50 protein-coding genes, 2 tRNA genes and 2 rRNA genes (2 of these 54 cut by a window edge) are annotated in these 56,992 nt (G+C 63.1%); 34 read left to right on the forward strand and 20 right to left on the reverse strand.

The annotated features are described in order from the left end of the window. The 7 genes from CFE28_07625 to CFE28_07655 form a co-directional block, all read left to right on the forward strand. Nucleotides 1-1,739 (forward strand): 23S ribosomal RNA (locus CFE28_07625) (it extends 1,054 nt beyond the left edge of the window). 70 nt (nt 1,740-1,809) lie between these two features. Next, nucleotides 1,810-1,924, forward strand: a 5S ribosomal RNA gene (rrf, locus tag CFE28_07630). Nucleotides 1,925-1,990: 66 nt separating this feature from the next. After that, nucleotides 1,991-2,067: transfer RNA gene (locus CFE28_07635), tRNA-Met, on the forward strand. Between the two features lie 109 nt (nt 2,068-2,176). Then, on the forward strand, nt 2,177-4,156 hold the full coding sequence (locus CFE28_07640) for a TonB-dependent receptor (GenBank protein OYU71608.1): 1,980 nt from the start codon (nt 2,177-2,179) through the stop codon (nt 4,154-4,156). After that, entirely contained in the window at nt 4,153-4,974 is an 822-nt protein-coding gene (locus CFE28_07645; GenBank protein ID OYU69881.1) for a 23S rRNA (adenine(2030)-N(6))-methyltransferase RlmJ, read from the forward strand. The genes CFE28_07640 and CFE28_07645 overlap by 4 nt, the downstream gene beginning before the upstream one ends. A 68-nt stretch (nt 4,975-5,042) precedes the next feature. After that, complete coding sequence (locus CFE28_07650; protein ID OYU71609.1) at nt 5,043-5,603, forward strand: lipid carrier--UDP-N-acetylgalactosaminyltransferase; 561 nt, start codon at nt 5,043-5,045, stop codon at nt 5,601-5,603. Between the two features lie 86 nt (nt 5,604-5,689). Beyond that, entirely contained in the window at nt 5,690-6,178 is a 489-nt protein-coding gene (locus tag CFE28_07655; protein OYU69882.1) for a cytochrome C, read from the forward strand. A gap of 58 nt (nt 6,179-6,236) precedes the next feature. Here CFE28_07655 and CFE28_07660 read toward each other — a convergent pair whose 3' ends face one another. Continuing rightward, nucleotides 6,237-6,563: a hypothetical protein gene (locus CFE28_07660; GenBank protein OYU69883.1), complete on the reverse strand. Its 327-nt coding sequence runs from the start codon at nt 6,561-6,563 to the stop codon at nt 6,237-6,239. A 170-nt stretch (nt 6,564-6,733) separates the two neighbouring features. Here CFE28_07660 and CFE28_07665 point away from each other — a divergent pair, with 170 nt between their 5' ends. From CFE28_07665 to CFE28_07685, 5 genes are all read left to right on the forward strand, one after another. Then, nucleotides 6,734-7,474, forward strand: a complete 741-nt coding sequence (locus tag CFE28_07665; GenBank protein ID OYU69884.1) for a hypothetical protein — start codon at nt 6,734-6,736, stop codon at nt 7,472-7,474. A 20-nt stretch (nt 7,475-7,494) separates the two neighbouring features. Next, entirely contained in the window at nt 7,495-8,634 is a 1,140-nt protein-coding gene (gene lldD, locus CFE28_07670; GenBank protein OYU69885.1) for an alpha-hydroxy-acid oxidizing enzyme, read from the forward strand. Nucleotides 8,635-8,847: 213 nt separating this feature from the next. After that, nucleotides 8,848-13,488, forward strand: coding sequence for a glutamate synthase large subunit (locus CFE28_07675; GenBank protein OYU69886.1), 4,641 nt, complete (start codon nt 8,848-8,850; stop codon nt 13,486-13,488). Nucleotides 13,489-13,499: 11 nt separating this feature from the next. Next, the gene (gltD, locus tag CFE28_07680) at nt 13,500-14,951 is read left to right on the forward strand and encodes a glutamate synthase (GenBank protein ID OYU69887.1); all 1,452 of its coding nucleotides are present in this window, start codon (nt 13,500-13,502) and stop codon (nt 14,949-14,951) included. A gap of 142 nt (nt 14,952-15,093) precedes the next feature. Continuing rightward, nucleotides 15,094-16,734, forward strand: coding sequence for an amidohydrolase (locus CFE28_07685; protein ID OYU69888.1), 1,641 nt, complete (start codon nt 15,094-15,096; stop codon nt 16,732-16,734). Nucleotides 16,735-16,737: 3 nt separating this feature from the next. Here CFE28_07685 and CFE28_07690 read toward each other — a convergent pair whose 3' ends face one another. After that, nucleotides 16,738-18,906: an acylase gene (locus CFE28_07690; protein OYU69889.1), complete on the reverse strand. Its 2,169-nt coding sequence runs from the start codon at nt 18,904-18,906 to the stop codon at nt 16,738-16,740. Nucleotides 18,907-19,016: 110 nt separating this feature from the next. Here CFE28_07690 and CFE28_07695 point away from each other — a divergent pair, with 110 nt between their 5' ends. From CFE28_07695 to CFE28_07710, 4 genes are all read left to right on the forward strand, one after another. After that, nucleotides 19,017-20,291, forward strand: a complete 1,275-nt coding sequence (locus tag CFE28_07695) for an MFS transporter (GenBank protein ID OYU69890.1) — start codon at nt 19,017-19,019, stop codon at nt 20,289-20,291. 90 nt (nt 20,292-20,381) lie between these two features. Beyond that, on the forward strand, nt 20,382-20,990 hold the full coding sequence (locus tag CFE28_07700) for a glutathione S-transferase (GenBank protein ID OYU71610.1): 609 nt from the start codon (nt 20,382-20,384) through the stop codon (nt 20,988-20,990). Nucleotides 20,991-20,993: 3 nt separating this feature from the next. Next, the gene (locus CFE28_07705; protein OYU69891.1) at nt 20,994-21,875 is read left to right on the forward strand and encodes a hypothetical protein; all 882 of its coding nucleotides are present in this window, start codon (nt 20,994-20,996) and stop codon (nt 21,873-21,875) included. Beyond that, a complete protein-coding gene (locus CFE28_07710; protein OYU69892.1) occupies nt 21,781-23,226 on the forward strand; it encodes a coniferyl aldehyde dehydrogenase in 1,446 nt (481 codons plus the stop codon). The genes CFE28_07705 and CFE28_07710 overlap by 95 nt, the downstream gene beginning before the upstream one ends. Here the strand turns inward: CFE28_07710 and CFE28_07715 are convergent, their stop codons facing one another. After that, nucleotides 23,227-24,441, reverse strand: a complete 1,215-nt coding sequence (locus tag CFE28_07715) for a hypothetical protein (protein OYU69893.1) — start codon at nt 24,439-24,441, stop codon at nt 23,227-23,229. 71 nt (nt 24,442-24,512) lie between these two features. Between CFE28_07715 and CFE28_07720 the strand changes: the two genes are divergently transcribed. Then, on the forward strand, nt 24,513-25,124 hold the full coding sequence (locus CFE28_07720) for a hypothetical protein (protein OYU69894.1): 612 nt from the start codon (nt 24,513-24,515) through the stop codon (nt 25,122-25,124). Nucleotides 25,125-25,455: 331 nt separating this feature from the next. Then, entirely contained in the window at nt 25,456-25,722 is a 267-nt protein-coding gene (locus CFE28_07725; GenBank protein OYU69895.1) for a hypothetical protein, read from the forward strand. A 234-nt stretch (nt 25,723-25,956) separates the two neighbouring features. On the opposite strand, the gene CFE28_07730 is transcribed toward CFE28_07725, so the two are convergent. The 3 genes from CFE28_07730 to CFE28_07740 are packed head-to-tail and all read right to left on the reverse strand — an operon-like array spanning nt 25,957 to nt 28,645. Further along, nucleotides 25,957-26,517, reverse strand: coding sequence for a transcriptional regulator (locus CFE28_07730; GenBank protein ID OYU69896.1), 561 nt, complete (start codon nt 26,515-26,517; stop codon nt 25,957-25,959). Further along, nucleotides 26,517-27,542 (reverse strand): glutathione S-transferase, encoded by a 1,026-nt coding sequence (locus CFE28_07735; protein OYU69897.1) that lies wholly within the window; start codon nt 27,540-27,542, stop codon nt 26,517-26,519. Before CFE28_07735 ends, CFE28_07730 begins: the two co-directional genes overlap by 1 nt. Before the next feature lie 11 nt (nt 27,543-27,553). Next, nucleotides 27,554-28,645 (reverse strand): MBL fold metallo-hydrolase, encoded by a 1,092-nt coding sequence (locus CFE28_07740; GenBank protein ID OYU71611.1) that lies wholly within the window; start codon nt 28,643-28,645, stop codon nt 27,554-27,556. Nucleotides 28,646-28,761: 116 nt separating this feature from the next. Between CFE28_07740 and CFE28_07745 the strand changes: the two genes are divergently transcribed. Continuing rightward, nucleotides 28,762-29,664 (forward strand): haloalkane dehalogenase, encoded by a 903-nt coding sequence (locus CFE28_07745; GenBank protein OYU69898.1) that lies wholly within the window; start codon nt 28,762-28,764, stop codon nt 29,662-29,664. 15 nt (nt 29,665-29,679) lie between these two features. Beyond that, a complete protein-coding gene (locus tag CFE28_07750; GenBank protein ID OYU69899.1) occupies nt 29,680-30,096 on the forward strand; it encodes a DUF1330 domain-containing protein in 417 nt (138 codons plus the stop codon). On the opposite strand, the gene CFE28_07755 is transcribed toward CFE28_07750, so the two are convergent. From CFE28_07755 to CFE28_07765, 3 genes are all read right to left on the reverse strand, one after another. After that, nucleotides 30,093-30,980: a gliding motility-associated lipoprotein GldK gene (locus CFE28_07755; protein ID OYU71612.1), complete on the reverse strand. Its 888-nt coding sequence runs from the start codon at nt 30,978-30,980 to the stop codon at nt 30,093-30,095. The two genes, CFE28_07750 and CFE28_07755, sit on opposite strands and share 4 nt — an antisense overlap. A gap of 149 nt (nt 30,981-31,129) precedes the next feature. Further along, the gene (locus CFE28_07760; protein OYU69900.1) at nt 31,130-31,564 is read right to left on the reverse strand and encodes a hypothetical protein; all 435 of its coding nucleotides are present in this window, start codon (nt 31,562-31,564) and stop codon (nt 31,130-31,132) included. 1 nt (nt 31,565) lies between these two features. Beyond that, nucleotides 31,566-33,245: a sulfatase gene (locus tag CFE28_07765; protein ID OYU69901.1), complete on the reverse strand. Its 1,680-nt coding sequence runs from the start codon at nt 33,243-33,245 to the stop codon at nt 31,566-31,568. A gap of 622 nt (nt 33,246-33,867) precedes the next feature. On the opposite strand from CFE28_07765, the gene CFE28_07770 reads away from it, so the two are divergent. The 4 genes from CFE28_07770 (at nt 33,868) to pseI (ending at nt 37,352) form a co-directional block, all read left to right on the forward strand. Further along, on the forward strand, nt 33,868-34,611 hold the full coding sequence (locus tag CFE28_07770; GenBank protein OYU71613.1) for a hypothetical protein: 744 nt from the start codon (nt 33,868-33,870) through the stop codon (nt 34,609-34,611). Between the two features lie 83 nt (nt 34,612-34,694). Beyond that, nucleotides 34,695-35,609 (forward strand): methyltransferase, encoded by a 915-nt coding sequence (locus CFE28_07775; protein OYU69902.1) that lies wholly within the window; start codon nt 34,695-34,697, stop codon nt 35,607-35,609. After that, the gene (locus CFE28_07780; GenBank protein ID OYU69903.1) at nt 35,593-36,303 is read left to right on the forward strand and encodes a hypothetical protein; all 711 of its coding nucleotides are present in this window, start codon (nt 35,593-35,595) and stop codon (nt 36,301-36,303) included. The genes CFE28_07775 and CFE28_07780 overlap by 17 nt, the downstream gene beginning before the upstream one ends. Further along, a complete protein-coding gene (pseI, locus tag CFE28_07785; protein ID OYU69904.1) occupies nt 36,300-37,352 on the forward strand; it encodes a pseudaminic acid synthase in 1,053 nt (350 codons plus the stop codon). The genes CFE28_07780 and pseI overlap by 4 nt, the downstream gene beginning before the upstream one ends. Before the next feature lie 106 nt (nt 37,353-37,458). Here pseI and CFE28_07790 read toward each other — a convergent pair whose 3' ends face one another. Next, nucleotides 37,459-38,091 (reverse strand): methyltransferase type 11, encoded by a 633-nt coding sequence (locus CFE28_07790; GenBank protein ID OYU69905.1) that lies wholly within the window; start codon nt 38,089-38,091, stop codon nt 37,459-37,461. Then, complete coding sequence (locus CFE28_07795) at nt 38,088-38,798, reverse strand: flagellin modification protein FlmC (protein OYU69906.1); 711 nt, start codon at nt 38,796-38,798, stop codon at nt 38,088-38,090. The genes CFE28_07790 and CFE28_07795 overlap by 4 nt, the downstream gene beginning before the upstream one ends. Before the next feature lie 153 nt (nt 38,799-38,951). On the opposite strand from CFE28_07795, the gene CFE28_07800 reads away from it, so the two are divergent. Continuing rightward, entirely contained in the window at nt 38,952-39,719 is a 768-nt protein-coding gene (locus CFE28_07800; protein OYU71614.1) for a hypothetical protein, read from the forward strand. Here the strand turns inward: CFE28_07800 and CFE28_07805 are convergent. The 5 genes from CFE28_07805 to ald form a co-directional block, all read right to left on the reverse strand. Further along, complete coding sequence (locus CFE28_07805; GenBank protein OYU69907.1) at nt 39,716-40,510, reverse strand: hypothetical protein; 795 nt, start codon at nt 40,508-40,510, stop codon at nt 39,716-39,718. The two genes, CFE28_07800 and CFE28_07805, sit on opposite strands and share 4 nt — an antisense overlap. 72 nt (nt 40,511-40,582) lie before the next feature. After that, nucleotides 40,583-41,719 (reverse strand): hypothetical protein, encoded by a 1,137-nt coding sequence (locus CFE28_07810; protein ID OYU69908.1) that lies wholly within the window; start codon nt 41,717-41,719, stop codon nt 40,583-40,585. After that, on the reverse strand, nt 41,698-42,018 hold the full coding sequence (locus CFE28_07815; protein OYU69909.1) for a 2Fe-2S ferredoxin: 321 nt from the start codon (nt 42,016-42,018) through the stop codon (nt 41,698-41,700). The genes CFE28_07810 and CFE28_07815 overlap by 22 nt, the downstream gene beginning before the upstream one ends. Nucleotides 42,019-42,227: 209 nt before the next feature. Beyond that, entirely contained in the window at nt 42,228-43,589 is a 1,362-nt protein-coding gene (locus CFE28_07820; protein ID OYU69910.1) for a hypothetical protein, read from the reverse strand. Between the two features lie 125 nt (nt 43,590-43,714). After that, nucleotides 43,715-44,830, reverse strand: coding sequence for an alanine dehydrogenase (ald, locus tag CFE28_07825; GenBank protein OYU69911.1), 1,116 nt, complete (start codon nt 44,828-44,830; stop codon nt 43,715-43,717). Nucleotides 44,831-44,982: 152 nt separating this feature from the next. Here ald and CFE28_07830 point away from each other — a divergent pair, with 152 nt between their 5' ends. The 3 genes from CFE28_07830 (at nt 44,983) to CFE28_07840 (ending at nt 48,171) form a co-directional block, all read left to right on the forward strand. Then, complete coding sequence (locus CFE28_07830; GenBank protein OYU69912.1) at nt 44,983-45,441, forward strand: AsnC family transcriptional regulator; 459 nt, start codon at nt 44,983-44,985, stop codon at nt 45,439-45,441. 81 nt (nt 45,442-45,522) lie between these two features. Continuing rightward, a complete protein-coding gene (locus tag CFE28_07835) occupies nt 45,523-46,116 on the forward strand; it encodes a malonic semialdehyde reductase (GenBank protein OYU69913.1) in 594 nt (197 codons plus the stop codon). Between the two features lie 75 nt (nt 46,117-46,191). After that, nucleotides 46,192-48,171: a hypothetical protein gene (locus tag CFE28_07840; protein ID OYU69914.1), complete on the forward strand. Its 1,980-nt coding sequence runs from the start codon at nt 46,192-46,194 to the stop codon at nt 48,169-48,171. A gap of 52 nt (nt 48,172-48,223) precedes the next feature. Here the strand turns inward: CFE28_07840 and CFE28_07845 are convergent, their stop codons facing one another. Both CFE28_07845 and CFE28_07850 read right to left on the reverse strand, forming a co-directional pair. Then, nucleotides 48,224-50,563 (reverse strand): hypothetical protein, encoded by a 2,340-nt coding sequence (locus tag CFE28_07845; protein ID OYU69915.1) that lies wholly within the window; start codon nt 50,561-50,563, stop codon nt 48,224-48,226. Nucleotides 50,564-50,740: 177 nt separating this feature from the next. Continuing rightward, entirely contained in the window at nt 50,741-51,118 is a 378-nt protein-coding gene (locus CFE28_07850) for a glyoxalase (protein OYU69916.1), read from the reverse strand. A 132-nt stretch (nt 51,119-51,250) separates the two neighbouring features. On the opposite strand from CFE28_07850, the gene CFE28_07855 reads away from it, so the two are divergent. Continuing rightward, entirely contained in the window at nt 51,251-52,117 is an 867-nt protein-coding gene (locus CFE28_07855) for a hypothetical protein (GenBank protein ID OYU69917.1), read from the forward strand. 45 nt (nt 52,118-52,162) lie between these two features. On the opposite strand, the gene CFE28_07860 is transcribed toward CFE28_07855, so the two are convergent. Continuing rightward, nucleotides 52,163-52,238 (reverse strand) — tRNA-Lys (locus tag CFE28_07860). 95 nt (nt 52,239-52,333) lie between these two features. Between CFE28_07860 and CFE28_07865 the strand changes: the two genes are divergently transcribed. Next, nucleotides 52,334-52,681, forward strand: a complete 348-nt coding sequence (locus tag CFE28_07865; protein ID OYU71615.1) for an Hpt domain-containing protein — start codon at nt 52,334-52,336, stop codon at nt 52,679-52,681. On the opposite strand, the gene CFE28_07870 is transcribed toward CFE28_07865, so the two are convergent. Further along, nucleotides 52,678-53,634: a LysR family transcriptional regulator gene (locus CFE28_07870; GenBank protein OYU69918.1), complete on the reverse strand. Its 957-nt coding sequence runs from the start codon at nt 53,632-53,634 to the stop codon at nt 52,678-52,680. The genes CFE28_07865 and CFE28_07870 overlap by 4 nt on opposite strands. Before the next feature lie 175 nt (nt 53,635-53,809). On the opposite strand from CFE28_07870, the gene cobA reads away from it, so the two are divergent. The 4 genes in view from cobA to CFE28_07890 are tightly spaced (at most 10 nt apart) and all read left to right on the forward strand, a layout consistent with a single transcriptional unit that may run on beyond the window. Continuing rightward, on the forward strand, nt 53,810-54,649 hold the full coding sequence (cobA, locus tag CFE28_07875; GenBank protein OYU69919.1) for a uroporphyrinogen-III C-methyltransferase: 840 nt from the start codon (nt 53,810-53,812) through the stop codon (nt 54,647-54,649). Further along, nucleotides 54,646-55,005, forward strand: a complete 360-nt coding sequence (locus tag CFE28_07880) for a hypothetical protein (protein OYU69920.1) — start codon at nt 54,646-54,648, stop codon at nt 55,003-55,005. Before cobA ends, CFE28_07880 begins: the two co-directional genes overlap by 4 nt. 10 nt (nt 55,006-55,015) lie before the next feature. Further along, nucleotides 55,016-56,671: a sulfite reductase gene (locus tag CFE28_07885; GenBank protein OYU69921.1), complete on the forward strand. Its 1,656-nt coding sequence runs from the start codon at nt 55,016-55,018 to the stop codon at nt 56,669-56,671. Continuing rightward, nucleotides 56,655-56,992 carry the 5' portion of an oxidoreductase gene (locus tag CFE28_07890; GenBank protein ID OYU69922.1) on the forward strand. The gene runs 157 nt beyond the window's last position, so the window shows 338 of its 495 coding nt (coding positions 1-338); its start codon is at nt 56,655-56,657; its stop codon lies beyond the right edge, outside the window. Before CFE28_07885 ends, CFE28_07890 begins: the two co-directional genes overlap by 17 nt.

Below are 56,992 nucleotides of genomic sequence, written 5' to 3' on the forward strand. Positions count from 1 at the left end.
GCTAAGTGGGAAACGATGTGGGATTGCTTTGACAACCAGGATGTTGGCTTAGAAGCAGCCATCATTTAAAGAAAGCGTAACAGCTCACTGGTCAAGCGATCCTGCGCGGAAAATGTAACGGGGCTAAAGCCATTCACCGAAGGTATGGGTGTGCGCAAGCACGCGGTAGCGGAGCGTTCCGTAAGCCTGTGAAGGTCAGCTGCGAGGCTGGCTGGAGGTATCGGAAGTGAGAATGCTGACATGAGTAGCGACAAAGAGTGTGAGAGACACTCTCGCCGAAAGTCCAAGGGTTCCTGCGTAAAGCTAATCTGCGCAGGGTTAGCCGGCCCCTAAGGCGAGGCCGAAAGGCGTAGTCGATGGGAATCAGGTGAATATTCCTGAGCCAGTTGGAAGTGACGAATGCCGTAAATTGTGAGGGCTTATTGGATTGTTCCTTGCAGTGAAGGGGTTCCTGGAAATAACTCCAACGGAGACCGTACCCGAAACCGACACAGGTGGACAGGTAGAGTATACCAAGGCGCTTGAGAGAACCATGCTGAAGGAACTCGGCAAATTGCACGCGTAACTTCGGGATAAGCGTGACTCTTACTTGGGCAACCAGGTAAGAGTGGCACAGGCCAGGGGGTAGCGACTGTTTATCAAAAACACAGGGCTCTGCGAAGCCGCAAGGCGACGTATAGGGTCTGACGCCTGCCCGGTGCCGGAAGGTTAAAAGGAGGGGTGCAAGCTCCGAATTGAAGCCCCGGTAAACGGCGGCCGTAACTATAACGGTCCTAAGGTAGCGAAATTCCTTGTCGGGTAAGTTCCGACCTGCACGAATGGCGTAACGACTTCCCCACTGTCTCCAGCATGGGCTCAGCGAAATTGAATTCCCCGTGAAGATGCGGGGTTCCCGCGGTCAGACGGAAAGACCCTATGAACCTTTACTACAGCTTCGCCTTGGCGTTAGCTGCAACATGTGTAGGATAGGTGGGAGGCTATGAATCCGGGGCGCCAGCTTCGGTGGAGCCAACCTTGAAATACCACCCTTGTTGCTGTTGACGTCTAACCGCGGCCCCTTATCGGGGTTCGGGACATGGCGTGGCGGGTAGTTTGACTGGGGCGGTCGCCTCCCAAAGTGTAACGGAGGCGCGCGATGGTGGGCTCAGAGCGGTCGGAAATCGCTCGTCGAGTGCAATGGCATAAGCCCGCCTGACTGCGAGACTGACAAGTCGAGCAGAGACGAAAGTCGGCCATAGTGATCCGGTGGTTCTGTATGGAAGGGCCATCGCTCAACGAATAAAAGGTACTCTAGGGATAACAGGCTGATTTTGCCCAAGCGTCCACAGCGACGGCAAAGTTTGGCACCTCGATGTCGGCTCATCACATCCTGGGGCTGGAGCAGGTCCCAAGGGTTCGGCTGTTCGCCGATTAAAGTGGTACGTGAGCTGGGTTCAGAACGTCGTGAGACAGTTTGGTCCCTATCTGCCGTGGGTGTACGAAGCTTGAGAGGATCTGTCCCTAGTACGAGAGGACCGGGATGGACACACCTCTGGTGGACCTGTCGTGGCGCCAGCCGCGCAGCAGGGTAGCTAAGTGTGGACTAGATAACCGCTGAAAGCATCTAAGCGGGAAACTAACCTCAAAACAAGGCTTCGCCGAGAGCCGTGGTAGACCACCACGTTGATAGGCCAGGTGTGGAAGCGCGGTGACGCGTGTAGCTTACTGGTACTAATCGCTCGATCGGCTTGATCGTTCTTAGTTGAACTCATGAGAGCGCTTTGAAGCTCTTTCTCTATGATGATGTCTTCTCAACATCCGTTTTGTTGACCTGGTGGTTATGCCGAGAGGTCCCCACCCGATCCCATTCCGAACTCGGTCGTTAAGCTTCTCTGGGCCAATGGTACTTCGTCTTAAGGCGCGGGAGAGTAGGTCGCTGCCAGGTCTACAAAACGGATGTGTGTCAAAACCCTTCAATTACGATTTTCTCCTGCTCAGGTCGCAGACTTGCCGCGGGGTGGAGCAGCCCGGTAGCTCGTCAGGCTCATAACCTGAAGGTCACAGGTTCAAATCCTGTCCCCGCACCCAAGTCTTCCATTAAGGCCCTCCGTTTTCGGGGGGCTTTTTTCGTGTTGTGTCGACTTTTCCTGGCAGGACCGCCAAGAAGTACATCCTGTTCGGAGACGGTCCCATGGACATGCCCCTACCCCAGACGGAAGTCGCAGCCGTGGTCGTGGAAGCACCGCGCCTGCCACCATTGGCTGGGGAAGCGGTCTTCTCCGCGAGGCAGATTGATCTGGCCGACCTTGCCAGGGCGCCTCGGCTGGATGCCGCCCTGAAGACGGTTCCTGGCGTTTCGCTCTTTCGAAGGACGGGCAGCGACGGGGCAAATCCGACAATCCAGGGAATTTCACTGCGAAGTATTGCACCATCAGGTGCGGGGCGCGCGCTGGTCACGCTGAACGGGACCCCTGTCAATGACCCGTTCGGCGGCTGGGTTATCTGGTCGTCTCTCCCGGTCGAGGGGCTCTCCGGTGTAAAGATCGTGCGCGGCGCCGGGGCTGGCGCATATGGCGCAGGCGCCCTGACAGGGGTGATTGCGCTGGAGGAACGCCGGCTGGGGCAGGGTCAGTCGTCCATATCAGCCGGGATGGGCTCCTTCGGCTGGAAGCGCCTGGCAGGCGTTGGAGGTGGCGACGGGTTGACTCTTGTTGCTGCCGTAGAGAGCAGCGACGGTTACCGGCCAGTGCGGGGCCCGTCTGCCGGCAGGGTTGATACGCCAACCAAATTCAACAGCGCAAGTATCAGCGGCCAGATTGACGCGAACCTCGGAAGCGCCAGGGCGGCTATTCGTCTTGGCGGATATGAGGAGAGACGAGGGGCTGGGCTGCTTGGAGCAAATTCGGAAGCGAAGGGCGCTGACCTCGCATTCACCCTGGCGGAAATTGATGAGAGATCCGGATGGCGACTGCAGGCTTGGGTCAAAAAGAGCGATCTTTCAAATGGTTCCGTAGCTGTGGCTGTTGGCCGAGCCCTGGCGACCCCGGCGGCGGATCAGTATTCGACGCCCGCTCTCGGATATGGTTTCAATGCTGCCTTGCAGGGGCGGGGGGAGGTCTGGTCCTGGGAAGCCGGAGTCGACGCACGGCTTGCGACAGGCCGGGCTTTCGAGCGGTTCCGGTTCCAGAACGGCGTATTCACACGCGGCCGCGAAAGTGGTGGCGAAACGGCGATTGGCGGAATCTACCTCGATCTGTCGCGTAGCTCAGGTCCATTACTTCTCGCGGGTGGGGTTCGTCTGGATGAGTGGCGCCAGGAAGGTGCAGTGCGGATCGAGCGCGATCTTGCGACAGGCGTTCTGACACTGGACAATCCAGCGCGAGATAACTCCGGGACGACCCCAACCGGTCGCCTTGGTGTCAGATGGAGCTTCCGCGAAGACGCCTGGCTCAGAGCCGCGACCTATGTCGGCTTTCGCCCTCCGACACTCAATGAGCTTCATCGTCCCTTCCGGGTTGGAAACGATGTCACAGAGGCCAATCCAGCCCTGACCCCGGAGACGCTCTATGGCGGTGAGTTCGGGATCGGGGGAAGTGGTTTTGGAGATTGGTCTCTCACCATCTTCCAAAACCGGATCAAGGATCCCGTTACGAATGTGACCGTCGGTGTAGGCCCCAGGACATTTCCTATCGCTGGATTCATTCCTGCTGGCGGCGCCTTGCGCATGCGTCAGAATGCCGGTGAGATTGAAGCTTCCGGCGTCGAGGCTGAACTGCGTCGCTCCTATGGGGCAGTGCGTCTGGACCTGGCTGGCGCCTATACCCGGGCGCGGGTTGACGGCGGCGGAACGATCCCTCAACTGACCGGCAAGCGACCGGCTCAGGCTCCGCGACTGACGATCACTGGAGGCCTTAACTGGGAAGCCTCACCAAGGCTCACTCTGAGCACGAACGCCCGCTACGAGAGCGACCGTTTTGAAGATGATCTGAACACCCGGATCCTTCCAGCCTCGGTCGGTGTGGATGTGCGGGCGGAATGGCGGTTGGGGGAACGTGCTTCGGTATACGCGGCCGTCGAGAATGTGGCTGATACAGATATAGTTGTAGGGCAGACGGGTGATGGCGTTAGCAGCTTTGCAGCGCCGCGGAGCTTCCGGCTTGGCTTGTCCCTGCGATGAACTACCGGCACGCTTTCCATGCGGGAAACTTTGCAGATCTGATCAAGCACGCGGCTCTGGTGCTGGTGATGGAACGGCTTCTCGCCAGAGATGAGCCGTTGCGGGTCGTCGATACCCATTCGGGCCGGGGCATATACGATGTTGGCAATGCGGATGCCTCCAGATCAGGGGAAGCCAAGGCTGGAATAGGTCGACTCGCCAACGCCACAGGCCTTCCGGCTGGCCTGGAAATCCTGCGATCCGACATGGAGGCCCTGAATCCAGTCGGGGTTGTCAGCATCTATCCAGGTTCCCCACAACTCATCGCCAGCAGGCTTCGAGCCGGCGACTCCTATCTGGCGTGCGAATTGAGAACGGAGGAGCACTCGGCGCTGGCAGAATCCATGCGCGGGCGAGCTGGTGTCAAAACTGCCTGTGCAGATGGTTTCGATCGCGCATCAAGCTTGGGACAGGCAGAGGGTCAGACCCTTGTTCTCATTGACCCACCGTTCGAGCGGGCTGACGACTATGCCAGAATTACCGAGGTTCTCAGGTCTGCCGGACGTCGTGCGCCAGCTTTGCGGTTTCTGATCTGGCTACCGCTCAAGGACCTTGAGACCCTCGACAGCTTTCTTCGCTCGATCGAGGATGCGGAGCTTGGCCCCATTCTTGTGGCAGAGGCCCGCATGCGGCCACTCATGGATCCGATGAAGATGAACGGCTGTGCCCTGGTTCTGGTGCGGCCAATTGACGGGATTGAGGATTCGATCAGGGAAGTCGTCGAATGGGTGGTCGGAAACCTCGGTGAAAGCGGCGAAGCCCGGCTCTGGCGACTGTGACGAGGTATCTGATTGCTCAAATTTCGGTATAGTTCCGGTCCTGGATTCTGGATGTGGCGGCAAGCTTGATCAAGCGTGGTCTGGACATAGTTGGAGCAACGGTGGGGCTCGTTGTGCTTTCGCCGATCCTCCTGCTTATCGCCGTTGCTGTTCGGCTTGAGTCCCCAGGCCCGGCCCTGCATTGGTCGTCCCGGGTGGGGCGGAACAACGTATTGTTCTCCATGCCGAAATTCAGAAGCATGCGGGTGGACGCGCCCGATGTCGCGACACACCTGTTGCCTGATCCTGACCGATGGATAACCCCGCTTGGTCGGTTCCTGCGTCGCCACAGTCTGGATGAATTCCCACAACTCTGGAGTATTCTGAAGGGCGATATGAGCCTGGTTGGACCTCGTCCGGCCCTGCATAGTCAGGCCGATCTGATGGCCCTGAGAAACGAGGCTGGTGTCCAGGTGCTGCGCCCTGGCCTCACCGGCTGGGCGCAGGTCAACGGGCGGGACGAGTTGCCAATTCCGGAAAAAGCCAGGCTGGACGCCCAGTACCTCGAAACCAAGTCAGTGTTCCTGGACATCTGGATCATTGCGAGGACGGCTTTCACAGCCTTCTCCGGCCGCGGAATCCGGCACTGATCCGCGGTATTCCAAGGTGATTGACCTTGCTGGCGTGGGCCCGCAAGCTATCGGTAGCTTCCCATCCCCCAGACAAGAGTCGCAGCATGTTTTCCAGGAACTCAAGAATAGCCGTGGCCCTGCTGGCGGGCTGCTCGCTTTCAGCCACAGCAGCCTTGGCTGCAGTCGATGCGGCCAAGGCCTATGAAGCGCGACATGACCAGTTTCATACAGTCGCTGGCGCGTTCAAAGCGATCATGGATGGTCTGAAGGCCGAAAAGCCCGACACAGCTGCCATCGCAGCGAAGGCAAAGACCATTGAGGGTCTTGCCCATCAGATTCCATCCTGGTTCCCGGCCGGAACAGGTGCTGAAAGCGGCGTCAAGACGAGGGCGAAGCCGGAAATCTGGTCGGATGCAGCTGGATTTGCCGCCGCAGCCAAGAATCTTGAAACCCAGAGCGCGGCCCTTGCGGCCATCGCCGCGACAGGGGACCTTGCTGCGATCTCAACCCAGGCCAAGGCCATGGGGGGCGCTTGCGGGGCCTGTCACACCAAGTATCGCGGGCCTGAGGTCGCGGACGCTCAGGGCCACTGACAGTTGAATGAGCCCGGTCCGAGGATGCAGTTCACTGCAGCCTCGGCCAAATTCACGCCTAGCCTGCGGCTCCACGAAGGCAGGTGAGCCAGGCGTCTTCACGGGCCTTCTCGGCTTCCCGGAGCTTGGCTTCGGCGTCCCGGACGTCAGCATCGTGCTTACGCCATTCCAGCACTGCGCCTTCACGGGCTGCACGTGCGCCCTCCAGCGTTTCAAAGCGGGCAAGAATGGCGCGAACGCTGTAGTTTACTGGAGGACCGACGGTCTCGCGATCCGGATAGACTCCTGTAATTGAGTCCGCCGACTCCTTCTCGATCAGGAATACATCGGCCCAGCCGGCGTGGTGGCGCATCAGGGCCCACGGGCGTGCAGTCTGGTCGGTCATAGGGCGCTCCTCGAATCCGCTTGGCGGAAAACTGAGCCAATCTAGCGCGACTGTCGTCCGCGTCCAATCACACCATCCCCACAAATTGCTTTCACGCGGCGGGCAGTTGTGGAAAATCCGCGCCATTCGTTTCGCTGATATTTTCCGACCAAGTAGATTTGGAGCCGATTATGGCCGACCTCGTCGTTACCCAACAGTTTTGCGGTCCTCCCAATTCGGGAAATGGCGGCTATTGCTGCGGGATTCTTGCGAAGGATATCGACGGACCAGCCACAGCCATGCTGAAGGCGCGCATTCCGCTTGATGTCGGCCTTCGCCTCGAAGTCGGCGACCAGATCACCGAGCTCTTCGATAACGAAGGCAATCTCATCGGGGCCGGTCGCATGGCTGCCAAGGCGGACCTTCCACAGGTTCCAGAACCCCCGAGCCTTGATCAGGCGATAGCTGCCGAAGCGCGCCACGTAGGGCACACGGGACGTTATCATCCGATCTGCTTCACCTGCGGCCCGGAGCGCGTGGAAGGGGAGGGGCTGCGGATTTTCCCCGGACAGGTTGGAGGCGCGGAGCCCGGATATCTTGCCTGCCCCTGGACGCCGCATGCCAATTTCGTCGATTCTGATGGGCTCATTCCGGTGGATGTCATCTGGGGCGCCCTGGACTGCCCCGGCTTTTTCTCCTGGGTGGTCAAGGAGGGTCGTCACGGCGCCCTTCTGGGGACCATGACCGGTGAAGTCCTGCGCCGCCCTGCCGCCGGGGAGACCTGCATCATTACCTCCTGGCCCATCGCCAGGGAGGGGCGCAAGGAAACGGCAGGTGTTGCCCTACACTCGCCTCAGGGAGAATTGCTGGCCAGGGCGCATCAGGTGTGGATTGTGATGTCGCCGCCGCCGCAGGCCAGCCAGCCTGGATAGGCGAGAGGGAAGAAACGGTCATGAAACCAGCGTCGATCAAGGACTATCGCGAGCTTGCCCGACGTCGGCTGCCTCCCATGTTCTTTGAATACATAGATGGCGGCGCCTATGCCGAAGTTACACTGAGAAAGAATGTTGAGGATTTCGAGACCATTGCCCTGAGGCAGCGGGTGATGCGGGACATGACCCAGGTGGATCTTTCCATCGAGTCTCTCGGCCAGAAATGGGCCATGCCGGTGGGGCTCGCTCCGGTGGGAATGGCGGGCATGTATGCCAGGCGGGGGGAGGTTCAGGCCAACCGCGCCGCTGCTTCCGCAGGAATTCCCTTCTGCCTCTCTACAGTTGGCGTGTGCTCGGTCGAAGAGGTCGCCGGATCTGTTACGGCGCCATGGTTCCAGCTCTATATGTTGAAGGACCGGGGCTATATGCGGGCCCTGCTGGAGCGGGCGAAGGCCTCCGGCTGTCCTGTACTGGTCTTTACGGTGGACCTGCCCGTGCCGGGCGCCCGCTATCGGGATATAAAGTCAGGCTTTACCGGCGCCACTGGAATATCCGGCGCCGCCAATACGGCATGGCAAGGCATGACCCACCCCGAATGGTCATGGGATGTCATGCTGCATGGTCGGCCCCATTCCCTGGGCAACGTACAGGACGCCATTCCCGGAGGCCGCAAGGTCACGGACTTCCTTGGCTGGATCGCCAGAAACTTTGACCGGTCGGTGACCTGGAAGGATCTGGAGTTCGTCCGTGAAGTCTGGGGCGGCCCTATCGTCATCAAGGGCGTGCTTGATCCGGACGACGCGAAGGAAGCGGTGCGGGCTGGCGCCCAGGGCCTTGTCGTCTCCAATCACGGAGGACGTCAGCTTGATGCCGTGAAGTCCTCTGTAGCGGCCCTGCCCAGGATCGTTGATGCCGTTGGCGCCGACCTGGAAGTCTATGTGGACGGAGGCGTCAGATCTGGCCTCGATGTCCTCAAGGCGATGGCCCTTGGCGCCAGGGCCTGCTTCATTGGGCGGCCATGGGCCTATGCCCTCGGGGCAGGCGGAGAAGCGATGGTTTCGCGCATGTTGGGGGTCATGCGCTCCGAGCTGACAACCGCGATGATACTGACCGGCTGCAACGACATTCGCCAGGCTGGCAAGGCCCTCCTGGACGACTGATCGCCTGCAGCGATCCTTCTCACGCCGCACCCGGCGCGGAACGGCCTGGTCCGGGCGCCCCATTTTTCGCTCTGTTAGGAAAACTTTTCAAATCCATAGGTTCCGGGCCATCGACAAGGGTCGATCTTGCCGCTAATGCCCCCCGGAACACGCCTTCACGGCCCTAGCGGCCGCGTTGGAGCGTGCCTGGATTTTGGTAGATTGGGGAACGCTATGAGCGCTCCGGAAAAGCAAGGTTTGTACGATCCGCGCAACGAGCATGATGCGTGCGGCGTGGGGTTTGTGGCCAATATCAAAGGCCGAAAATCCCACGAGGTCATTACCTGCGGCCTTGAGATTCTGGTCAATCTCGATCACCGGGGCGCCGTGGGCGCTGACCCCCTCGTTGGCGATGGCGCCGGGATTCTGATTCAGATTCCGGATGGGCTTCTGCGCGACTGGGCCAAGGACGCGAAAGTCGACCTTCCGCCAGCCGGCCAGTATGCCGTGGCCATGTGTTTCCTGCCTCAGGACAAGGAAACCCGGGAAGTCGCAATCTCCCAGTTCGAACACTTTCTGAAGGTTGAGGGCCAGCACCTCATCGCCTGGCGTGAGGTCCCGACGGACACGACGGGGCTGGGTGAGGCTGTCCTGGCCCAGATGCCAGTGATCGCCCAGGCCATTGTCGGCATGGGAACCAACGTCAAGGATCAGGACGCCTTCGAGCGCAAGCTGCTGACCATCCGCAAGCAGCTGCAGAACCCGCTGGCCGAGCTGGCCATCAAGAAGAACCTGCCCAACCTGACCCAGCTCTACTTGCCGTCCTTCTCGACCCGGACGGTGGTCTACAAGGGCCTGCTGCTGGCCCATCAGGTGGGCAGCTTCTACAGGGATCTGACAGATCCGCGCACGGAGTCGGCCCTGGCCCTGGTGCACCAGCGGTTCTCCACCAACACCTTCCCGTCCTGGAAGCTGGCCCACCCCTACCGGTTCATCGCCCACAACGGCGAAATCAACACGGTGCGGGGCAACGTCAACTGGATGAACGCACGCCGCCGCACCCTGGAAAGCGACCTTCTGGGTCCTGACCTCACCAAGATGTGGCCGCTGATCCCGCATGGTCAGTCCGACACCGCCTGTCTGGACAATGCACTGGAGCTCCTGCTGGCCGGGGGCATTCCCCTTGCTCAGGCCGTGATGATGCTGATCCCGGAAGCCTGGGCCGGCAACCCGCTCATGGACGCCAAGCGGAAGGCTTTCTACGAGTATCACGCTGCCCTGATGGAGCCATGGGACGGCCCTGCCGCCGTGGCCTTCACCGATGGACGCCAGATCGGCGCCACCCTGGACCGGAACGGCCTGCGCCCGGCGCGCTTCCTGATCACTGACGAAGACCATGTGATCATGGCTTCGGAAATGGGCGTCCTGCAGATTCCGGAAGAGCGGATCCTGCGCAAGTGGCGGCTGCAGCCCGGCAAGATGCTGCTGATCGACATGGAAGAAGGCCGGATCATCGAGGACGAGGAAATCAAGTCCAAGCTGGCCGACGCCGAGCCCTATGCCGAGTGGCTGGCGAACACCCAGTTCAAGCTTGAAGACCTTGGTGAAGTAGCTCCCTCAGAGGCGCCGCCGCGCAACGACCCTTCGAGCCTGCTCGATAGGCAGCAGGCCTTTGGCTACACCCAGGAAGACCTGTCCTTCTTCCTGGAGCCCATGGCCCGCACGGGTGATGATCCGATCGGCTCCATGGGCGCCGACATTCCGATCGCCGTCCTGTCGCGGCGCTCCAAGCTGCTCTACGACTATTTCAAGCAGAACTTCGCCCAGGTGACCAACCCGCCCATCGACCCGATCCGCGAGGAACTGGTCATGAGTCTGGTTTCCATGATCGGCCCGAGGCCGAACCTGCTTGGCCGTCAGGCCGGGGCGCACAAGCGGCTGGAGGTGGCCCAGCCCATCCTGACCAACGAGGACCTGGCCAAGATCCGCTCCATCCACGAACTGGTGGATGGCGCCTTCCGGACGGCGACCCTGGACGCTACCTGGCCAGCGGAAGCTGGCCCCGGCGGCCTTGAAGCGGCCCTCGACGGCCTCTGCCGGCAGGCGACCGATCAGGTGCTTGCCGATATGAACATCCTGATCATTTCGGACCGTGAAGCCGGACCGGACCGGATCCCGATCCCGGCGGCCCTGGCGACGGCGGCGGTCCACCATCACCTTATCCGGCAAGGCCTGCGCATGCAGACCGGCCTGGTGATCGAGACCGGCGAAGCCCGTGAAGTACACCACTTCTGCGTCCTCGCCGGCTATGGCGCCGAAGCGGTCAATCCGTATCTCGCATTCGAGACCCTCGAGGACATCCGGGTCCGCAATGGTCTGCCGCAGACCGCCTATGAGGCGCGCAAGAACTTCATCAAGGCGGTGGGCAAGGGTGTCCTCAAGGTCATGTCCAAGATGGGCATCTCGACCTACCAGTCCTATTGCGGCGCCCAGATCTTTGACGCCGTTGGCCTGTCGTCAAAATTCATTGAGAGCTATTTCACAGGCACCGCCACCACCATTGAAGGCGCCGGCCTGCTCGAGATCGCCGAGGAAGCCGCCCGTCGCCACCGCGACGCTTTTGGCGACGCGCCGATCTATCAGTCCATGCTGGACGTCGGCGGCACCTATGCCTTCCGTCTGCGCGGGGAAGAACACGCCTGGACGCCAGAGACCGTCAGCCGTCTGCAACATGCAGTGCGTGGCAATCTTCCGGATGAATACAAGGCCTTCGCTGCAGGAATTAACGAGCAGTCCGAGCGCCTTCTCACCATCCGCGGTCTGATGCGGTTCAAGGTGGCTTCGACGCCCTTGTCCCTGGATGAGGTCGAGCCAGCTTCCGAGATCGTCAAGCGGTTTGCGACGGGCGCCATGAGCTTCGGCTCCATCAGTCGCGAAGCCCACACCAACCTGGCCATCGCCATGAACCGGATCGGCGGCAAGTCGAACACCGGGGAGGGCGGCGAAGAGTCTGACCGCTTTGTGCGCATGCCCAATGGGGACTCCATGCGCTCAGCCATCAAGCAGGTGGCTTCGGGGCGGTTTGGCGTTACGGCCGAATATCTGGTCAACGCCGACGACATCCAGATCAAGATGGCCCAGGGCGCCAAGCCCGGAGAGGGCGGGCAACTGCCCGGCCACAAGGTGGACGCCAATATTGCCCGGGTTCGTCACTCGACGGCCGGCGTGGGCCTCATCAGCCCGCCCCCCCACCACGACATCTATTCCATCGAGGATCTGGCCCAACTGATCCACGACCTGAAGAACGTCAATCCGGGCGCCCGGATTTCCGTGAAACTGGTCTCGGAAGTTGGCGTTGGAACCGTGGCCGCCGGGGTCGCCAAGGCCCGGGCCGACCACGTGACCATTTCCGGCTATGAAGGTGGAACCGGGGCCTCGCCCCTGACCTCCCTGACCCATGCCGGTTCACCCTGGGAAATCGGTCTTGCCGAAACCCAGCAGACCCTGCTGCTCAACGGCCTGCGCTCGCGGATCGCGGTTCAGGCGGACGGCGGTCTGCGGACCGGTCGTGATGTGGCCGTCGCCGCCCTGCTTGGGGCTGATGAGTTCGGCTTCGCTACGGCGCCGCTGATCGCGTCCGGGTGCATCATGATGCGCAAGTGCCATCTGAACACCTGTCCGGTGGGCGTCGCCACCCAGGACCCTGTCCTGCGCGCCAGGTTCACCGGTCAGCCCGAGCACGTGATCAACTACTTCTTCTTCGTGGCGGAAGAGCTGCGCGAGATCATGGCCAATCTGGGCTTCCGCACGGTTTCGGAAATGGTCGGCCAGGTTGATCGCCTCGACATGCAGCCGGCCATTGATCACTGGAAAGCGGACGGCGTTGATCTGAGCAAGATCCTCCACGTGGTCCCGCCCCAGCCCGGCAGCGTGCTGTGGAACCGTGATCGTCAGGATCACGGCGTCGACAAGGCCCTGGACAACCGGCTCATCGCCGACGCCCAAAACGCCATCGACACCAAGGCGCCGCACAGGGCGATCTATCCGATCCGCAACGTCAACCGCACCGTTGGCGCCATGCTCTCCGGAGCTGTGGCCCGGGCGCACGGCCATGCCGGTCTGCCGGACGACACCATCGCCCTGACCTTCACCGGTCAGGCGGGGCAGTCCTTCGGCGCCTTCACCGCCCGGGGCGTGACCCTGGAACTGATCGGCGATGGCAATGACTATGTAGGCAAGGGGCTGTCCGGCGGACGGGTCATTGTCCGTCAGCCCAAGGAAGCCAGGCGCGATCCGACCCAGAACATCATTGTCGGGAACACGGTTCTGTACGGCGCCATTGCTGGTGAGGCCTATATCGAGGGCGTTGCTGGCGAGCGCTTTGCTGTTCGCAATTCCGGCGCCTCAGCGGTGGTGGAAGGCCTGGGCGACCACGGCTGCGAATACATGACCGGCGGCGTGGTGGTGGTGCTGGGCGATACCGGCCGCAATTTCGCGGCGGGCATGTCCGGCGGCGTCGCCTATGTCTATGACCCCACCGACCGCTTCTCGGCCCTGTGCAACACCTCGATGGTGGATCTGGAGCGCATCGCTCCGGCGGGTTCCTCCGGAGATGGCGAAGGCGCGCCAAGCCAGAAGTCGATCTCGGTCGATAATGCCGGCATGGGCGACATGCTGGCCTTTGACGCCGAGCGCCTGAAGATCCTTGTGGAGCGGCATCTGCTGCATACGGGGTCCCAGCGGGCCAAGGACATTCTGGATAACTGGGCTGTCGCCAGCGGCCGCTTCTGGAAGGTCATGCCCCAGGATTATCGCCGCGCCCTCATTGACCAGGCTGCAGCCCGCAAGGCCGCCGCCTCGGTCGCCGCCGAATAAGGAGACCTCCCATGGGCAAGCCCACAGGCTTCCTGGAAACCAACCGTCAGGACCGCACCTATGTGTCGCCGCAGGAGCGGCTGCGCACCTGGAACGAGTTCGTCAATCCGCTGCCGGCTTCGGATCTGGTGGCGCAGGCTTCGCGCTGCATGGATTGCGGGATTCCGTTCTGCCATCAGGGCTGTCCGGTGAACAACCAGATCCCCGACTTCAACAACCTCGTCTACCGGGAGCAATGGCAGGCGGCGGTCGAGAACCTGCAGTCCACCAACAACTTCCCGGAGTTCACCGGCCGGGTCTGTCCTGCGCCCTGTGAAGCCTCCTGCACCCTGAACATCCAGGACACCCCGGTCACCATCAAGACCATCGAGTGCCAGATCGTCGACAAGGGATGGGAAGAAGGCTGGATCAAGCCGCAGATGGCACCCCGCGGCACCGGCAAGCGGATTGCCGTTGTCGGATCAGGGCCTGCCGGTCTGGCCTGCGCCCAGCAACTGGCGCGCGCCGGTCATGCCCCTACGGTCTTTGAAAAGAACGACCGGATCGGCGGCCTGCTGCGGTACGGGATCCCGGACTTCAAGATGGAGAAGCACCTGATTGACCGTCGGGTGGCCCAGCTGGAGTCCGAAGGCGTCATCTTCCGCACCAATTTCGAAGTGGGCGTGACTGTCTCGGTCCAGCGCCTGCTGGACGACTATGACGTGCTGGTCATGGCCGGCGGGTCTGAAAACCCCCGCGACCTCGAAATCGAAGGCCGCGAGCTGAACGGCATCCATTTCGCCATGGATTTCCTGACCCAGCAGAACAAGCGAAACGCTGGCGATGACGAACTGCGCGCCGCTCCGAACGGCGGCATTTCCGCCACGGGCAAACATGTGGTGGTGATCGGCGGTGGCGACACGGGGTCTGACTGCATCGGCACCTCGAACCGTCATGGCGCCGCGTCCGTGACCCAGCTGGAAATCATGCCCGAGCCCCCGGCCCGGGAAAACAAGTCCATGACCTGGCCGGACTGGCCCATGAAGCTGCGGACCTCGTCCAGCCACGAAGAAGGCTGTGAACGTGACTTTGCGGTCGCCACCCGTCGGGCCATTGGCTCCAACGGCAAGGTCGAGGCTCTGGAGTGCGTGCGCACCGAGTGGGTCAAGGGGCCGGATGGCCGGATGTCCATGCAGGAAATCGAGGGCAGCGCCTTCACCCTTAAGGCCGATCTGGTCCTGCTGGCCATGGGCTTTGTCAGTCCGCGGCACAACGCCTTTACCGAGCAGGCCGGGGTCGAGTTTGATCCCCGTGGTGCGGTCAAGGCGCCAGTGACCCACTATCGGACCACGGCCCCCAACATCTTTGCCTGCGGTGACATGCGCCGGGGTCAGTCCCTGGTGGTCTGGGCCATTCGGGAAGGCCGTCAGTGCGCCCAGGCGGTCGACGCCTTCCTGATGGGGTCCAGCAAGCTGCCCCGGTAGTTTGGACGGCGAGGGGGCGGCCCGCAGGTCGCCCCACTGATCAAATCCAGGGCTGAGGTCAGAATGTCCTCCTTCAGGGGTCTGTTTGGTCTTGCCCTGAGCGGCGAATACGACACCTTACACCGGTAGATCCGGAGTGAGCATGCGACCCAATATTGCCCTGGCGACCCTGGCCCTGACGGCCGTCGCCCTCAGCGCCCAGGCGCGCGACACCTTGATTCATGGCGGTCCCATTTATGTGGAGGCTGACAAGCCGCCGGTTGAGGCCCTGGTGATCCGTGACGGCAAGGTCGCGTTTGTAGGCGGCGTCGCCAAGGCCAAGGCCTTTGCAGCAAAGCCGGAAGACATCGACCTGAAGGGCGCGGCCGCCTATCCGGGTCTGGTGGACGCCCACGCCCACCTGATGGGCATTGGCTTCCGGGAACTTACCCTCAATCTGGAAGGCTCGGCCTCCATCACGGATTTGCAGGGGAGGGTGAAGGCCTGGAGCCTGGCTCACCCGGGGAGTGATCCCCTTTCAGGCCGCGGGTGGATCGAAACCCATTGGCCAGAGCATCGCTTTCCTTCCCGCCAGGATCTGGACGCGGTGGTCAGCGACCGCCCGGTGGTGCTGACAAGGTCAGACGGACACGCCATTGTGGCCAACAGCGCCATGTTGAAGCTCGCAGGCATAACCCGCGATACGGCTGCGCCTGATGGTGGGCAGATCCTGAAGGACGCCAGTGGCGAGCCTACGGGCATGCTGATCGACAATGCCATGGCCCTGGTGACCAACAAGATTGCACAGCCATCCCTGGCCCAGCAGAGAGAGGCGGCTAGGCTCGCCACGGCCCTCTACGCCTCCCGGGGCTGGACCGGCATGCACAATGTCAGCGTTGCGGCGGAAGATGTCGCCATACTGAGGGAAATGGCCAAGGCTGGAACCCTGCCCATCCGGGTTAACAACTTCCTGGATATCCAGGCGGCTGATGACGTCCTCAGCAAGGGCCCGACCCGCGAAGGTCTGCTCCAGGTCAATGGCATCAAGCTCTATATGGATGGCGCCCTCGGATCGCGGGGCGCGGCCCTGCTGGCACCTTACAGCGACGCCCCCGGCGTTGGGCTGGTGCTGACACCGCCGGACGTGATTGCGGCCGCCCTGGAGCGGGCAAGGAAGAGCCACGCCCAGGTGGCTATCCACGCTATCGGGGATCGCGGCAACCGCATGGTGCTCGATCTCTTTGAGAAGGCCTTTGCCGGTGATCCGGCTGCCCTCGCCGCCAGCCGGTGGCGCGTAGAGCACGCCCAGATCATTGCCCCTGAAGACCTGCCGCGCTTCGCCAGGCTGGGGGTCATCGCCTCCATGCAGCCCTCCCACGCCATTGGCGATCTCTTCTTCGCCCCCTCACGTCTCGGGCCAGACCGGATCAAGGAAGGCTATCCCTGGCGAGGCCTCTGGACCAGCGGGGCCCACATGGCGGCAGGTTCTGATGCTCCGGTGGAAAAGGGTGATCCCCTGATCGAGTTCTACGCGGCGACCTATCGCCATGACCTCAAGGGCTTTGCCGGCCCGGACTGGGGTCTCGATGAAACCCTGACCCGCCCTCAGGCCCTCGCCATGCTCACAAAGGGCTCAGCCTACGCCGTCTTCCAGGAGGACGAACTCGGCGACCTGAAGGTCGGCAAGGCAGCCGACATTTCGGTCTTCTCGGTCGACCTCATGACGGCGCCCTTTGCGGAAATCCCGAAGGCCCACGCCGTCATGACCATTGTGGCGGGCAAGGTGGTCTACCGGGCGAAGTAGGCCCTACTTCCCCGGCTTGTAGACCTTCACCGTGTGGGTCTTCAGCTGGTCGGGGTAGAAATAGACTTCCCGCAGGGCGCCCTGGCTGTAGCGCAGGGCCTGATCGTTGAAGTGCGGTGACCTGGGGTCTCCACTTTCACCGCCTGCGGTGACCGCATAGGCGCGGACCCTGTCCCCGAACTCCACAACGGCGACAAAGCTGTTTCCGTTGGTGCCGTAATAGCGCTTGGTCCCCGGATAACGCTTGGCGCCGAAGGAGGCGAGGGAGCCCCACTGGGCCGAGGCAAAGGGAACCGGTGTGCTGGCTCCGGCGTCATTGAAGGGCTGGACGATGTCGCCGGTCAGGCGCTGGAAGCGGTTGATCTCACCCCAGGGCGTCTTCCAGGATCCGAAGTCCTGGGTCAGGCGGTCAGAGGCTTCCTCAAGCGCCTTGAGCTTTACCGCCGGTGAAGTCCGGCCGGCCATGTAGTCCAGCACCGACACTTCGTCGTCCTTGGCCAGGGGCACCGCCTTGGCCCAGAGGGCTTCACCCCAGAAGACGGCGAGGGAGGTTTCCGTTGAGCTTGCCGACCACCGCCGGTCCCAGGTCCGAAGCGCCGCGACCTGCGGGGCCAGTTTGATCTTCAGGGGATCCGTGCCGGGCGTGGCGTCATAGGCGGCGACCAGGCTTGGAACAAGCTGGGCGAAGGCCGGCATGTAGGAGTCATAGGCCGCTGCCATCAGGGACTGCAGGGTAAAGTCCGTCTTTCCCTCGAGGACCAGGGCGGCGTGGGCGCCACGGGGATTTGGCCCCGCACTGTCCATGTATTTCGGGAAATCCGCCGGCTTCGGGCTGGCGGGGCCGGCCGCTGTCCAGGGCCAGTCATTGGTATTGTAGAGCCAGCCGGTCGCCGGATTGAGCAATTGCGGAGCTTCCGCCGACGTATGCAGGCCCTTCCAGTCCGTCGCGGGGTTCGAACCATCCACGGGCCTGGTGTAGTCGAACTGGTCACTCCGCTTGGGATTGAACTGGGGGTGCATATAGGCGATCTCGCCCGAGGAGTCGGCGAAGATGGTGTTGTTTGACGAGTTGGCCTGCAACTCCGCCACCTTGGTGAAGCTCTTGTAGTCGGTCGCCTTGGTGCGGAGGAATGACTGGCTGAGCGCCTCCACCGGCTTGTGCATCAGGGCCATGGCGATCCAGTTGTCGCCAATGGATTTGACGATGGGGCCATGGTGGGTCCGGTAGGTGGTGAAGGTCTTTTCCGCCATGGCGCCCGAGGCGGTCCTGTAGGGCACGGTAATGGATCGGGTGATGACCGGCCGCTCTTCCGCGCCATACTTGTAGAACAGCTTGCCATCCCGCCGGATGATGGTTTCGGCAAACTCGTCGACGGAGTCTTGACCGCTGGTGGTGTGCATCCAGCCGGCCTTGGCGTTGAAGCCCTGGTAGATGAAGAACTGACCCCAGGTCGCGGCGCCATAGGCATTGAGGCCCTGATCGCTCGAAACCTGCTGCTCGGACCGGAAGAAGAAGCTGGTGTGCGGATTGATCAGCAGAAGGGCGTGGCGGCCGACAGTGTTCGACGGGGCGATCGCCATGCCATTGGAGCCCTTGGGCTCGACAAAGGCGCCCGGGACCGGATCCAGCGCCGCAAGTTTCGGGGACGACACACCGTAGAAGTCCGCGAGCTTGCTGACCGACACTTTCTCAATGTCGCCGCCAATACTGCCCTCGCTGAAGCTCAGGGCCATCCAGGGTTCGAAGTGCTTGATGACCTTCGGCTTCACTTCGGGATGGTCAGCCAGATAGGCGTTGAGGCCATCAGCCCACGCCGACATCAGGGTCTTCAGCCAGGCGGGGCTCCTGGCATAGCGGGCCTTGAGGTCCACCGGGTCGATGAACAGCTTCTGGCGCAGGTCGGAATAGATGGCGCCCTCACCCTCGGCTTCGGCCAGCCGTCCCAGGGAATTGAGATAGTTGGTTTCCACCCGATTGAAGTCGTCCTCGGCCTGGGCGTAGATCATGCCATAGACGGCGTCCGCGTCGGTCTTGCCCTTGATGTGGGCGATGCCCCAGTCATCGCGGGTGATTACCACATCCCGGGCCTCTGCAGCGCCCGCCAGGACAAGAAAGCCAGCAGCGACCGCCAGGGCCCGAACCGAAGACATGGACATGAACAACTCCCTCATTTGCGGGCCAAGCTAGAGAGAGCTCCCGCCCGCTGCAAGGCAGGCCTTGGAGCTGACGCGGGTTCAAAGTATTCCCGAAGACCAAGCGCTCAACCAGGACCCAGCCCCCGATGGTCGATGACGTAAAAGCAGGCGCCCGTCGCCCCTTTGGACAGAACTACGCCTTCGTCGTCGCCGGCGCGGTCTTCCTGGCCATGCTGGCGTCTGCGGGCCTCAGGTCGGCGCCAGGGGTTCTGATGCAACCCCTCGAGCGGGCATTCGGGTGGGACCGTCCGACAGTCTCCCTTGCGGCCGGGATCGGCATCCTGCTCTACGGCCTGACCGGCCCCTTCGCAGCGGCCTTGATGCAGACCTTCGGTGTGCGCCGGATGGTGACCCTGGCCCTGGGACTGATGGCTCTGGCCACAGGCCTGTCGGTCTTCATGACCGAGGCCTGGCAGTATATCGCCACCTGGGGCGTCATGGCCGGGTTCGGAACGGGCGTCGTCGCCATGGTGCTGGGCGCCACGGTGGTGAACCGCTGGTTCGTCGCCCGGCGGGGTCTGATGCTAGGCCTGCTGACGGCCTCAACTGCGACCGGAACCCTGATCTTCCTGCCCGCCATGGCGGCGGTCGCAGAGCACGGCGGCTGGAAACCTGTGGCCATAGGCGTTTCAATGCTCACGGGAATTCTGGCGCCATTGATGTGGCTGATCCTGCCGGAGAAGCCGGCGGATATCGGCCTTCGGCCCTACGGCGCCCCGGACGATTACGCCCCGCCGCCGCCGCCCGCCAACAGCGCGATTGGCAACGCCTTCGCCGCCCTTGCACGGGCTGCGAAGACCCGGACCTTCTGGCTGCTGACGACGGGATTCTTCGTCTGTGGCCTGACTACCAATGGCCTGGTCGGGACCCACATGATCGCCCTCTGCAGCGACCACGGCATGACCGGGACAGCCGCGGCTGGTCTGCTGGCGGTCATGGGCGTCTTCGATCTTGTGGGCACCACCGCCTCGGGCTGGCTCACCGACCGCTATGATCCCCGCAAGCTGCTGTTTGTCTATTATGCCCTCAGGGGCCTTTCCCTGATTGTCCTGCCCTTCACCGATTTCAGCATAGTGTCCTTAAGCGTCTTCGCGGTTTTCTATGGTCTCGACTGGATCGCGACCGTGCCGCCAACTGTGCGGCTGGCGACGGAGACCTTCGGCGATCGTGATGGGCCCATCGTCTTTGGCTGGATCGCCGCCGGGCATCAGGCCGGCGCCGCCACCGCGGCCGTGACGGCGGGGGTCATGAGGGCCATGCAGGGCCAGTATGTCGAAGCCTTTGTGCTGGCCGGCCTTACAGCCTTCATCGCCGCAGCCGCTTCGATCATGATCCGCCGCGAGGTTCTGGCCACGACCTAGGTTGAGGCCAGGGTGATTGTCACGCAGTATGGGTGTTCAGGCCGGTGATCACCGGCCACCGCTTCTGGGCAGGAGACCAAGGCCGTCATGATGACCCTCTACTATGCCGGTCCATCGCCCTTCGCGCGGAAGGTCCTGGTCGCGGCCCATGAACTGGGGCTCCAGTCCAGGCTCAATCCGGTGGTGGCATCGGTCAGTCCGGTCGGACAGAACGCTGCCGTGGCCGCCGCCAATCCCCTGGCGAAGATTCCCACCCTGGTCCTCGAGAACGGTCAGGCCATTTTCGACAGCCGGGTCATCATTGAATATCTCGACAGCCTGACGGACCGAAGCCTGACGCCCCCCTCCGGTGAGGCCCGGTGGAAGGCGCTGACCGAGCAGGCCCAGGCGGACGGCATGGCTGACGCCGCCCTTCTGGCCCGGTATGAGGCCGCTCTGCGCCCGGAACCCCTGCGCTGGGCAGAATGGGAGGCCGGTCAGCTGGACAAGGTTCATCGGGGGCTCGACGCCTTCGAAGCGGGAACCCGGTCGGCCGGCGATGACCTGACCATCGCCGACATCGCTCTGGGATGCGCCCTGGGCTATCTCGACTTCCGGTTTTCCGAAATCGACTGGCGAAGGACCCACCCCAAACTGGCCGTCTTCTATGGGCAGCTGTCGAGCCGTCCTTCCTGGATCGCAACTGACCCGAAGGGCTGAGCCATGACTGTGCGGACCTGTTTTGTCGGGTTTCAGACCGCCTCCGGCCTGACCCTGGCGGGGAAGCTCTCGATCCCGGCCGAGGCTGCCAACGCTCCCGCCGTTCTGATCTGCCATGGCTCGGACGGTGTCGACGGGCGCGGCGACTATTACAGCGGCCAGCTGAACACGGCGGGCATTGTCACCCTTGAAGTCGACATGTGGTCGGCCCGGGGAACCGCCCGTGGTGCGGCCGCGCGGCCGCGCACGCCCATCGAAACCCTGGACGACGCCTTTTCCGCCAAGGCCTTCCTGGCGGCGCAGCCCGAGGTCAATCCGGACTGTATCGGCATTATGGGATTTTCGTGGGGCGGCGTGGTCACCCTGCTGAGCGCAACCTCAGAAGCGGTGAGCCGGCATAGCGCCACGCCCTTCCGGGCCCACGTGGCCAACTATCCGGTGGTCTGGGCCTATGAAGTAGTCCCGGGGCTCTCGCTTCAGGGCCTGACCGGGGCGCCCATCCTGATCCAGTGCGGTGACGCGGACGCCTATGATGACCCCGACGGACTGGACCAGTTGATGGCCCGTCTGCCGGAGGCCTCCCGCAGGCTCATTCAGACCGTGATCTATCCCGGCGCCGGTCACGGCTTTGACCGGGACCTGCCGCCCCAGACCATCAATGACCCCTTCGCCCACAAGGGGCAGGGCGGTCCTGTACTGATGCAATTTGATCCTGTGGCGGCCAAATCCGCCCAACTGGCTGCGGTGGCGTTCTTCAGCCTGACCCTGCGGCCCCCATCTGGAGAGCAAAATGGACGCGAAACTGGACCACGACGCCGCCTCAATGACCGCCCTGCTGGCCAAGCAAAAGGCCGCCCACCTTCGGGACGGCGCCCCAAGCGCTGAGAAGCGGATCGAGCGGCTGGACCGCTGCATCAGCCTGCTGATCGACCATCGCAGGGATATTGAGGACGCGCTGAACCAGGACTTCGGAGCCCGCTCCCGCGAGGCGACGGCCTTTACCGATATCGCCGCATCGGTTGGCCCCCTGAAGCATGCGAAGGAAAACCTCCGCGCCTGGATGAAGACCGAAAAGCGCAAGACGACTCCGGCGATCCTCGGGCTGTTGGGCGCCAAGGCCGAGGTCCGCTATCAGCCAAAGGGCGTGGTCGGCGTCATCAGCCCGTGGAACTTCCCGGTCAACCTGACCTTCGCCCCCCTGGCCGGCATTCTGGCGGCGGGCAATCGCGCCATGATCAAGCCGTCGGAATTCACCCCCGCCACATCGGCCCTCATGGCCCAGATGTTCGGCGGCGTCTTCTCGGAAGAAGAGATCGCGGTGGTGACCGGCGGGCCGGAAGTGGGGCAGGCCTTTGCGGGTCTGGCCTTCGACCACCTGATCTTCACCGGCGCCACCTCCATCGCCCGCCATGTCATGCGCGCCGCAGCCGAGAACCTGGTGCCCCTGACCCTGGAACTGGGCGGCAAGAGCCCGGTGATTGTCGGACGCTCTGCCGACATGACCGTGGCGGCGGCCCGGGTCATGGCGGGCAAGACCCTCAATGCGGGCCAGATCTGCCTGGCGCCGGACTATCTGTTCGCTCCGAAGGATCAGGTGGAAAGCTTTGTCACAGCCGCCCAGGGCGCGGTGTCGAAGATGTTCCCGACCATCAAGGACAATCCCGACTACACCGCCATTGTCGCCCAGCGTCACTATGACCGGATCACCAGCTATGTGGACGATGCCCGGGCCAAGGGCGCCCGGATCATTGAGCTGAAGCCTGAGGGTGAAGACCTGACCCAGCAGGAACATCGCCGGATCGCGCCGACCCTGATCCTGGATCCCACCGACGACATGAAGGTCATGCAGGAAGAAATCTTCGGGCCCCTGCTGCCGGTGAAGACCTATGACACCGTCGAGCAGGCCGTGGACTACATCAACGCCCATGACCGGCCCCTGGGGCTCTACTATTTCGGCGCTGACGCCGCCGAGCAGGAAAGGGTGGTTTCAGGAACCACGGCCGGCGGGGTGACGGTCAATGACGTCATCTTCCATGTGGCCCAGGAGGACCTGCCCTTTGGCGGGGTCGGACCGTCGGGCATGGGCAGCTATCACGGCCTGGACGGCTTCCGCGAGTTCAGCCACCGCAAGGCGATCTTCTCGCAGATCAAGAAGGATATCGGTCCCCTGCAGATGATGCGCCCGCCCTATGGCGCCGGTATCCGCAAGTACCTGGATGGCCAGCTGAAGCGGTAACTAGGTGGCCCTGGCCATGCTGTGGAAGTCCATGATGGCGCCATAGACGCCAAGGCCGACCCCCATGGCCAGTTGCTCCAGCTCGAAGGAATTGTGGGCCAGGAAGACCATCACCGATCCGTCGGTAGGGTCGGCCTGCCACCAGCCGCCATAGGCGCCCGGCCAGCCGACCGTGCCGACCCCGCCCTGACAGCGGAGGGGCGAGGCCTTGGCCGGGTCCATGACCACCGCCAGACCAAGGCCAAAGCCGTGGGCTTCAAACACCGGCATGCCCAGCAGGAGGGCTTCAGCCCTCTGGGCCGGTGTCAGCCGGTTGGCGGTCATCAGCTTCAGTGTGTCTTCGGAAACGATCCGCACCCCATCGACGGCGCCGCCGCCGACAAAGACCCGGCCGAAAGCCAGCAGGTCGTCCACCGTCGACCAGAGGCCCTGGCCGCCGGATTGGTAGGCCATTCCATCCGGTCGCTCGGCCAGAAAGGCGCCGGGCACTGACGCCCGCTGCATCAGGGCGCCCTGGTCATCAAAGCCGTACATCGCCGCGCGACGGGTGTGCTTGTCACCCGGGACGCTGAACCCGGTGTCCTTCATGCCCAGGGGCTCAAATATCCGCTGCTGCAGGACCTCGCCCAGGGTGGCCCCTGCAATGCGGGCGATGAGCATGCCCAGCAGATCGGTGGCGTGGCCATAGGTGAACCCCGCCCCGGGCTGGGCGATCAGGGGCAGGCTGGCCAGACCGGCAATCCAGTCATCTGGCGAGACCGGGCTGTCAATGTGACCGCCCGTGGCGCGCTCGTAGGCCGCCTTCAGGTCGCCCTCGAAGGTCTCGCCATAGTTCAGGCCAGCCCGGTGGGTCAGCAGGTCGTCAAAGGTGATCTGCCGCTCTGCCGGAACCGTGTCGTCCATCTGGCTGGCCGGGGTCCGCTGGACGCGCATGTCGGCAAATTCCGGCGCCCATTTGCTGATGGGATCGCTGAGGGCGAACCGTCCCTCTTCCAGCAGGGTCATGGCCGCCAGGGAGGTGATGGGCTTGGAGATGGAGGCGATGCGGAAGATCGTGTCCCGCTGAACCGGCGCGCCAGCCTCCTTGTCCCGCCAGCCAAAGGCGCCAGCTTGCGCAACCGCGCCGTCGCGCCAGACCAGGGTCGCTGCACCGGCAAATTCGCCGCGGTCGGCATAGGGCTTCAGCGCCTCGGTGATGGCGTCCTGCTGGCTCATGGGCTTTCCTCAAGATCGGGCGGTCATAAAATAGTCTTCCTATAAAATAAGCAACCGCCTAGGCTTGCCCCATGGACGCCGAGGCTGACAATCCCCGCCGCAGACCCAAGGGCGACAAGCGCGACCGCACCCGAGCTGCTCTTCTGGCCGCCGCGCGGGAGGTGATCAGCGAGCGGGGCTATGAGCGCACCACCCTGCAGGCGGTGGCCGAGCGGGCGGGGATGTCCAGCGGCGCCATCTACGGAAACTTCCGGAACCGGGACGCCCTTCTGATCGCCCTGGCCGAGGCCTGGTGGGCGCCCATCAAGCCGCAGTTCGCGCCAGGCTCGAGCTTCGCCGACAAGATGCGCGCCATGGCCCAGGCCGTGATCGACATCGTGCCCGAAAGGCGCCCGGTGGCCGCCAGCCGTCTGGCCGGAATGGCCTACACCCTGGGCAGCCCGGAAAGCCTGAGGGAGGTCACCAAGGTCACGGCCCGGGACTATGCCGAGGGCGCCGCCTGGCTCGCGGCGGTTGCTTCACCGGAGGAACTGACCATGCCTCCGGAGCAGCTGGTGGTGGTGATCCACGCCCTGACCGAGGGCCTGGTCTTCCAGCGACTGATGACGCCGGAACTGGTCCCCGACGCCGTGATTTGCGCGGCATTTGGGGCGCTGGCGCGGCACGGTGGCGTTGGGCAATAGGGCCTTATCCGTTGAGGCGACATCGCCTGGAGCTACAGATGGGGCTCTGGATTTAAAACCGGGAGCATGTTTCGACCCGATTTCCTGCACCCACCCGTCAGAGATGGTGATGGTCTTTGAAATTCCGACTCTACGATCAGGTAAAAAGCTGTTGGCGAGTAACGGAGCTTCATACAGTGTCAATGTAACCCGGCTGGCTTAAGTTGGCGGATCGTATTATACTCCGAGGCCTAATTCCAATACGCAATAGAGGTGAAACTTGCAATCGCCACTTATATATCGTTCGAAAGTGCCTGGTGGATTAGCAGAAATTATAGACCACTTAGCGTATATGATGTTCAGTTCTCCCAACTTCGTGGATCCGGATTTTATTGGGCGCGACCGCGAGACTGCGTTTTCTGAGCTAAATGAAAGCTTGAGACGTATTCAAAAGAAGCTCGGCGATGAGAATTTCGCTAAACTCATGGAAATGTCGAATAGAATGCGCGTGCATTTTGAGGCTGATCCGAATAATGACAATGATGAGACGATCAAGGGGCGAAACATCATTCTGGATATGGAAGATATCCTGAAGTCATGCATGAAGAGGCGCAGTTGACCCTGTCAGCAGTTGCGTAACCGCCAGCCTCTATTGGCACAGCAAAGACCTGACGCCTTCCGCGATGGATCTAAGCAGTACGCCGCCGACTTCGGAGTTACGGTGACACTGTACGGGAGTTGCAGTGACACTGCACGAAACTCCCGTCCTCCGCTGCCGAGGTCCCTCATCGCATTGAACGGAGGCTCAGCCTAGGCGCGAACTGGCGGCTGGAAGGCGGTGGCCGAAGGCGGCCTAGCCGGTAATCCCCAAAATCACGCGACGGATGACCACCTTTGCATCGTCAACGCTCAGCTTCTGCTCCCGCCGCAGTCTGGCCCAGACCTCGTAGCTAAGGATCATGTCCAGAGCCTCGAAGTTTTCGGTTCCCATATCCATGGGAATGATCTGGCGCAGGATATCCCGCAGGATCATGGCCATGCGCACCTGTTCGCCCGCGATGAAGGCCGACCTGCCGCGCAGCCTCTCCGAAGCCTGACGGAAGGGGGCGATTTTTTCGAAGAGCACGGCGCGCCGGTCCACCAACTCTGAAAGCTGGTCTCGCCACTTGTCGGTGGTGTAGGGCCGCTCCACCAGGGCGCGGACCTCGGTGTCTACGGCCGCCGACATTTCGCCATAGAGGCTGTCCATGTCCTTGAAGTGCCGGAATACCGTCCGCAGGCCGACATCGGCCCGGGCGGCCACGACCTCGGCGACCGGCGCGACATCGCCGGCCTGAACAAGCTCGAGCATGGCCTTGACGATCCGGGCGCGATTGTCCTGTCCGCGCCGCCGTCGTCCGTCCGGTTCACCCACTAGAACATCGCCTCACAACCTGTCCCGGCAAGGATGACGTCCACCCTGGCCCTGTCAGTAGCCGACAGGGCGTTCCGAGAATCCCTTAGCCACCCTAAACACTTGGCCTGATAGGGGAAAGGCTGTTGGCGCCAGTCGCTGCCGTCGACCTCGGCAACCACTTCGGCGTCCTTGTTCATGACGGCCTTTGCATTGGCCAGCATGACCGGCGGATAGACCCGACCGATTTCGGCCAGAAGGGCGACCAGGGTCGGCGGGAGGTTTTCCGGGTCGAACCAGCCGTTGTCCTCCGGGTCCACCCCGGACTGGTCTTCCAGCATGCCGACCCAGGCGGTGACCCGTTGGGCGACCTTGAGTGTAAGCGCCATAGGGGTCGGGTCGAACTCCGCCAGCTGGGTCAGCTGACCATAGACCGCAAAGTCTGCGGCGCTGGGTCGGGTTCCCAGAAGGTAGGGATAGAGCCGCAGGTGATCCTCCATAGCCTGCAGGAACCGCACATAGCTGGCCTCGATGACCGGCGCTGTGGCGGGGCTTGACCCCACATACCGCAGGCGGCTGATCTGGCGCTCGGAGATCATCTTGCCCCGCTCGGCCAGGACCTCGTCAGGAATTGAGAAGCCGCGCCAGCAGGGCAGGATCTTGGCCCCCTTGGAAATGTCGTCGGCATAGTGCCAGCGGTAGTGGAACATGGCCTTGGTCAGCCACTCGTCGGCATAGTCTTCGATGAGGTCATTGATGAAGGCCAGGGCGGGATCGCCGGGCATGACGCTGCGCCCCTCGAACTCTTCCTCGAACCGCCGGATCAGGGGTGTGGAGTCTGTCGCGGCTGTGACCTCACCGTCCGGGCCCGGGAGGTAGAAGGTCGGCAGCAAGGGCACCTTGGCCTGGGGCAGGCTGGCCAGTTGCGGGCTGTTGGACAGCAACAGGCGATAGGGGATGTGCCGGTAGCGCAGGACCGCCACCATCTTGCGGGTATAGGGCGAGCCGGGCGCGCCCATCAGGGTCAGGGGTGTGGGAAGAGCCATGGTCGCCTCGATTATCTGAAGGTGTTCATTCGGTTGCTGTGGCGGATATCGCTAGAGCCGACGGGGAGGGAGATCGTGTCGCCATCCCGGCCGACCTGGATCGGGCCCGAGAAAATGCTGCGTGACTTGCCCAGGAAGGGCCCCTCCAGAGCCCGCAAGGGCAGGGGCGGGATCACGTGGGTGAAGAGCAGCTGTTTGACGCCCGCCCGTTGGGCGATGGCGGCGGCCTCCTCCGGGGCGGCGTGATAGCTGAGGATGTCGTGGGTGATGGCGGCGATGGTCTTGTTGCCGCCCTTGACCGCTGCGGCGTTCTGCATGGCCACAAGGTTAGGCGACAGCCCCTCATGCACCAGCAGGTCGACGCCCTTTGACGCGGCCTCCAGGCGCGGTGAGACGGCGGTGTCGCCGCTGATGACCAGGCTGCGCCCCTTGTAGTCAAAGCGGTATCCGACGGCGGGCTCGACAGGGGCGTGCTCTACCGGAAAGGCGGTGACCTTCAGATCCTTGTCCTGGAACACCACCAGGTCTGGCTGGCCTTTCCGGGCGTCAAAGGGCCGCGCCGCGCCGCCGAACCCGGCCGGGGGCACAATGGTTGGGCCATGGTGGGCTATGCGATAGCCGCGATCCTGGTCATAGGCAGCCATGAAGCCTGCGACCACCTTGTCGACACCAGGTCCGCCATAGACCGGCGCAGGCGCCTTGCTGGAGCCGCCCGCCCATCGCTGGAGCATGAGTTCGCCAAGCCCGCCGATATGATCTGAGTGGAAGTGGGTGAGGAAGATCGCCTCGACCTTGGCTGGCGGCAGGTTCATCAGCGACATGTTGCGGGTGGCGCCATCTCCGATATCGACCACGAACAGGCGATTGCCCGCCAGTACGGCGGTGCAGGGGCCGGCCCGGGTGGGATCAGGCATGGGCGAGCCCGAGCCGCACAGGGCGACGCTGAGACTGTCGGGCATGTCGGCGAAGGGCGCCTTTCCGAGGGCGCGTTCGTAGATGCGGCCCATGGCCCGGGTGGCGATCTCACCGCGATTGAGCCAGAGGCCCAGGCCGCCCGCCACGACGAGGGCAAGCACGATATTGCGGGGTCGAAAGAGGCGCATTCCCGGGGTCTCCCAAATCATCTGGTCGATCTTGACCTTGTGCGCATATAGTGACACGCATATTGCCAATATAATTCGCCGGTCGGTCGGCGAAGTCAACTGGATGAGGGATTTTGATGGACGTCCTGCGTACCCCTGACGCGCGGTTTGAAGGCCTGTTGGACTGGCCCTTCGCCCCGCACTATGCCGAGATCAAGGACGCCGACGGAACAAGCATGCGCCTCGCCTATGTGGACGAAGGACCGCGGGACGGCGTGCCTGTCCTGCTGATGCATGGCGAGCCTTCCTGGTCCTACCTCTACCGCAAGATCATTCCGGCCCTCGTCGCCAAGGGCCACCGGGCCATCGCTCCGGACCTGATCGGCTTCGGCCGCTCCGACAAGCCGGCCAGGCGCACGGACTATACCTATGAGCGCCACGTCGCCTGGATGAGCCAGTGGCTCGAAGGGATGAACCTCAGCCACGCGGTCATGTTCTGTCAGGACTGGGGTGGCCTCATCGGTCTGCGCCTGGTGGCGGCCTATCCGGACCTGTTTGACGGGGTCATCGCCGGCAATACCGGCCTGCCCGTGGGGACCGGCTCCAGCGAAGGCTTCGATGCCTGGCTGAACCTCAGCCAGACCATTCCCCAGATGCCGATTGGCGGACTGCTGAACATGGGCTCGACCCGCAATCTCAGCCCCGAGGAAGTGGCCGCCTATGACGCGCCATTCCCGGATGAAACCTTCAAGGAAGGCGCCCGTCAGTTCCCGACCCTGGTGCCGATCACCGCCCAGCACGGCTCGGTGGCGGAAAATCTGGCGGCGTGGAAGGTGTTTGAAGGCTGGACCAAGCCCTTCATCACCGCCTTCAGCGACAATGACCCGGTGAGCAAGGGCGGCGAGGCCGTCTTCAAGGCCCGCATTCCTGGCGCCGCCGGCCAGCCGCATGTGATCCTGTCGGGCGGTCACTTCCTGCAGGAAGACAGCCCCAATGAGATCGCGGACATGGTCGACGCTCTGATCATCAAGACCCGCTAGGAAAGGTTCGCAACAATGGAAGTTGTCAATCAGGTCGTCCCGACCATGGAACGCGCCATGGCCTTCTTCGGTAGCGCCGAGGACGGGCCCTTCGTCATGGTCAACCTGCTGAAGTTCAAGCCCGTGGCCGAGTACGAGGACGGGTCTGACGCCCACCTCACCGGCGCCGAAGCCTATGCCCGTTATGGCGAAGGCGTGGCGAAACTGGTCACCGCCCTGGGCGGAAAGATCCGCTACAGCAGCAAGGTCACCGACCTGATGATCGGCGATGTTGAAGAGCTGTGGGACGCCGTCGCCCTGGCGGAATATCCATCCCTGGCCGCCTTCCGCCAGATGGCCATGTCACCGGAAATGCACGCCATCGAGCACCACCGCAAGGCGGGCCTGGCGGGTCAGCTCAACATCAAGACCAAGCCTGCAGAAGGCTTCTAGCCCTTGATCCTCAGCACGGTGCGGAAGCCGATATGGCTTTCGCCCGTGTCCGTCGGCCCGGCCTCCCGGGCGGCAGGGCGGTAGCGGAAGCAGTAGTTCGGCGCGCAGAGATATGATCCGCCCTTGATCACGTGTTTGCGGACGCCCGGATCGCCAGGATCCATGGCCAGATCGCCCGTCGGGCCTCCATTGGGATCGTCGGGGTCGAGATTGGGGCGGTACCAGTCGCTGGTCCACTCCCAGACATTGCCGGCCATGTCATGCAGGCCGAACCCGTTCACCGGAAAGCAGCCCACAGGGGCGATCTGAGCCTTGTAGCCATCGCCGCCGGTGTCGAAGCCCGGGAAGGTCCCCTGCCAGACATTGGCCTGTGGCTTGGCGTCATTCAGCGGCTCATCGCCCCAGACAAACCGCGTCGAGGGCTTGCCGCCCTGGGCGGCGTATTCCCACTCGGCTTCGGTGGGAAGGTCCCGGCCCAGCCACTTGGCATAGGCCATGGCGTCCTCCCAGCCGATCTGCACCACGGGCAGGTGGTCCAGTCCCTTGATGGAGGTGTCAGGTCCCTGTGGGTGACGCCAGTCGGCTCCCCGCACCACCTGCCACCAGGCGCCCGGGCCTGCCTCGACATTCTCTTCAGAGCCGACAAAGACGATGGCTGACGGCTCGAGATCCTTGCCCGTGACCCCGGGATAGGCCTTGGGGTCCAGGGGGCGCTCTGCCTGGGTCACATAGCCTGTGGCCTTCACGAAGCGGGCAAAGTCGCCATTGGTGACTTCCGTAGCGTCCATCCAGAAGTCGCCGACCTTGATGGCGCGTGGCGGCCCTTCTTCGGCATGCATGGGTCGGGCGCCCATCTGGAATGCGCCGCCCTTGATCAGGACCATGCCGGCCTTGTCGGGAGCGACAGCGGGAACCGGCCTTTGCGTCAGGCAGGCTGCCCGGACCGGTGTCGTCGCCGCCGACCTTTGGGTCGACGGATGGCAGGCCGCAGCCGTCAGGGCGACGAGGCACGCCAGGAAGGTGCGCGCCGGGGTCAAGCCCTGGGCTTGCGCAGGGAAAGGGTCAGGAAGATCAGGCACAGGATAACCGAAACCGGGCTCGCGAAATGTTCAGGCGGGTGATGCCCGCCGGCCGGGCCCAGGACCCAGGCGTGGAGGGTCACGAGCCCACGCTCGACGATCACCAGAGCCAGACCAAGGGCTGTCAGGGTCTGGTAGCGCAGGGCAATGGCCAGCAGGCCAAGGCCCAGGGCCAGCTGAGTGGAGCCCTCCCAGCGGAAAACGGCGATCACCAGATCCCGCCTGTTTCCCATGTCCAGATGGGCGATCACCCCGGCGCCGCCGTCAGGCAGGAAGCTGTGGATCAGGCCCGGGACCAGGGTCATGATCGCGGTCAGGAGCAGGAAAAGGGGGCTGATGCTGGCGCCCTGATAGTCGGCATTGGTGGATGGCGGCAGAAGGCTCAACATCCTAGTTGTCCCACAGGATGTATTCGTCCTCGGGCTTCTGCGGGACGCCGCTGGGCTTGTCGATCAGGACAGGCCCCTGAAGCAGGGAAGGCCACATGGGTTTTGCAGTCTGGGCGTCCTGGGCTGCGAGCATGGCCAGCATGGCCTTGGTTCTGGCCGGCTCGGCGGCGGAAAGTTCGCGCCGCTCGGTGGGGTCTGTGGCCAGGTTGTAGAGCCAGACCTTCTTGCGGGCTTCGTTGCTCTGCAGCTTCCAGTCCCCATCGAGGACGACCTTGTACTGCCCGGACCGCCAGAACATGGTCTGGTGCGGACGGCCCTGCGCAGAGCCCTTGACGTAGGGCAGCAGGTTCACGCCATCAATGACCCGGTCCTTGGGAACCTCGGCGCCAGCAGCGCCGGCGGCGGTCGCAAAGATGTCGATGTGGCCGACCGGGTGGGAGAACTTGCTCTGGGCCTGAATGACGCCGGGCCAGCTCATGAAGAAGGGGGCGTGAATGCCGCCCTCAAAGAAGGTCGACTTCCAACCGCGATAGGGCTGGTTGACCTTCGGCAGGCCGATATAGCCGGCGCCGCCATTGTCGGTGGTGAAGATCACCAGGGTGTTCTTGTCGAGACCCTCGTCCTTCAGGGTCTGCAGGATCCGCCCGACATTGTGGTCAAGGTTCCGGGCCATGGCGCCATAGACCCTCAGGCGGTGGTCCTTGATCTGGGGCAGGGCGTCATAGTCTTCCTTCTTGGCCTGCAGCGGCGTGTGGATCGCATTGGGCGCGAAGTACATGAAGAAGGGGCGGTTGCGGTTGGCCTTGATCGACTTGACCGCCTCATCCGTCAGGTAGTCGGTCATATAGCCGCGGGGCTCAAACATGGGAGAGCCGTTGAACTGGACCGCCCAGGGCAGGTTCGGCCACAGGAAGCGGTCGATGGGATCCCACTCCTGCTTGGAATTTACGACGCCCTTGTCCTTCTCCGGCAGGAACATGGCGGCGCCGGCGATGAAGCCGAGGCTTTCGTCAAAGCCCTGTTGCTCGGGCCTTGAACCCTCCTTGCCGCCAAGGTGCCACTTGCCGAAGTGCAGGGTGTGATAGCCCTTGGCCTTCAGGACTTCAGCGATCGTCACTTCGGAACTTGGAACGCTGAGGGCGTTGACGGCGGAAGGTGTCGGCTTAACCGACTCCGGCGGCATGTCCTTGATTCGTTCCTGGAAGAAGCGGGGTGAATGGATCGAACCAGGCTCCTTGGCCGTGCCGACCACGCGCTCGAAGGCGACCGGGGCAGGGGTGAATTCAAAACCGAACCTGGTGGGGTAACGACCTGTCATGATGGCCGCTCTGGACGGCGCGCAGGTGGCGTTGCCGGTATAGCCGCTGGAAAAGCTGACACCGGTGCTACCGATGGAATCGATGTTGGGGGTAGGGACCTGTCCGTCGGCGATCCCGCCGCCGTTGAAGGTGATGTCGTTGAACCCCATGTCGTCCACCAGGATGAACACCACATTGGGCGGCCGCACGCCTTCAGGCGCCGCCTGGGGACCCTGGGCCCAGGTTACCTCTTGATTGGGCTCGACCTTGGGCAGTCGGGAATGGGCGATCATGGCGAAGATCGTCGCCTTGTTCATCGACGCGACGCCGAGCAGTGCAATCACGGCGACGCCGCCGCCAACAAGCCAAGTCCGGATCTTCATCGGGCGCTCCCTAGTTTATTGACATTGATAGTGCCACTATGTGTGATGAGGCGCAAGGGTTGAGGCGGGAGTTAGATCTGTGCGTGCAGCAATCAGTCGGGTTGTCACCGGCGTCATCACAAGTCCGGGTCTCAGGAGCCTGCTCCGCCTGCAGGCGGGCCTGTCCCGCTCCCTGCACGGCGGACGGCCAAGGGTGGAGTACTTCCACCAGGTCGATGACCCCTACAGCCACTTGCTCGTGCAGGTTCTTCCTCAACTGACAGAGCGCTATGGCCTGGACCTGCGTACCTGGATCGTCTCGCCGCCGGACGATGCGGCGGCGCCTGAGCGGGAGCGGCTTCGGACCTATGGGCTGCGTGATGCGCCCCGTCTGGCCAGCGCTTACGGACTGAAGTTCCCCACAAACTCACAACTGCCTGAACCTGAGGCGGCAAGGGAGGCCAATCGTCGCCTGGCGGCGGAGGTTGGCAAACCCGGTTTCATGGAGGCCGCCCTTGCCTGCGGTAACGCCCTCTGGCGTGGCGAGGCCATTGACGGCGAGAAGGCTCCGGACGCCACCGCCTTCATCCAGGTCAAGGCGGGCTCGGACTGGCGCCGACGCCTGGGGCACTATCTGGGCGGCATGCTGTTCTTTGAGGGAGAATGGTATTGGGGCGTCGATCGGGTTCACCACCTGGAGGCCCGCCTCACGGCTCTGGGTCTGGACTCAAGAAAGGGAGAGCCGCCTGTGGCGCCCTATCGGGACGTTGTGCTGGGTCCGCCGCCCAAGGCCAGACGACCGGTGGCGATTGATTTCTGGTTCTCCTTCCGCAGCCCCTACACCTGGATCGCATTCCCGCGGGTGCGTCACCTTGCGCAGCATTATGGTGTCGAGCTTCGGCTGAGATTCATCCTGCCCATGATCATGCGCGGCCTGCCTGTGCCCGGGATCAAGAGCCGCTACATCACCTTCGACACCAAGCGGGAGGCCGAGCAGGTCGGCCTGCCCTTCGGGGTCATTGTCGATCCGGTGGGGAAGGGGGTGGAGCGGGCCCTTGCTGTCCTCTATCGGGCGATCCCCCTGGGGCTGGGCGGCGTCTTTGCCGAAAACACGCTGAAAGGCTCCTGGGCCAATGGGGTGGACCTGACGACTGAGGCCGGACTGAAGGCAATCGCCCGGGACTCCGGTCTGCCGGATGGACTGGTCGATGAGGCGCTGGCGGACGAGTCCTGGAGGCAGCCGGCGGAGGTCAACCGACAGGCCCTGTTTGATGCAGGCCTCTGGGGCGCGCCCAGCTATTGCGTCAACGGGAGACCCGCCCACTGGGGTCAGGACCGGCTCTGGGCGCTCGAGGAAGACATACTGGATGAAATGACCCGCCCCTAGATTGCGAGATTGCCGCCTTAAATGGACCTTAACTCGCAGCAGTAGAAAATGAGCAGGTAGATTCAAGTGCTTAGGGTCAACCGATCAGGGTTGCCCTTGCTCATCGCCGTCTCGGGGTGCCGCCATTGAAACCGCGTCTGGTCGAAAAGTCGCAGGGCTATTTCGAGGTGGAGCCTCGGCCTTCATCTGAAGAGCTCGCCGCCTATTATCGGGACAAGTACTTCGGCGCGAACAATGGCAAGACGTCCTATGGTCATGGCTATACGGCCGAGGAACTCGAGCACAAGCTGTTGCAGCCCGCTGAAACCGCCCATGTCTGGGGCAAGGGCCGCGGGCGGTTGCTGGAAGTCGGGGTCGGGGAGGGTTTTACCCTCGACTACTTCCTGCAGAAGGGCTGGGAGACCACGGGCATAGATTTCACCGACGACGGCGTGCGGGAGTTCTTCCCCCATCTTTCGCAGCACCTCCAGGTAGGTGACGCCTTCGACCTGCTGGACGCCGCCATTGCCCGCAAGGACAGCTATGACCTGGTCATCTGCAACAATGTGCTGGAACACGTCATCGATCCCTTGGGCCTGTTGCGGCGTCTGCGCAGTCTGATCGCGCCTGGCGGCCTGTTGCGGATCTGCGTGCCGAATGACGGGTCCTGGCTGCAGAACCAGGTGGTGTCGCGCAGCATGGCGCCGCCGGAGTTCTGGGTCGCTGTCCCTGACCACCTGAATTATTTCAACACCGACAGCCTGCCCAGGGTGCTGGACGCCTGCGGCTGGTCGGTGGTGGACCATCTTGGCGAATTCCCGATCGACGCCTTCCTGCTCAATCCGGACACCAACTACCTTCAGGACCGTTCCCTCGGGCGGAACTGCCACTTTGCCCGGGTGGCCTTCGAGATGGGACTCTGGCGCGACAGGTCCATCGAGGCGGTGATCGAATATCGCAGGGGATGCGCAAAGGCGGGACTCGGTCGAAACCAGACCGCCTATGCCAGACCTTCCTGACCAGTTACCGGCCCGGGCGCTGCTGATCGACCTGGACGACACCCTCTATGACGAGGGCGACTATGTGCGATCAGGATTCCGGGTGGTGGCCGCCAGGCTGGCCCTCCTGTTTCCAGGGACGTCGGAGGCGAGGATTTATCAGTCCATGTTGACCGAGCTCAACGCCAACGGCCGGGGAAAGGTCTTTGATCGGGCCCTGGAACACATCGGCCAGAGGGCGGAGTCGGAACTGGTGGCCTCCCTTGTAGACGTCTATCGCGGACACCAGCCGAAGATCTCGCTCTGGCCGGGGGTGGCCGATACGCTCAAGATTCTGAGACGCAGATTTCGCCTGGCCGTGGTCACGGATGGAACCGAGTTGATGCAGCGTCGCAAGGTCCAGGCCTTGGGGATCGACGGCCTGGTGCATCAGGTAGCCTATTGCTGGGGCCTGGGGGCGCCCAAGCCCCGTCCCGATGCCTATCATGTGGCCCTCCGGAACCTCGGCGTCCGGCCAGATGAGGCGGTGGTGATCGGCGATAATCCGGCGCACGACATGGCTGCAGCCATGGCCATTCCCTGTGCGTCCATCCGCATCCGTACGGGCAAGTATGCCGACCAGGACAGCACCGACTATCCAGCCGACCTGGACCTGCCGACCTTTCCTGACGTTCCTGCCCACCTCATCTCCCTGCAAACCGGAGCGCGTCCATGACATCGCCCATCGTCACCATTTCGGGTCGCGCCATCGGGCCGGGCAATCCACCCTATGTGGTTGCAGAAATGTCCGGGAACCATAACGGCGACATCAACCGCGCCCTGGCCCTGATCGACGCTGCAAAGCTGGCGGGCGCTGACGCCGTCAAGCTGCAGACCTATACGGCAGACACCATCACCATCGATCATGACAGTGACGAGTTCCGAATTGAAGGCGGCCTCTGGGACGGCCGGCGGCTCTATGAGCTCTACCAGGAAGCCCACACGCCCTGGGACTGGCACGCCCAACTGTTCGCCCATGCAAGGGCGATCGGCATAGACATCTTTTCTTCGCCCTTTGACCCGACCGCGGTCACCTTCCTCCAGGGGCTGGACGCCCCCGCCTACAAGATCGCCTCTTTCGAGCTGGTGGACATTCCCCTGATCGAACTGTGCGCCCGTACGGGCCGTCCCCTGATCATGTCTACGGGCCTGGCCTCCAAGACCGAGATCACCGAAGCCGTCGCAGCGGCCAAGGCGGCAGGAAATGGCGGCGTCATCCTGCTCCACTGCACCAGCGCCTATCCAGCGCCCATGGAGGACATGAATCTTCGAACCCTCCAGCGGCTGGCGGCTGAAAATGACGTCGTAGTGGGTCTGTCAGACCACTCCTTGGGCGTCACCGCCTCGGTGGCAGCCGTCGCTCTGGGGGCGGGCTTCATCGAAAAGCACTTCACCCTCGACCGCGGCGAGGGCGGCGTGGATTCCGACTTCTCCCTGGAGCCGCACGAACTGGCGCGCCTGGTGACAGAGTGTCGGGATGCCTGGCTGGCCCTGGGTTCGGAGAATTTTGACGAGACACCGTCAGAGAGCGTCAGCCGGGATCACCGTCGCTCGCTCTATGTGGTGCATGACATCAAGGCCGGCGAGCCCCTGACTGAGGCCAATGTCCGCTCCATTCGCCCGGGCTATGGCCTGCCGCCAAAGTATCTGCCGGAAGTTCTTGGAAAGACAGCGAAAATGGACCTTGCCCGAGGGACCCCGCTGGACTGGGACCAGCTGAACTAGAGCCCTTTCCCGGCAGGTTGAATCGTCAGGGGGCACAACGGGCTCTAATTCAAAAAGTCAGAGCATGTTTGATCCGATAACCGGTTCCCACTTATCGGAACATGCTCTAGCCCTTCCGGAACAGCCACCAGGTCGCGTCATCAATGCCGCTGGCCCGCTTCCAGAAGAAGCCGTAGTCAACCAGCTGCAGGTCGGGAAAGCGGTCCATATAGAGGCCGCCAAAGTCGTTCTTGAACAGCAGGCCCTCATGCCCGCGATAGGGCAGGGTCTCGGCCCGCGGTGAGAAATACTCTGCCGCCATGATGTATTTTGACGAGACCCGATAGATCTCGTCGAGGGTGGCCGGAAGGCGGGCCGGCTCCACGTGGATCAGGACCCCAGATGTAAAGGCAAGCTCTACGGCCCCGTCTGGCAGGGGGATGGAGTCGCCAAATCCGGCATAGAGGCGGTCGGCCGGCAGAACGTTTTCGGCCACCAGCTTTTCCCGCGCGGCGGGGTTGGGTTCAATGGCGTGAAGGGTTGCATTGTAAAGTCCCGGCAGGACCCGAAGGTTTATCCCGAGGTTGGGGCCGACCTCGAGGATCGAGCGGGGCGGGTCCTGGTGGAAGCCCTGACCGATCCGCGCCCACATGAGTGCGCGATCCCGCAGGGCTTGGTCTGAGGCGAGATTGCGGGTGGTGTATTCCGCGCCAAAAGCGCCGGACCATGCGGACTTCGGATCGAGGGACTGATCGGTCATTTCGCTTCCAGGTATTCAGGTTCGTAGTGTGAGAAGGGCAGGGCGCGGATGTCTTCAGATGTGAAGTCCGGCTTCCCGGGATAGAGGGCGTCGTAAACCCTGGCCGCGAAGGCGTAGTCCTCGGCCGTATCCACCGTCCATCTCAGGTGGCTGTCATTGCGGGTGACGTGGACAAGGTCCCGCCGGGTGAAGGCTTCTGGATGATGATACAGGTAGGGCGTCACATGCTCGTGGTCATAGGCGTCGACGGCGTGACGACCAGCCTCTTCAAGCGCCTCGAGGGGGAAGACCTCGACATCCAGGCCGCGGGGATAGGTCCGGTTACGGCCATTGGCGACATAATCGACCCCGGAACTGGCCCGCAGCTCTATGGCCTCATCCACCACCCCGGGATCAATCAGGGGGCAATCAGCCGTCAGGCGCACGATGTCGCCCGTGACCCCGAACTGGTGCGCGCAGTCCAGATAACGGGCCAGGACGTCCTCAAGGGAGCCACGAAATACGTCCACGCCTTGGGAAGTCAGGTGGGATGCAAGGGGATCGTCGGACGGCAAGTCACTGGTCGCGACAATGAGGCGGGTAAGGCGTTTGCAACGGGCCAGCCGCTCGATCTGACGGGAGATCATCGGTCGTCCCGCCAGGGGCATGAGGACCTTGCCCGGCAGCCGGGAAGAGCTCATGCGCGCCTGAAGAATCGCCACAGCCATCAATCGGCCCCCTGAATTGCCTGAAGGTTAGGCTCAGAACCTTGCCCGCGGTTTAACCAGATTGGGGACCCACGACTTGATTTATGGGGCGTCCGGCCCTTGGCTGTGATCCCGACCCTGTGTGCGGGCAAGGACCAGAAGCCGGGAGGAACCATGTCGGATACGCCGAGCCGTCTGCCTGATGTCGCCATGATCGGGTTCGATGCGCCATTCAGGTGGCTGGGGCAGGGGTGGTCTGACCTGATGAAGTGCTTCTGGCAGAGCCTGGTCTATGGCGGCATCCTGACCGCCTTCAGTCTCTGGCTGGTCTATGCGCTGTACACCAGCCACGTGGCATTCTGGGTCTTCGCCCTGACCTGCGGCTTTGTCTTCGTGGCCCCCATGCTCGCCATGGGCCTCTACGCCGCAGGCCGGAAACTTGAGGCTGGTGAGCGTCCGACGCTGAGAAGCATGCTGTTCGTCCGCTCGGCCCTGCGACAGGATCTGGCCTATCTGGGCCTGGCCCTGCTGATCATCTTCCTGCTCTGGGGGCAGATCGCCCAGATCGTCTACGGACTGTCGACCTTCCAGACCCACAGCACCATCGCCTCCTTGCTGGAGTTCACCTTCAGGACCCCTTCGGGGCACACCATGCTGGCGACGGGAACCCTCATCGGCGGACTGATCGCCTTCTTCGCCTTTACCCTGGTGGTGGTCTCGGCCCCCATGTTGCTGGACCAGGACGCAGATGTCTTCATTGCCTGTGTGACCAGCTTCCGGGCGGTGTCGCGTAACCTGCCCGCCATGCTGCTCTGGGCCTTCCTGCTGGCCGCCCTCCTGCTCGCCACGGTGTTTACCGGCTTCCTTGGACTGGCGATCGTCTTCCCCTGGCTGGGCCTGGCCAGCTGGCGCGCCTACCGGACCCTTGTCCTGCCCCTCTAGGTCCGCTCAGGTCGCAGGCTGGCGTCGCGAATGTGGGCGGTGAAGGTCACGGCGCCGCCGACATCTATCTTGGTGATGGTGGCCTCTATGGGAAAAGCCTCGCCGCTCCTGCGCAGGCCCATGACGCGGCTGCGATCGCTCATCATCCGCGAGGCGTCCTTGGCGGCGCGGAAGTCGGCAATGTGTCGGTCGTGTCCCTCACGGACGTCAGGGGGCATGAGGATGTCCAGGGGCTGGCCGGTCACGCTCTCGGCGCTGTAGCCGAACATGCGCTCGGCGGCCGGATTGAAGAAGACGATCCTGTGGTCTGCGTCGATGGAGACGATGGCGTCTTCCGCCACCATCAGAATGCGGGCGGCGCGCAGGCTGGCCTCCCGGGCTGCCGCCTGGTCCCGCCTCAACTGGGTATTGTCCCGAACCGTGATGAAATAGCGGCTCTGGCCGGCGATCTCGCCATGTCGCACCCGCACGTCCACATACAGATCGCCCCCATCCTTGCGTCGCGCCGTCAGGTCAAGGAACCGCGACTGGGCAACGTCGGGTTCATCGGCCCACCGTGACAGCCACTTCACTGGATCGGCCCGCCGCGTCGGGTCGCGAGGCACAAGGAAGGTGATGGGCTGGCCGACGACCTCCGCCGAGCCATAGCCCAGCAGCGTCTCGGTGGCTGAGTTCACGAAGGTGATCTCGCCGGCCGGAGTCGAGACAATCACCGCCTCGGGCAGGCCATTGAGGACCGCAGCGTGGAAGCCGGCCAGACCTTCATCTGCAGGTGTCTTGGTGGTGCTCATGCGATCTTCCTTGAGGCGATCCGACGCCCGCCGGAAGCCAGGTCCGGGGGCGTCGGTCTTGCGGTCCGGATGTCAGGCGGCGATCGGGTCGCCACCTTCCATCGCATGCAGGATGCGGGGATCATCGAAGATCGGGATGCCGGCTTCGTCGTACTTCTTGCGTACGGTCGGGGTCAGCAGGCCGACGCGAGCCAGGGCGGGCATCATCAGGTCCTTCACCGAGTGGATCTGACCTGGAGGCAGTTCCTGGGTGATGCCGGCTTCCTGGGCTTCCTGCAGGCCCTTGAAGAAGTCCTTATGGTCAATGCCGCTGTTGTCGAGCACGGACAGGAAGCCGGGGTCGACCTGGCTGGCTATGGTGCCGGCCGTGCCGCCGCGGGTCAGGATGTTGACGGCCTGGAAGGCGAATTCCGCCAGATCCTCCACCTCTTCTTCCGGCAGTTTGGCGATGACCGGGCCCAGATAGGCATGCCCGAAGGACACATGGCGGGACTCATCGCGCATGACATTGAAGGTCAGCTTCTTGAGCAGTTCGCACTGGGTGGTGCGGTACATGTTGTTGAAGGCGCCCAGGGCCAGGCCCTCGACGATCATGTTCATGCCGATCATGACCTTCTCATAGCGATCTGACTGCAGGGTCGCGTCGATGAGCGACTTCAGCATGACCGACATGGGATAGATGATGGCGATCTTGTCGCAGTACTTGGCGTAGACCTCGACGTGGCGGGCCTCATCCATGGTCTGGGTGGCGGCGTAAAGCTTGGCCGTCGCGTCGGGCACGGAGTGGGTCACGCAGGCCGCCGTCATCAGGGCCCCCTGTTCGCCGTGCAGGAACTGCGAGAGCAGCTGCGCCGTGGAATGGGCCGTGAAGGTCTCCTGCTGCGACTTGGACAGCTTACTGAAGAACGGCATGCGGTGGTAAACGTCTGACCGGTCATTGATCAGCGGCTTGGACGGATCGACCATGGTGTCCCAGGGCAGGAGATCGTCGGAGTCCCACTGGTTCTGTTTGGCGCGCTTGTAGAGATCTTCGACCTTGTCGCCGGACATGATGTACTTGAACGTCCAGGCAATCGACATGGGATTCTTGTAGATGTCGTCCGGGTTCATGGTGACCTTCCAGTCACCAGAGGGTTGCATGCTATCAGTGATCGGCTTGTTCATGGCTGAGTTCCAATTTGACGTTGCTAGTATTGCCGAGCCGGGCATTTAACGACCAGATTTTCGAGACTGGCGTCGAGTTTGATCTGGCAACTCAGGCGGCTGTTTTCTTGAACGTCGAAAGCGAAATCGAGCATTTCGTGCTCGATCTCTTCCATGGGCGGCAGGCGCTGAAGCCCGCCGTCTTCGACATAGACATGGCAGGTCGCACAGGCGCAGGCCCCGCCGCAGTCGCCGTCTATTCCGGGAATTGTGAAGCGTTTGGCCCCATCCATCACCGATAGCCCGGCCGGCACATCAACATGATGCTCTGTGCCGCCAGCTTCGATGTAGGTGACCTTCACCATTCGCTTCCTCCCAATGGCCCTCCGACATGTGGAAGGTCACGACGCGCTGATCATTGCAGCGCAGGGGGCAGCTTAAAGATGACGGAGGCGTCATCTTTGATGCAGATCAACCTTGGTCGATTTGATCTGGTCATTCGCGCAATACAGAAAAGGCCGGTGCGGCCCTCTCGGGCGCCGCACCGGCCTGATGGGTCTGAACTCTGCGCCGGCTAGAGGATGACGTCGCCCGGCGTGACGGATCCTGACGCATTGGTCAGCATGATCTTTACATCGGCGATGCCATCGCCGTTGGTGTCGCCCAGCAGAACGACATTCTTGCCACTGACTTCATAGCGCAGTTCGCCAGCCACCTTGTGGAAGGCGGAGGAGCCGATGAGCGTGAAACCTTCGTTGGTCGCGGTTCCGGCCACGGCGTCCAGACCCGACAGGTCGATCCGGTCGCCCTGGGCGTGGGAGAAGTCGAGAATGGCGTTCCCGTTCCGGGCTATGCCGCCTTCAAAATCGCCAGGCGTGAAGACAAAGGTGTCCGCGCCGCCGCCGCCGATCAGGGTGTTGAGACCCGTTCCGCCCTGCAGGACATCATTGCCGTCACCCCCTGACAGGGTGTCGTTTCCGGCGTCACCAAACAGGGTGTCGGCATTGCCGCCGCCGCTGACCAGGTCGTTGCCGCCATTGCCATGCAGGATGTCGGCGCCCTTGCCGCCCTTCATGACGTCGCCCTTGTCGGAACCCTCCAGGGCGCCTCCGGCGTCTGTAGCCACGATGACCCGTGCGTCGCCGGACGAGGTCTCAGGCGGCTTGGTTCCTGTCGTCGGTTTCGTGTCGTCCGCGCCTGGCTGATCGCCGGACGGCTGTGTTTCCGGCTTTGTGTCGGGCCGGGGTTCAGTCTTGGTGTCTGTCTTCGGGTCGGTCGTCTTGTGATCAGATCCTGCTGAGGGCGTTTCCGGCGTGTCGGGCTTTTCCGGTGTCTCGGGCTTTTCAGGTGTCTCCGGCTTGTCCGGCTTTTCGGGGGTGTCGGTGAGGGTCTTCACCTCAACGCCGCTGATATCGTGGACATTGTTGCCGGTCATGGCGATCTGGTCCTTGGCCCCGCCAAGCACGACATTCTTGAGTTGCTGGATCTCTGAATTGCTGATGACCACGCCGGCGCTCTTGTAGACGGCGAAGGCGCTCACATCATTGGTCGCCTTACCGTCGAGGGAGCCATGAATGTTCAGATGGTCAAAGGTGATGTTCGTCGATTGCGCCACCTTGAACGGGATATCGCCCTTGGCTGCGTCCGCCACGAATTCCAGGCCGGTGAAGGTCAGGCCGTTGGCATTGTAGACCACCAGATTCTTCAGGACGGCCTGGTGCGCTGGATCCTGCGAGGTGATTGTGATGCCCGAAACCTTCAGCTCGGCAATTTTCAGGCCTGAATAGGTGCCTGACGCCAGGGCGATAGTGTCGCCCGATTGGGCCGATTTCAGCGCTTTGGCGAAGCTGATGGCGCCGTCAACATTGAATGTCGTCATGGCATGATCTCCACGGTCGGATCCGGATTTGGGAGGGCGCGGGTCGAGCCACGCCATCCAGCAGGCGGGCCTTAAAACACAGGCGCCGTTCTCGTTCCGTGAAGGTGCTTGGTTACCAATGGTGAATCCGGAGCCTCATTGGAATGACGGTTTCCGGGGTTCCCATCGCCTGAGCCGTGGGTTCAGCTCAGAATCGAAGCGCGCGACGTGAAGGCATAGCCCAGGTCCTGGGCGACCGCTTCATAGGTCAGCTTTCCCTGGTGTACATTCAAGCCATTGGCGAGATCAGGGTCAGCCCTGAGGGCTTCCCGCCACCCCAGGTTGGCGATCTTCAGGGCATGGGGGAGCGTGACATTGTTGAGGGCGTAGGTGCTGGTCCTGGCCACAGCGCCTGGCATGTTGGCGACGCAATAGTGGACAATGCCGTCGACCACGAAGGTCGGTTGGGCGTGCGTGGTGGCGTGACTGCTCTCAAAACAGCCGCCCTGGTCGATGGCGACGTCCACCAGCACGGCGCCAGGCTGCATGGTCGCCAGCATGTCCCGGCTCACCAGCTTTGGCGCTGCCGCGCCGGGTATCAGCACGGCCCCGATCACCAGATCCGCCCCAGCCACGCCTTGCGCCAGATTGGCCTTGCTGGCGAAGCAGGTCTTGGCCTTCGCGCCGAAATGGTTGGCGAGGCGTTCGAGGACATCGGGGTTCCGGTCGAATATGGTCACGTCGGCGCCCATGCCGACGGCCATCTGCGCCGCGTTGAAGCCGACCACTCCGCCCCCGATGATCGCCACCTTCGCCGGGGTAACGCCCGGGACGCCGCCGAGCAGGACCCCGCGACCGCCGTGGGCCTTTTCAAGGGCGGTCGCGCCCGCCTGGATCGACATGCGGCCGGCCACCTGGCTCATGGGCTTGAGCAGGGGAAGACCGCCCGTTGGGGAGGTGACGGTTTCATAGGCGATGGCCGTCACCCCGGAGGCCAGGAGCTCTGCGGTCTGTTCCGGATCAGCCGCCAGATGCAGATAGGTGAAGAGAACCTGGCCCTCGCGAAGCATTGCGCGCTCCGAGGCATGGGGTTCCTTGACCTTGACCACCATTTCAGCTGCGGAAAACACCGCCTCGGCGCTGGCGACCATGGTGGCGCCGTGGGCGACATAGTCGGCGTCACTGGCGCCAATACCTGCGCCGGCATTGGTTTCCACAAGGACCTCGTGACCATGGGCGACCAGTTCGCCGACGCTCTCCGGGGTCAGGCCGACCCGATACTCGTGGTTCTTGATTTCCCGGACCGTTCCGACGCGCATCTGCCTCTCCCTGGGGCACCCCGAGCCAGCGGGGGCCTGATCTGCCCAAGAGAATATTCCTCCGGATATGCCAAGTGTCACCGAATGCGAGAGTATCTCGGTTTGAAATCGGGAAGAATTCGTGGGATTGGAGGAAAAAACGGGAAAGAACTATGGATCGCTTTGATCGCGCCATTCTGCGAGAGCAGCAAATCACCTCCAGTCGCTCCATCGCCGAACTGGCCGAAGCGGTCGGCGTCTCCCCATCGGCCTGTCACCGCAGGCTGCGCGCCCTGGAACAATCCGGGGTCATTGCCGGCTATGCAGCGCGCCTGGACCCCGGCAAGCTGGGCCTGGCGGCGGAAATCTTTGTCGAGATCACCCTCGCCAGTCAGAGCCGCGAGGCCATGGACGCCTTCGAGGCCGCGGTGGGGCGGTTTGATGACATACTGGAGTGCCATCTCACGTCGGGCGCAGCCGATTACATTCTGCGGGTCGCCGCTGAGAACCTGCAGCACTTTGACTCAATCCACCGCGATTGTCTGGCGCGCCTGCCCGGCGTTTCATCCATGCGGTCCAGTTTCTCGATCCGGACCATCAAACGCATGCGCGGATTTCCTGTCCGGGCGTAACTGAGCCCGGATGCCAGCCCATTTGACATGGGGCAGCGGATTTGCATTGAGGAACCAAGGCCCCCACGCAGGAAACCAGCCATGACCACGCCACTCAGCGACGCCGCCCTCGACCAGCTTTTCACAAACGCCCGGACCCGCAATGGGTGGACGGACAAGCCGGTCAGCGATGAGCTGATCCACAAGCTGTACGACCTGGTGAAGTTTGGGCCGACGGCCCTGAACGCCTGCCCGGCGCGCTTTGTCTGGGTGCGGAGCGAGGAGGGGAAGAAGACCCTCTCGGACCTGTCGTCAGAGGGCAATCGCGCCAAGATCCTGGCCGCACCGCTCACGGCCATTGTCGGCTATGACCTGGACTTCTCGGAAAAGCTTCCAGAGCTCTTCCCGGCCCGGGGCGAAGCCATGAAGCCCATGTTCAAGAACCCTGCCGTCGCCGAGCCCATGGCCTTCCGCAACAGCACCCTGCAGGGCGCCTATCTGATCCTGGCCGCCCGGGCTCTGGGTCTGGACGCCGGGCCCATGTCCGGCTTCAACAATGCCGCAGTAGATGAGGCCTTCTTCGCGGGCACGGCCATCAAGTCGAACTTCATCTGCTGCCTGGGATACGGTTCGGATGAAAACCTCTTCCCGCGCAATCCCCGCCTCTCGTTTGAGGATGCTGGGCGTCTGGCATAGGGTCAGGGATACCCGACACCCGTCGGGCTTCCTGGCGAATGCCGACAATTGGGGCATTGTCGCCGGTTTGGCTTCATGATCTCCTTCTTCCGACAAGGCCGCCATCCGAGCGGCCAGCAGGAGGAGGGCAAGATGCTGAAAAAGGGCATTCTGTTTTCGGCGACGGCTTTGGGCCTGTCCCTGGTGGGGGCCGGCACACTCGGCGCATCCCGACCTGCAGCTCTCGCGAAACCAGTCGCGCCACGCGCAGGTTCAGCAGCCGGAGCTCCCATGGGGAGCGAACTGCGGTTGCCGGGCTATAATGCTGAACGCAATGCCTATTTCGGCGATCTGCATGTCCACACCTATCTGTCGAACGACGCCTATATCTCCAATGTCCGGCGCACCCCTGATGACGCCTACCGCTTCGCCAGGGGGCAGACCCTGACCCATGCCAGCGGGTTCCAGATCCGACTTGAAGGCGGGCCCCTGGACTTCGTCGCGGTCACCGACCATTCGGAATACCTCTCGGCCATTCGTGAGGCCGCCGACCCGAACAGTCCCCTGGGTAAGCTGGACTTTGTCAAACGGCTGTTCACGACCAACCCGGCCGAGATGCAGAAGGCCTTCTCCGCCTTTGTAGAGGGCAGCCACGGCGGAACCCTGCCCAAGGGGTTTGAGGACCCCGGCATCGTCTCGCGGGGGTGGCGCGAAGTGCAGGACGCCGCCGCAAGGAACTATGTTCCTGGCCGGTTCACCACCCTGGTGGGCTATGAGTACACGTCTGTCCCGGACGGACGTAACAACCACCGGAACGTCTTCTTCAGGTCAGCCAGAACGCCAACGGCGCCGTTTGCGGCGACCCAGTCCGCCAATCCGGAAGATCTGTGGCGGGCCATGGACGGCTGGCGTAGCCGGGGGATCGACGCCCTGGCCATCCCTCACAACGCCAATGGCAGCGACGGGTTGATGTTCGACTCTGTCCGGATGAATGGCAAACCCATTGACCGGGCCTATGCGGAACTGCGCGCGCGCAATGAACCGCTTGCCGAGATCACCCAGATCAAAGGCACATCGGAAACCCACCCGACCCTGTCGCCTAATGACGAGTGGGCGAACTTTGAAATCATGGAGCGGTATATCGGCCAGGATAAACCTGTGACCCGGTTCCATGGCGGTTATGTGCGGCGGGCTCTGGAGGATGGCCTGGTCTTCCGGGACAAGCTGGGGGTCAATCCCTTCAAGCTGGGATTCATCGGCTCGTCGGACAACCACAATGCTTCTCCGGGCGCCGTGGAAGAGCGCAACTATTTTGGCGCCTCAGGCGGCAGGGACGGCAAGCCTACCGTCCGTGACGGCGTCCCCGCCGGCGGCTCGAAGACCTGGGAAGGCGGCGGAGCTGGCCTGATCCGTCAGGTGCGGGGCGCCAGCGGCCTTGCGGGTGTCTGGGCCGAACAGAATACCCGGGATGCCATATTCTCAGCCCTCAAACGCCGGGAGACCTTTGCTACATCCGGGCCCCGGATCCGGGTTCGCTTCTTTGCGGGCTACGACTTTCCCCGTGATCTCGCCGGCCGGCGGGATGCTGTTCGCTACGCCTATGCGCACGGGACTCCCATGGGTGGGGACCTGCTGCCGGCCAGGCAGGGTCAGCCCAGCTTTCTGGTGATGGCGGTGCGTGATCCCGGATCGGCCCATCTGCAAAGGGCCCAGATCGTGAAGGGCTGGGTGGAAAACGGCCAGGCCCGGGAACGGGTCTTTGATGTCGCCTGCTCTGATGGATTGAAGGTGGACGGCGCAAGCGGCCGATGCCCGGACAACAAGGCTGGCGTTGATCTGCGGACCTGTCAGCCGGATCGTTTCAAGGGCGATGTCGAGCTGCGGGCAAACTGGTCTGATCCGACATTCAAGCCAGGACAGCGCGCCTTCTATTATGTGCGGATTATCGAAAATCCGACCTGTCGCTGGTCGACCTGGGACGCCTTGCGAAACGGCACTCCGCCCAATCCCAAACTGCCGGCTCTGATCAACGAGCGGGCCTGGTCATCGCCCATCTGGTACGAGCCCAGGGCCTGATGACCAGAAGGGTTTGCCCGGCGCAGGACAGACCTGCGCCGGGCCGGGACGTCTAGAACCTGAACTTGGCTTCCAGGTCGATCTGCTGCGGCTCATTGAGCGTGCAGCGCAGGACGGTGCCACCAGTGACCGAATTGTTGAGACCAAAGGCGGCGTTGTTCGGTTGCGCAAAAATGCCGGTGCAGAAGGACTTGTTGGCCAGGTTCTGGCCGACGAGGGCGACTTCCCACTTTTCGTCGGGGCCCCGCAGCGAAACCCGACCGCCAAAGAGCTGATAGCCGGCCTGCATGGCGTCCGGATTGTTGTCACCGGCTGAGGCCAGGCTCTGACGGGACACAAAGCTCATGTCACCGCGAACCATCCAGCTCCAGCCATTCTCAAGGCGTCCCACATACTGGGCCGAGGTCGCGCCTTGCCAACGGGGGGAATAGGGCAGGCGTTGCCCGGTCAGGTCCTGCGGGGTCGTGAAGGCGGGCAGGGGCGGGGCGCCCTTGAACACCAGGTACTTGGAGTCGAGGAAGGCCGCTGACAGGGTCAGGGTCAGTGGGGGGATCGGACGGGCGAGGGCGTCAAACTCCAGGCCCTGCTGCCGGACGGTTCCGTTGTTCTGGGTCTTGAAGGTGACGCCGTCGAAGCTGCGGAACTGGAGGTCCTGAACCTTGGTCCGGTACAGCGTGGCGTTTGCAATCAGCCGGCGGTCAAACCACTGCGACTTGACGCCCAGCTCGACATTTTCCGTGGTCTCTGGACGGAAGGTCCGGTTTTTCGCGCCAACCGCAGCGGTGGTCGGAGGCGAGGAGTCAAACCCGCCCGACTTGAAGCCCGTGGAATAGCTGGCGAAAATCATCACGTCGTCCGAAGCTTGGTAGCTTCCGTTGAGACGGTAGGTGAACTTCTCGGCCTTTGTTGCGAGCAGGCTGACTTCAGGCGCCTGGGCTGCAATCGGATTGTTCTGCACCGATTTCATGATCCCCGACTTGTCGTCGTGGGTGTAGCGGATGCCGCCCGTGAACGAGAACTTTTCAGTGAGCTTGTAGGTCGCCTGGGTGTAGGCGGCCACGGACTCCGTGTCCTGCGAGAACCAGAGGCGGGTCGCCTGGACCTGGGGCGAAGCCTTGCAGAGGGTCAGACGAGCTGCGGTCGAGGTATTCCTGATGAAGATGTCGCAATAGGCCGGCGGCAGATCGATGTTCTGGCCAATGTCATAGGCCTCGTTGAAATAGTACAGGCCAGCGACGTAGCTCAGCTTGCCGTCGAGGATGGTCTCCGGCGACAGCAGCTGCAGCTCTTCGGTGTGGGTCTGGCTGTCATAGAAGCCGGTCCTGTGCTGGACCAGGATCGGCATGTTCTGGGCCGAGGCCTGGTACTGGATGTCCTTCCAGTCGCGATATGAGCTGATCCACTTCACCTGATAGCCATCCGCAAGGTTCCAGGTGAGGTCGCTGGAGAAACCGTTCTGGTAGTCCTTGAGATCGCCATCGGTGTTCTGGCGGACATGGCGATTGAAGGTGCCCGTCAGGTAAGGGGTCACGCCGGGGAGCGGGCCTGCGCCATCAGGATCCAGGCGGGTCGCCCAGTTCGAGGCCGCCAGAGGCGTGACCGTATTCTCGACCACGGTGATCGTGTTGTAGCCGTCACCGCTGAGGTTGACATAGTCGCCCCGCAGCAACCAGGTCAGCTGGTCTGTGATGTTCCACTTGAAGGAGCCGCGAACCGAGACCCCGTCCTTCCGTCCGATCCGCTTGCCGGTCAGGTCATTGCGGTCAAAACCGTCGCCCTTGTAGGCCAGGACGGACAGGCGGGCCGCCATGTCGTCATTGATCGGGGCGTTCACGATCGCAGAAACCCGCTGCCGCCCATAATTGCCGGAGCTGGCGGTCAGCTGGGCCGAGTAATCCCGCTGGGGCTCGGTTGTCCGCAGGAGCAGGGCGCCCATGGAAGCGTTACGGCCGAAGAGGGTGCCCTGAGGGCCGCGCAGGACTTCGACCGACGAAATGTCATTGAGGCCCGGCAGGAGCGTGCCGATCCGGGGGATGTACACCCCGTCCAGGAAGGAGGCGACGCTGGGCTCGACTGCGGAATTGCCGCCGGTCCCGATCCCGCGGATCTGGATCCGGGTATTGGCGGTCTGGGATGAGGTTGCGATGTTCAGGGCCGGGGTGATCCGGCGCAGGTCGCGGATATCCTGGATGCCCGCGGCCTTCAGCGTCTCGCCGCTGAATGCGGTCACTGAAATGGGAACGCTCTGGACGTTTTCGGCACGCTTTTGGGCCGTGACCACAACTTCTGAGAGGCCGACATCTTCCCCGCCAGCCGCTTTCTGGCTTTGGGCGAGCGCCGGGCTGCTGATGGCGATGAGTGCGGCCGAGGCCAGCAGGATCTGACGATTCATTTGGAATTCCCCCTAACGGGAGAATGTCAGCCTGGATTCCGGCCGTATCAGTGTCTCCCTGCCTGAAGTCTGCCACAGGTCAGGCGCAGGTCAATACTCTGCACAGGTTGTAGCGAACACGCAGGTTGGCAGGCGGCGGCGGGTGGCTGTCGAACCCTCCCGCCGCCGCGCGACCTTTTAACCCATGCGGTGCAGGGCGCAGAGCTTGTTGCCGTCCGGATCGCGCAGATAGGCAAGGTACATCTTGCCCATGCCGCCGGCGCGCTCGCCGGGGGGATCTTCACAGGTGGTTCCGCCATTGGCGACACCCGCCGCATGCCAGGCGTCGGCCTGTTCCGGGGTCGAGCAGGCAAAGCCGATGGTGCCGCCATTGGCATGGGTGGCCGGCTCGCCATTGATGGGCTGGCTGATGGAAAACACGCCGGTGGGGGTCATGTAGAACATGCGGTGGCCGTCAATCACAGCCGGGCCGACCCCGAGGGTTCCGAGCACGGCGTCATAGAAGGTCTTGGCCTTCTCGAGGTTATTGGTTCCAAGCATGATGTGAGAGAACATTGCGGTTTCCTTCCTGACTTTTCGCGCAGGGTCCCTTGACCCCGGGCGCCGGTCTTGCCGAGGTGAGGCTTGTTTCACGGTCGAGGCCCCGACCGCAAGTCCGGGCAGGCGTCAGGGCCAAAGGAGTTTCAAATGCCATTTCCAGCAACAAAGGTAGGGCTGGCCCTGGACCCCAGGGAAACTGAACTCACCCCGCGCACCGCCCTGGCCTATGCTGCGGGCCTGGGCGCCTGCGAGCCGGCCTTTCTGGATGACGCCGCTACGGCAGGACTGGCGGCCTTGCCCTTCTTCTGTGTCTCGCCGGAATGGCCAGTGGTCCTGTCCATGCGCCGCCTGCTCGGCGCGTCCCTGAGGCCAGAAGAGGCCCAGAGGGCCGTTCACGCCGTCCAGGACTCAAGCTTTCACAGGCCAATGCGGCCCGGGGACAGGCTGGTCACGGAGGGAAGACTGGTATCGGCCACTGAGATCCGGTCGGGGGTTCTGGCGATCTGCAAGCTGGAGACCCGGGATCACCTTACGGGAGAGCCTGTCACCACCACCTGGACCAGTTCGATCTATCGCGATGTGCGCCTGGACGGTGCGGGCGTGACCCTTGAAACGCCTCCAGCCCTGCCTGAACAGGTCGCCGCGCCTCTGGGCCCGAACGCCAGGTCCACCCGCATTCCCATTCCTCGGGAAATGCCGCACGTCTATTCGGAATGCGCAGACATCTGGAACCCCATCCACACCGAACGCGCCGTAGCCCTGGCCGCCGGCCTGCCGGACATCATCCTGCACGGGACTGCGACCTGGGCCCTGGCCGGCCTGACGATCCTGCGGCAGGAGGCCGACTGTGATGTCGCACGGCTGAAGCGCATGACAAGCCGGTTCTCGGGCATGATCATTCCTGGCGAGACCATTGAGGTTCGCCATGAGGCAGGAGAGGGCGGATTGATCCGGTTCGAAGTCCGGGCAGAATCCGGCGCCCTTGCCATCAGTCAGGGCGCGGCCTGGCTCTAGGCCATACTGTCATTGGGTTCTGAGAGGGGATATCCACCAGTCGCGTGGTGGGTGCAGTAGGATTCGAACCTACGACCCGCTGATTAAGAGTCAGCTGCTCTACCAACTGAGCTATGCACCCATGCGCGTTCCGAACACTTTGCGGTGGTCGGCGGCAAGGGCGCGGAACATACTGGAAGCGGCGCCGAAAGCAAGGCGCGAAAACGGAAGATTCTCATGGCGAAGCGGAACCTCAGCGGGGCGGTCAATTTCACCTATCTGGAGGACTATACCGCCGGCGACGCCCAGGTGATCGATGAGGTGCTGAGCCTGTTCAGGGAACAGGCCCAGGTCTGGCTGCCCCTGCTGGATCCCGGCGTCGAGGGCTGGAAGGATGCTGTCCACACGATCAAGGGTACAGCACGGGCCGTGGGCGCCTTTGACCTGGGGGATATGTGTCAGGTCTGCGAGAACGAAGGCCCCCACCGTTTGGTCGCCGTGCGGGACGCGCTTGACCTGGCCCTGCAGGATGTCGCCGCCTACGCCCACGAGCGGGCGCTGAACTTCCTCAAAGGCAAGGCCTAGATCCCGGATCCGTTGTCCAGGGCGCGAAGGGCTTCTTCATGGGCCGCGGCCTCGGCCGCAATCCAGCTGATGAAGGCCTTTACCTGGGGCAGGCGGCCCTTGGCCTTGGGGTGGACCAGATAATAGGCAAAATCCACGGCTGTTGAGATCTGCAAGGGCGAGATCAGCCGGCCGGCGTCCAGATCATCCTGGGCGATGGTGCGCTTGGCCAGGGCGACTCCGCGGCCATTGACCGCGGCCTCGATCACCAGGCTCGACTGGTTGAAGCGTGGCCCGCGGGCGCCATCAACGCTCTTGAGGCCTCGCGCAGCCAGCCACATGGTCCAGTCCGGGCAGCTGTCGTCAGGATCGGGCGAGCCATCATGCAGCAGGACATGATTGGCCAGGTCCTTGGGGTCATTGAGAGGGGTCTGGGCGTGCAGCTCGGGGCTGATCACCGGGATGACGGTCTCACCGATCAGGCGGTGGACCTCGAGGCCCGGATAGCGGCCGCCGCCATAGCGGATGGCCACATCAACTTCTCCAGCCGACAGATCGACCAGATCCAGTCCTGCCGACAGCCAGACATCCACCTGGGGGTGCTTCTGCTCAAAGCTGCCCAGGCGCGGCACCAACCACTTGGCGGCGAAGGAAGGGGCGGCGGTGAGGGTCAGGCGCCGACCATCCACGGCCGCTGTCAGCATGGATGCCGCTTCGGCCAGGCGGTCAAAGGCCTCGCGGAGGGCCGGCAGGGCGGTCTGGGCGGCGTCTGTGAGCAACAGCCCCTTGGGCGTGCGCTTGAAGAGCGGCGCGCCCACATAGTCTTCCAGGTTCTGGATCTGCTGGCTGACGGCGCCGGGGGTCACGGTCAGCTCGTCGGCGGCCCTGGAAAAATTGAGATGCCGGGCAGCGGCCTCAAAGGCCCGAAGGGCGTTCAGGGGCGGGAGCCGGCGACGGTCACTGCTTCTTTCCACGAGTTTTCCTGACAGCCCAAAGAGAAGTCCTGCGGTTGCGAGTTGGGCCTCCGCCGACCTATTTGCAAGGCTCGATTGCTGTATCAGCCGTCTTGTCGCAGTGGATTTTCGTCCTCTGAGGCGCATATGACGCAATCCGGCGGCGGTTCGAACGCGTATTAGAGAAGCTATTGCCATGTCCCGCCCTGTTTCGCCGAAATCCAAGGCCGGTCTGGTCCTCCTGCAGGGCGACAAGTCCAGAAATGCTGGCAGGGTCTGGCTGGTTGGCGCAGGTCCGGGAGACCCCGATCTGCTGACGGTCAAGGCCCTGCGGGTTCTGGGAACAGCCGATGTCGTGGTTCACGATGGCCTGGTCTCACCAGAGATCCTGGCCCTGGCGCCGCATTCAGCCCAGCTGATCTCGGTGGCCAAGCGCAAGTCGCGGCATACCTTCGCCCAGGACGAGATCAACGCCATGCTGGTGGCCTTCGCCCTGGAGGGCCTGACCGTGGTCCGGCTCAAGGGGGGCGACCCCTTCATCTTCGGCCGGGGCGGCGAAGAACTTGAGGCCTGCCGCGCCGCCGGTGTGGAGTGCCAGATCGTGCCCGGCGTTACGGCGGCCCTGGCGGCATCCGCCTCTGCGGGAGCGCCGCTGACCCATCGAACCTCAGCCCAGGCGGTGACCTTTGTCACCGGCCACGCTGCGCGCGATGAGGACCCCGATCTGGATTGGCCGGCCCTGGCCCGGGCCAACCACACGGTGGTGATCTATATGGGCCTGACGGCTGCCCCGAGAATTGCCGGGCGGCTCCTCGACGCCGGAAGGGCCGCATCGACCCCGGCCCTCATTGTGGTCGACGCCAGTCGACCTTCCGAACACAGGATCATCACAACCCTGGGCGACCTGGCGGCGGAGGCGGCGGAACTGTCTGGTCCGGCCCTTTTGATCGTGGGCGAGGCCATGGCCCTGGCACAGGCAGGCGATGTGGCGTGGGCTCCGGCCCTGAGTGAAGCAGTTGCGGGAGTTGGCGCATGAAGGCCCTGACGGCTAATCGTCTGACGGACGGTGAGGTGGTGTTCTGGAAGTCAGGGGCCTGGGTCGAGCGTTTCGCCGACGCCGAGCTGTTCGATGCCGACGAGCCCGCCCTCGAAGCTGAAGGCCGCGGCAAGGCCCAGCCGACTGTGGTGGTCGACGCCTACCTCATCGATCTGATCGAGAGCGAAGGCCTTTGGGCGCCGGTCAGCTATCGCGAGCGTATCCGGGCCCTCGGCCCGACCAATCACATGCACCACGGCAAGCAGGCTGAGGGCGGCGACGCCATTTCAGCCCTGCAGCATGCCCACGGCGCGGCCCGGTCTTCGGGCCGGGTCAATCTGATCAAGCGTAAGTAGGGGAGGGGGTATGTACCAGTACGACAGCCTCGATCGTGAAATCCTGGCCGACCGGTCCGCAGAGTTCCGGGACCAGGTCGAGCGCCGGCTTGCCGGTGAGATGACCGAAGACCAGTTCAAGCCCCTGCGCCTGATGAACGGCCTTTATCTCCAGCTCCACGCCTACATGCTGCGGGTGGCCATTCCCTATGGGTCCATGAGCGGCAAGCAACTGCATAAGCTGGCCGACATCGGGCGGCGGTATGACAAGGGCTATGGCCACTTCACCACGCGGACCAACCTGCAGTTCCATTGGGTGAAGCTGGCCGATACGCCGGACATTCTGGACGAACTGGCCAGCATCGACATGCACGCCATCCAGACCAGCGGCAACTGCATCCGCAATGTCACCGCTGACCCCTATGCCGGAGCCACTGCGGACGAGATCGATGACCCCCGGGTCTGGTCAGAGGCCATCCGGCAGTGGTCGAGCCTGCATCCGGAATTCTCGTTCCTGCCCCGCAAGTTCAAGATCGCCATCACCGCGTCTGCCAAGGACCGCACCGTCGCCAAGGCCCACGATATCGGTCTGATGGTCCGCCGGGCCCGGGACGGAACCCTGGGCTTTGAAGTGATCGTCGGTGGCGGCATGGGGCGGACGCCCTTCATTGGCCCGACCATCCGCGAGTTCCTGCCCGCCAACCGGCTGTTCTCGTATCTGGAGGCAATCCTGCGAGTCTACAACCGCCACGGCCGCCGGGACAATATCTACAAGGCCCGGATCAAGATCCTGGTCTCGGCCCTTGGCCGCGATGAGTTTGCGCGTCAGGTGGAAGAGGAGTGGGCCAAGGTCGGCGAGGCCGGCGACCTGCCGGACACCGAGATCGCCCGTATCCGCGGCGCCTTCGCCCCCCGGAACTTCGAGACCCTGCCGACAAGGTCTGAAGTCTATGAGGCGGCGCTTGCCAGCGACCGGGCTTTTGCGCGGTTCGCCCGCAACAACCTCAAGCCCCACAAGCGTCAGGGCTACACCATTGTCGAAATCTCGCTGAAGGCGATTGGCGAGACCCCTGGCGATGCATCTTCGGACCAGATGGACGTGGTCGCCGATCTGGCCGAGAAATATGGCCAGGACGATGTGCGGGTGACCCACGAGCAGAACCTGGTGCTGCCGCACGTGAAGCTGGACGATGCGCCGGCGGTCTTCAGGGCCCTGGCAGCCGTGGGCCTCGGGACGCCGAACATCAACCTCATCAGCGACATCATCGCCTGTCCTGGCCTGGATTACTGCGCCCTGGCCAATGCGCGGGCCATCATCGTCGCCCAGGACATTGCAAAGCGTTTTGCTGACCAGGACCGGGCCGAACAGGTGGGCGAGCTGAAGATCAAGATCTCCGGCTGCATCAATGCCTGCGGCCACCACCATGTGGGCCACATCGGCATTCTCGGCGTCGACAAGAAGGGGGAGGAATTCTACCAGCTCACCCTTGGCGGTTCAGGAGCGGAGGACGCCGCCATCGGCAAGATCCTCGGACCGGCTCTTCCCCTGGACAAGGTGACTGACGCCATCGACACCCTGGTTGAGGTCTACCTGCGTGAGCGTCAGGGCGAGGAACGCTTCCTCGACACCTATCGCCGGACCGGTGATGCGCCCTTCAAGGAGGCTGTCTATGCCGAAGCTCATTAAGCTCGCGGGCGGGGAGTTCGCCCTTGCAGACGATCCCTTCACCGCCGTCGCCGATGACCAGGATATCCCGGAAGGCGACGTGATCATTTCCTTCAGCCGCTTTCGGAGTGAAGGCGCCAGATTGCTGGGGGAAGGCCGTCGGGTCGGCGTCCGCATCGAGCCGGCGGAAGAGGTTGAGGCCCTGGCCGATGATCTTGCGACGCTGTCCGTGATCGCCCTGGCCTTTCCGAAATTCCGGGATGGTCGCGCCTTCACCTCGGCCCATCTGCTGAGCCAGCGCCTGGCATTCGGCGGCGAAATCCGTGCGGTGGGCGAGGTCCT

It is taken from the genome of Alphaproteobacteria bacterium PA2 (assembly GCA_002256425.1).
Taxonomy (GTDB): Bacteria; Pseudomonadota; Alphaproteobacteria; order Caulobacterales; family Caulobacteraceae; genus Phenylobacterium.

Bases quoted from the DNA above. Each gene is read 5' to 3' on its own strand.
- CFE28_07640 (OYU71608.1), top strand. From the start codon at position 2,177: ATGCCCCTACCCCAGACGGAAGTCGCAGCCGTGGTCGTGGAAGCACCG.
- CFE28_07645 (OYU69881.1), top strand. From the start codon at position 4,153: ATGAACTACCGGCACGCTTTCCATGCGGGAAACTTTGCAGATCTGATC.
- CFE28_07655 (OYU69882.1), top strand. From the start codon at position 5,690: ATGTTTTCCAGGAACTCAAGAATAGCCGTGGCCCTGCTGGCGGGCTGC.
- CFE28_07660 (OYU69883.1), bottom strand. From the start codon at position 6,563: ATGACCGACCAGACTGCACGCCCGTGGGCCCTGATGCGCCACCACGCC.
- CFE28_07665 (OYU69884.1), top strand. From the start codon at position 6,734: ATGGCCGACCTCGTCGTTACCCAACAGTTTTGCGGTCCTCCCAATTCG.
- lldD (OYU69885.1), top strand. From the start codon at position 7,495: ATGAAACCAGCGTCGATCAAGGACTATCGCGAGCTTGCCCGACGTCGG.
- CFE28_07675 (OYU69886.1), top strand. From the start codon at position 8,848: ATGAGCGCTCCGGAAAAGCAAGGTTTGTACGATCCGCGCAACGAGCAT.
- gltD (OYU69887.1), top strand. From the start codon at position 13,500: ATGGGCAAGCCCACAGGCTTCCTGGAAACCAACCGTCAGGACCGCACC.
- CFE28_07685 (OYU69888.1), top strand. From the start codon at position 15,094: ATGCGACCCAATATTGCCCTGGCGACCCTGGCCCTGACGGCCGTCGCC.
- CFE28_07690 (OYU69889.1), bottom strand. From the start codon at position 18,906: ATGAGGGAGTTGTTCATGTCCATGTCTTCGGTTCGGGCCCTGGCGGTC.
- CFE28_07695 (OYU69890.1), top strand. From the start codon at position 19,017: ATGGTCGATGACGTAAAAGCAGGCGCCCGTCGCCCCTTTGGACAGAAC.
- CFE28_07700 (OYU71610.1), top strand. From the start codon at position 20,382: ATGACCCTCTACTATGCCGGTCCATCGCCCTTCGCGCGGAAGGTCCTG.
- CFE28_07705 (OYU69891.1), top strand. From the start codon at position 20,994: ATGACTGTGCGGACCTGTTTTGTCGGGTTTCAGACCGCCTCCGGCCTG.
- CFE28_07710 (OYU69892.1), top strand. From the start codon at position 21,781: ATGGACGCGAAACTGGACCACGACGCCGCCTCAATGACCGCCCTGCTG.
- CFE28_07715 (OYU69893.1), bottom strand. From the start codon at position 24,441: ATGAGCCAGCAGGACGCCATCACCGAGGCGCTGAAGCCCTATGCCGAC.
- CFE28_07720 (OYU69894.1), top strand. From the start codon at position 24,513: ATGGACGCCGAGGCTGACAATCCCCGCCGCAGACCCAAGGGCGACAAG.
- CFE28_07725 (OYU69895.1), top strand. From the start codon at position 25,456: ATGATGTTCAGTTCTCCCAACTTCGTGGATCCGGATTTTATTGGGCGC.
- CFE28_07735 (OYU69897.1), bottom strand. From the start codon at position 27,542: ATGGCTCTTCCCACACCCCTGACCCTGATGGGCGCGCCCGGCTCGCCC.
- CFE28_07740 (OYU71611.1), bottom strand. From the start codon at position 28,645: ATGCGCCTCTTTCGACCCCGCAATATCGTGCTTGCCCTCGTCGTGGCG.
- CFE28_07745 (OYU69898.1), top strand. From the start codon at position 28,762: ATGGACGTCCTGCGTACCCCTGACGCGCGGTTTGAAGGCCTGTTGGAC.
- CFE28_07750 (OYU69899.1), top strand. From the start codon at position 29,680: ATGGAAGTTGTCAATCAGGTCGTCCCGACCATGGAACGCGCCATGGCC.
- CFE28_07755 (OYU71612.1), bottom strand. From the start codon at position 30,980: ATGGTCCTGATCAAGGGCGGCGCATTCCAGATGGGCGCCCGACCCATG.
- CFE28_07760 (OYU69900.1), bottom strand. From the start codon at position 31,564: ATGTTGAGCCTTCTGCCGCCATCCACCAATGCCGACTATCAGGGCGCC.
- CFE28_07765 (OYU69901.1), bottom strand. From the start codon at position 33,245: ATGAAGATCCGGACTTGGCTTGTTGGCGGCGGCGTCGCCGTGATTGCA.
- CFE28_07770 (OYU71613.1), top strand. From the start codon at position 33,868: ATGCTGTTCTTTGAGGGAGAATGGTATTGGGGCGTCGATCGGGTTCAC.
- CFE28_07780 (OYU69903.1), top strand. From the start codon at position 35,593: ATGCCAGACCTTCCTGACCAGTTACCGGCCCGGGCGCTGCTGATCGAC.
- pseI (OYU69904.1), top strand. From the start codon at position 36,300: ATGACATCGCCCATCGTCACCATTTCGGGTCGCGCCATCGGGCCGGGC.
- CFE28_07790 (OYU69905.1), bottom strand. From the start codon at position 38,091: ATGACCGATCAGTCCCTCGATCCGAAGTCCGCATGGTCCGGCGCTTTT.
- CFE28_07795 (OYU69906.1), bottom strand. From the start codon at position 38,798: ATGGCTGTGGCGATTCTTCAGGCGCGCATGAGCTCTTCCCGGCTGCCG.
- CFE28_07800 (OYU71614.1), top strand. From the start codon at position 38,952: ATGTCGGATACGCCGAGCCGTCTGCCTGATGTCGCCATGATCGGGTTC.
- CFE28_07805 (OYU69907.1), bottom strand. From the start codon at position 40,510: ATGAGCACCACCAAGACACCTGCAGATGAAGGTCTGGCCGGCTTCCAC.
- CFE28_07810 (OYU69908.1), bottom strand. From the start codon at position 41,719: ATGCCCGGCTCGGCAATACTAGCAACGTCAAATTGGAACTCAGCCATG.
- CFE28_07815 (OYU69909.1), bottom strand. From the start codon at position 42,018: ATGGTGAAGGTCACCTACATCGAAGCTGGCGGCACAGAGCATCATGTT.
- CFE28_07820 (OYU69910.1), bottom strand. From the start codon at position 43,589: ATGGCGTGGCTCGACCCGCGCCCTCCCAAATCCGGATCCGACCGTGGA.
- ald (OYU69911.1), bottom strand. From the start codon at position 44,830: ATGCGCGTCGGAACGGTCCGGGAAATCAAGAACCACGAGTATCGGGTC.
- CFE28_07830 (OYU69912.1), top strand. From the start codon at position 44,983: ATGGATCGCTTTGATCGCGCCATTCTGCGAGAGCAGCAAATCACCTCC.
- CFE28_07835 (OYU69913.1), top strand. From the start codon at position 45,523: ATGACCACGCCACTCAGCGACGCCGCCCTCGACCAGCTTTTCACAAAC.
- CFE28_07840 (OYU69914.1), top strand. From the start codon at position 46,192: ATGATCTCCTTCTTCCGACAAGGCCGCCATCCGAGCGGCCAGCAGGAG.
- CFE28_07845 (OYU69915.1), bottom strand. From the start codon at position 50,563: ATGAATCGTCAGATCCTGCTGGCCTCGGCCGCACTCATCGCCATCAGC.
- CFE28_07850 (OYU69916.1), bottom strand. From the start codon at position 51,118: ATGTTCTCTCACATCATGCTTGGAACCAATAACCTCGAGAAGGCCAAG.
- CFE28_07855 (OYU69917.1), top strand. From the start codon at position 51,251: ATGCCATTTCCAGCAACAAAGGTAGGGCTGGCCCTGGACCCCAGGGAA.
- CFE28_07865 (OYU71615.1), top strand. From the start codon at position 52,334: ATGGCGAAGCGGAACCTCAGCGGGGCGGTCAATTTCACCTATCTGGAG.
- cobA (OYU69919.1), top strand. From the start codon at position 53,810: ATGTCCCGCCCTGTTTCGCCGAAATCCAAGGCCGGTCTGGTCCTCCTG.
- CFE28_07880 (OYU69920.1), top strand. From the start codon at position 54,646: ATGAAGGCCCTGACGGCTAATCGTCTGACGGACGGTGAGGTGGTGTTC.
- CFE28_07885 (OYU69921.1), top strand. From the start codon at position 55,016: ATGTACCAGTACGACAGCCTCGATCGTGAAATCCTGGCCGACCGGTCC.